We start from the raw sequence: 55439 nt of genomic DNA on the forward strand, positions 1-55439 counted from the left end.
CCACCGCCATGCCGGATCCCGGCCCGGGCTGCTGGGAGGCCATCTGCTCCAGGTCGTCCCCCAGGGTGCGCAGGGTCTGGGACAGCCGGTCGCGCTGCGTGGCGGCCTGGTCGTTCACCTGGTCACTCACCTGTCGCACGGTGTCACCCATGACGCTGCGAGCCTGCGCCGCGGCTGTCCCTGCGACGTTCTGCGTCTCCGCCTTGGCCGTACCTGCGACATGTCGTCCCTGGTCGGCGACGGTCGAAGCCGTCCCCGAGCCGCTCTCCGTGGCACCTGTGGTGGGGCCGGCGTTGGTGTTGGTGCTGCTGTCGATCGTCATGCGTCCTCCTCGTCCCGGACGTCCGGGCATCGATGTGGTTGGGGTGCGCTGGTCATGCGGCCCGGTACCCCGTCTCGGTCGGTCCAGCCCTGATGGTCGGAAAATCCCGTCGACCAGTCCTGCCGCGCGGAGCGGTTCCACACCGAGGTCGGTTCCCACCCGGGCCGGACGCATGCGCCTGGGCGGCACGGGTACGTCGCGTGCCATGGCCACCATCGCTCCACCCATCCCTCCCGCTGTCGGCTGGCGGACCGCCGACGACCTGGACGCGAGGGAGGTCGAGGCGCTGGGTCGGAGCCTCGACACCCTTCGCCAGCAGGTGCTGGACGAGCGTGGCGCTGCGGACGCGGCGTACATCCGTCGGGTGATCACCGTCCAGCGCTGGCTGGAGCTGACGGGCCGGCTGGTGCTCCTCGGCAGTCACCGTCGTCCCGCGTGGTGTGTGGGCACCGCCGCACTCGCCCTGGCCAAGGTCCTCGACAACATGGAGATCGGGCACAACGTGCTGCACGGGCAGTGGGACTGGATGCGCGACCCGCGGATCCACTCGAGCACCTGGGACTGGGACCACGCCTCACCGCCCGAGCAGTGGCAGCGGGCGCACAACGACCGGCACCACGTCAACACCAACGTGCTGGGCAAGGACAACGACCTCGGCTACGGGATCATGCGGGTCGACGAGGCCCAGCCGTGGCAGCCCCGCCACCTGGTGCAGCCCTTGCTCAACGTGGTCAACGCGTGCATCTTCGAATGGGGTGTGGCGATGTACGACCTCGACCTCGGTGCAGCCCTGCGCGACGGCAAGGGGTTGCCCCCACGGGTCAGGTCCGAGCTGCGTACGACGCTGCGTCGTGCGGGTCGACTCGCCTTCCGGGACTACGTCCTGCATCCCGTGGTGTCGCTGCCGACGGGGTCGTCACGATCGACCCTGACCGCCAACATCGCCGCCAACGTCCTGCGCAACGTGTGGAGTCACTCCGTGATCATGTGCGGCCACTTCCCGGAGGGCGTCACGACCTTCGAGGTGTCCGAGCTGGACGAGTCGGAGTCGCGCGGCGACTGGTACCTCCGCCAGATGCTCGGATCGGCCGACATCTCGGGTCCCGGCTGGCTGCACGTCCTGTGCGGCAACCTGTCGCACCAGATCGAGCACCACCTCTTCCCCGACCTGCCCAGCAACCGTTACCGCGAGCTGTCCGCGCCGGTCGAGGCGCTGTTCACCGCCTACGGGCTGCGCTACCACCGGGCGTCGCTGCCCCGGCAGGTGGCCAGCGCCTGGCACAAGGTGGTCCGCCTGTCCCTGCCTCCCCGCTGACGCGCGGGCCCGGTGACGCACGGTCCTCCGGCGTCAGGGCCGGAAGACCACCTTCACCATGCCCTCCTCCTTCTTCTGGAAGTGCTCGTAGGCGTCGGGAGCCTCGTCCAGCGACAGGTGGTGGGTGGCGAAGGCGTCCACGCCGAAGGGGTCGTCGTCGATGAGCAGCGGCAGGAGCTCGTCGGTCCAGGCACGCACGTTGGCCTGTCCCATCCGCAGCTGCACCTGCTTGTCGAAGAGCTGCATCATCGGCAGCGGGTCGGCCTGCCCGCCGTACACCCCCGAGATCGAGATGGTGCCCCCTCGACGCACCGCGTCGATGGCGGTGTGGAGGGCGGCGAGCCGGTCGAGCCCGGCGGTCTTCATCATCGGCTCGGAGATCGCGTCGGGGAGCATGCCGGCGAGCTTCTGCACCACGCTCGCGCCCGGAGACCCGTGGGCCTCCATGCCCACCGCGTCGATGACCGCGTCGGGGCCTCGCCCGTCGGTGGTCTCGCGCACGACGTCGCCCACGCCGCCCACCTTCTCCGCCTCGTCGAGATCGAGTGGCTCGGCCCCGAAGGCCGCGACACGACCCAACCGCTCGGGCACCCGGTCGACGGAGATGACGCGATGTCCGGCACGGACACCCATCCGGGCCGCCATGTCGCCGATCGGCCCGGCTCCCAGCACCAGCAGGGTGCCGCCGTCAGGCACGGCGGCGTACTCCAGCGCCTGCCACGCGGTCGGCAGCACGTCGGAGAGGAAGAGGAACCGGTCATCGGCGTGCTCGTGCGGCACCTTCATGGCCATGAAGTCGGCGAACGGGACCCTCAAGTACTCCGCCTGCCCACCCGGGACCTGCCCGTAGAGCTTGCTGTAGCCGAAGAAGCTCGCGCCCGTGCCGTGCTCGTGGTTCTGAGTCGTCTCGCACTGGCTGTAGAGATCGCGTTGGCACATCCAGCACGTGCCGCAACACACGTTGAAGGGCACGACCACCCGGTCCCCCACCTGCAGCGAGGTGATGCCGGTGCCGACCTCCTCCACGATCCCCATCGGCTCGTGACCCACCACGTCCCCGGCCTCCATGAAGGGCGCGAGCGTCTCGTAGAGGTGGAGGTCGGAGCCGCAGAGCCCGGTGGACGTGATCTTGACGATCACGTCCGTCGGCTCCTCGATCCGCGGGTCGGGGACCTCGCTGACCTGCATGTCGTGGACGCCCTGCCAGGTGACTGCCTTCATGTCGTGGACCGCCTTCGCTCGCTCACGTTGTCGGATGAGGCGTTCCGGTACCCGACGAGGGCAGGCCCATGCGGCGTACGACGAAGGCGACCTCGGAGGTCCAAGCGCTTGGACCTCCGAGGTCTGGGCGCGGAGCCGGTGGCTGGACTCGCGCGCCTGATCGGGAGGGCCGCCGCCGCGTGGTGGACGACCCGGGCTCGCGGGAGAAGGCTCAGGGGGTGGCCCGGCGGTCGACGATCTCCCGGGCGATGTTGGGCAGCTTGGTGCTGCTGGTCTGCAGCGTCTCAGGCAAGGACCGGGCTTGATGCATGGTGCGGGCGGCGGCGGTGATGGACGTGGCGAAGTCAGCGCGATCGTTCACGGAGGAACCCTCTCTGGCGACGTGCCACCCCGGTACCCACTGCCGGCTCCGCCAGCCGTTCAGGCGGTGGCGTTCATCGACCTCCCCGCTCCTCGCAGGGCTAGGCTGGGAAGGACGAACGGGAGCGCGCATGACGGGACACGACGACCTGTTGGTGCGGCTGGCCAGGGCCGTGGCCACCACCCCTGCCGGCTTCGCCCTCAGCGAGCGCCTGTGCCTGGCGTGCCGCGACCTGGCCGGCGCCGACTCCGCCGCGCTCACCATGTCCTACGCCGCGGACAACCGCGTGACGCTCTACGCCACCGACGAGGTGGCGGCCCGCCTGGAGGACCTGCAGGACGTGCTGGACCAAGGACCGGGACACACGGCCGTGGAGTCGCGTCGTATCGAGGTGTGCGCCCTGGGTGACGGCGCCTCCAGCGCCTGGCCGGAGTTCGCGATCGCCGCGTCCGAGCAGGTCGGGGAGGCGACCATCCATGCGGTCCCCATGCGTCCCGACGGCGAGGTGCTGGGCCTGATGACGCTCTACCAGAACGGTCATCGACCCCGGGCGCTGGCACTGCCCGACGACACCCTGCTGCGGTTGGCAGCGGCCACCGCGGCGGCCCTCATGCGTGACCCGGACGCCGTCAGCGACGAGCTCGCTGAGGGCCCCTGGCAGTCGCGGGTCAGCATCCACCAGGCGACCGGCATGGTCGCCGCCCAGCTGCTGCTCACGCCTGAGGACGCCGTGGCCGTCCTCAAGGCGCACGCCTACGCGGGTGACACCACCCTGTCCGACGTCGCCGCGCGGGTCCTCTCGCGTGAGCTGCGCTTCCACCCCGCCACCGAAGGAGGTCGCTGACCATGGACAGCAGAGCCGCACTCACCGGCCTCGCGCACTTGTCCGGCCTGCTCGTCCGCGAGCACGACGCCCTCAGTGTCGTCACGGCCGGTCTGGCGCAGGCCTGCGCCGCGGTGTCGGCAGACGCGGGCGGGGTCCTCGTGTCGTCCCCGTCCGGCCAGCTCGAGGTGCTGGCCGCCACGTCGCACCGGGTCCTCGACCTCGAGGCCCACCAGACCGCCGCCGAGCAGGGTCCCTGCGTCGAGTGCATCACCAAGGCCCGCCAGATCAGCGTGGGGTCGACGGCCGAGGCCGAGTCGGCGTGGCCCGGCTTCGGCGTCCGCATGGAGGCGGCCGGGTACGCGCAGGCCCACGCGGTCCCGATGCTGTGGCAGGGCACCGGGATCGGCGGGCTCAACCTGTTCTGGCGCGACGGGGGCAGCGTCGGCGAGAGCGAGTCGGAGATGCTCCAGACGTACGCCGACATGCTGACCATCGCGGTCGTCCACATCCGTCAGGTACCCGTCGCCGACGCCCTGGAGCGACTGCGGGCCACCCTCGACTCCCGCAGCGGCATCGAGCAGGCCAAGGGCGTGCTGGCCTACCAGCGTGACATCGACATGGAGGCGGCGTACGACGCCCTGGTCGCCCTTGCCCGGGCGCGGGGGACGACGCTCGCCGACGCGGCCACGACCGTGATGGACGGCGCGCGTCGCGGCGAGGCGATCTGACCCGTCCCCCACCGGCATGGCTGCGACCCGTCGGGGTACCGGACGTCACCGGCCACCGCGGCCGGTCCGACAGGACGGAGGACGACCCCATGACCACAGCACGAGACATCATGACCGGATCCGCCGAGTGCGCCCGGAGCACCGACACCCTCGCCGACGCCGCGCGGAAGATGCAGGACCTCGACGTGGGTGCCCTGCCCATCTGCGGCGAGGACGAGCGGCTTGCCGGCATGGTCACCGACCGCGACATCGCCTTCGCCTGCGCCGCGGAGGGACGCGATCCCGCGACGCCCGTGGAGGAGCTCGCCCAGGGCAAGCCGGTCACCATCGGGGCGGACGACTCCATCGAGGAAGCACTCGAGACGATGATCAAGCACGGCGTGCGCCGGCTCCCCGTCATCGACGGTGACCGGTTGGTGGGCATCGTGTCGCAGGCTGACATCGCGACGCGGTCGGACGAGACCCTGACGGCCCGTCTGGTCGAGGCGATCTCCAGCACCCCGGCCAACAACTAGACCGAGCCGGTGCCGTCGAGGCCCTGCTCGAACTCCCGCACCACCTCGGAGGCCACGTCGCGCAGCTTCACGTTGCCGTGGGACGAGGCCCTCACCAGGAAGGCGAAGGCGGACTCCTCCGGCATCGAATAGCGCTGCATCAGGATGCCGACCGCCACGCCGATCCGCTGCCGGCTGCGCAACCCCTCCTGCAGCTGGTCGATCGCGCGGGCCTTGCCCATCGCGAGCGCGGCATGGGCCGCGAACAGGTCGGCGGCCTGGGCGCTGGAGGCGTCCAGCCCGTCCTCCTGCTCGGAGTAGATGTTCAGCCCGCCGGAACCGTGGCGGTCGTCGTAGAGCCGCACCCCGATCTGGGCGCGCAGCCCCCGGCGGCGCGCCTCAGCCGTGTACGCCGGCCAGCGCTTCTCGCGGCGCACGTCCGGGACGTGGACGATGGTGTGGGCCTCGATGGCATGGACGCAGGGTCCCTCACCGAGGGCGTACTGCAGGGCGTCGAACTCGTGCACCCGATCGCTCGTCGCGGCGAGGGTCTCGAACCGACCGTCGCGGTGGGACGCGGTCACGCCGACATGGTCGGCACCGGGGACGGAGAGTCGGGCGCTGCGGACGATCTCCGTCAGCGTCTCCTCCAACGAGGACATCTCGGTGAGGCGGCGGGCAGCGTGGGCGAATGCCTCGGCCAGCACGTCATCAGGCATCAGAAGGGAACTTTCGAGGCACGGCGCGACGACGTCGACGCTACGTCTGGAGCCCGCTTCTGGACCGGACAGGATCGTAGACCACCGCGTCCGCTGCCCGGCACCGGTCCGCGGAACGACCCACGCGGGGGCTCAGGACGGGGCCTGTGGGCTCCCCTCCCGGAGCGTGTCGGCCACGGCGTCGACCGACCCCGACGTCGCCGCCGCCTGCACGGTGTTGCGCGTCGACCCGGCCACGACCTGGTCCTGGCCCGCCATGAGCGCCGCGACACCTTCGCGCGCCACGTCGTGGGGAGCGTCCTTGCGTCCGCGCGCCACCTCGGTGTCCTGCATCCCGGCTCGCTCGAAGAAGCGGGTGTCGGTGGGACCTGGCAGCAAGGAGGTGATGCTCACCCCGGTGCCGCGCATCTCCTGCCGGATCGCCTCGGCGAACGAGTGGATGAAGGCCTTGGAGGCGGCGTACGCCGCGTGCCCGGGCCCCGGGACCCTGCCGGCGATGGACGACACGAACAACAACCGTCCCTCTTCCCGTTCCACCATGTCGCGCGTCAGGAGGGTCGCCAGGTGCACCGTGGACCGGATGTTGAGGTCGATGAGCTGGAGCTGTCGTTCGAGATCGATCTCGTCGAACCGGCCGTGGACGCCCATTCCCGCGTTGAGCACGGCCACGGTGACCGGCACGCCCTGGGAGGTGGCCTGCTCGTAGAGGTGCTCCACCCCCGGCGCACCGGACAGGTCGACGTGCAGGCCTACGGTCCGTCGGCCACCGACCGACAGGTCGCCGGCGACCTGGTGGATCGCTGGCTCGTCGGCGGCGATGACGAGGTCGTAGCCCATCTCGGCCAGGATCTCGGCGAAGGCCCGTCCGATGCCGGACGAGGCCCCCGTCACCACGGCGGTCCCCCGCTCGGACGGGCCACGATCGGGCGTGTCATCGGTCACGCGGATCGCTCCCGTCGGTGTGCGTGCCGCTCAAGACGCACCGGTCACCCGTCCATCTCCCGCTCATCGTCGGTAGACGACACCTGCTCGTGGTCGTCGTGGGTGATGGCCTGGTGGAGGTCGCCGAGGATGCGGTCGAGGATCCGCGACACCTGCGTCTGGGTCACCCCGATCGCCGATCCGATCTCCTTCTGGCCCAGGTCTTCGAAGTACCGCAGGAACAGCACCCGTCGGTCCCGTTCCGACAACATCTGCACGACTGGGGCCAGCACCACCCTCGCCTCACAGGCGGGCAGGCCGGCCTCTTGGTCGGGCAGGAGGTCCCCGATCGTCCCTCCGTCGTCCGAGACCGACGTGGGCCTGTCCAGGGAGGTCGGCGCGAAGCAGCCGTTGGCCGACGCGGCCTCGGCGTACTCCTCCGGGGTGAGGGCAAGCTCGTCCATGACCTCGTCGGGCTCGGGAGTGTGTCCGAGCCGCTGCGTGAGCTCGGCCTCGGCGCGGCTGATCGCCCACCTGGCCTCCTGCACCCGGCGGGTGGGCCGGACGACCCAGCCCACGTCACGGAAGTAGCGCTGGAGCTCCCCACGGACGGTGGGCACGGCGAAGGAGAGGAAGTCCTTGCCGTGGGCGGGGTCGAACCTGCCGGCCGCCTTGACCAGTGCCTCGGACGCCACCTGTTCGAGGTCCTCGGCGTCCACGCCACGACCGGCGAAGCGACGGGCCAGGGATCGCGCCACGCAGAGGTTGACGAGCACCACTTCGTCCAGGAGGTCCTGGCGGCGCGCCGGGTCCTGGGCGCTGGTCACCGCGTCGAAGAGCTCCGCGGTGCGTCGGGACCGTTCGTCCCTGGCGGAGGGGGTGGTGCCGGCGAGGGCACGGGGGGCATGTGAGACGGACATGTTGTCGTCGCCTTCATGAGTGAAGCACCCGCATGCCCTGGGCTCGAGCATGGCTGGTTGTCGACGGATCGAGGTGCTGCGCGAGCCTCGGCCCATCAGGTTGCGGAACGTCCGTCAACGTACCCACGGGCGAGCTGGGTGGGCTAGCCCTGTTCGTCCCAAGGGGTGAAGGTCCGTGTGAGGACCGGCGTTGCCCGCGCGCCCGACCGTGGTAGGAACCCCATCTACCTGCGTGAGCGGGGGTCGTCGCAGAGCAAGCCGAAGTGGTGATCTCAGAAGACCGGCTTTCCCCCGGTCACGCCGATCACGGTGCCGGAGACGTAGCTCGCATCGGAGGGCGACGCGAGGAAGACGTACGCCGGAGCCACCTCGCCGGGTTGCCCAGCCCGGCCCAGGGGGGTGTCCGCCCCGAAGGTCTCCATGTCCTCGCCCGGACGCGTGGCGGGTTGGAGCGGCGTCCAGATCGGCCCGGGGGCCACGGCGTTGACGCGGATCCCTCGGGGTCCCAGCTCGGCGGCCAGGTTGACCGTGAGGTTGTTGACCGCCGCCTTGGTGGCGGCGTAGTCGAGAAGCTGGGTCGAGGGCTCGTAGGCCTGGACCGAGCTGGTGTTGATGATCGAGGACCCGGGACCCAGATGAGGCACCGCTGCCTGGCACAGCCACAGCACGGCGTGCAGGTTGGTCCGCAGGACGCGCTCGACCTGGTCCTCCTCGAGGCCCTCCAGTCCCTGCGGCCCGCGCGCCCAGTGGTAGCCGGCGTTGTTGACCAGCACGTCCAGCCCGCCCAGGCCCCGGACGGCCTCGTCGACCACCCGGACACACGTCTCCCGCTCCGTCAGGTCTCCCGGCACCGTCACGGCTCGGCGGCCGGCGTCGCCGATGGCGGCGACGACCTCGTCCGCGTCCGCCTGCTCGGCAGGGAGGTAGTTGAGGGCCACGTCGGCGCCCTCGCGCGCGAAGGCGATGGCCACCGCGCGTCCGATCCCGGAGTCGCCACCCGTGATCAGGGCACGGCACCCCTCCAGCCGCGACGATCCGCGGTAGGTCTCCTCCCCGTGGTCCGGACGTGGCTGCATCGGCTCAGTCAGGCCCGGGGGCTGCTGCTCCTGGGAGGGGAACCCGCCCTGGTCGTCCTGGCGGACGAGCGACGTTGCTCGCTCGGCGATGTCGGAGGGTTTCATGGTCGTCTGCCTCTCTGAGGTCTGCCCGAGGTGTACCCGATCCGCGGCGGCCCATTCGTCACGGCCGTCGCTGGACTCGTCGGAGGAACTCCACGGACCGGACGAAGCGTGCTGCCTCGTCGGCCACGACTTCGGGATGGGTGCTCACGATCCCGTGTCCGTAGGGCAGCTCGACCCGCTCGAGGTGTTCGGCCCAACCGTCGCTCTCCGTCAGCGGCGCCCGTCGCACCGCGATGTCATGGGTGAGGACGAGCTGCAGCACCGGTACCCGCGTGCGGCTCTCCCGGAGACGTCCTCCAGGTCGGCGCAGGTTGGCGCGGTAGTAGCGCAGTCCGCTCACCATGTCGCGGGTGCCGAGCACCCGCAGCACCCACGGTGCGAGCGGCGAGACGAGGAAGGGGACGTAGGCCGACGACACCGCCTGCGCGAGCAGCGCGGCCGTGCCGCGCGGGGTCGGTCGTCGCAACCGCCGGTGCACCCACCACCGGAGGTGGTCCAGGTGCGGTCCGCTCATCGACGTGAAGGACGCCACGCGGTCCTCGGCCCCCGGTCGACAGACGGCCTCCCACACCTGGACGGAGCCCCAGTCGTGGCCCAGCACGTGCACGGGCCGGTCGGGGCTCACCGCGTCGATGACTGCAAAGAAGTCGCTCGCCAGCTCCTCGACGGTGAACGCGCTGTCGGCGGCGTCGGTCACCGACTCCCCCTGGCCACGAGTGTCGTAGCTGACGAGGTGGTGTTCGGAGGCGAGCAGCGCGGCGACACCGCCCCACACGCGATGGGTGTCGGGCCAGCCGTGCACCAGCACGAGCGTGGCGGCGGTCTCGTTGCCGCCCTCGAAGACCGCCAGGTCCACCCCGCCACGCGAGACCGTGCGCCGGCGCCAGCCCGGCTCCGCCGGTGTCATGGACGCGGCCCGGCGACGTGGCCGGGCTCCCCCGCTGCGCTCGAAGGGGCGGGAGCGGCCTCGGTCATCGGCGCTCGGCGACGTACGCGAGCCGTCGCAGGGTCTCAGTGTTGCGCCAGGTGAGGGTGAGTCCCCGCACGGGCCGGGGTGCCAGCACTCCCGGGCCCGACACGGCGTCCTCGCGGATGGTGACCTCGGTCCCGGCGCCGACGGGCGCGAGCCGGATCTCGACACGCGCCTCCCCGATGGGCCAGCCCCGGGCACGCAGCGTCAGGCTCTGCAGCTCGACTGCGGCGGTGACCTCGGTGTTGTCGTCGATGAGCAGGGGCCAGACACCCACCGAGTGGTGAAGCTTGCTCCCTGTGGCCGGCCACGTGTCGTCCACCTCGCGCATCCGGGAGGCCCCCACCACCCAGACGGGATAGAGCCATCCGTCGCTGAGCACGTCCCAGACAGCCTGCGGGGGTGCGTGCACGAGGCGGGTCTTCTCGGCCATGGTTGCTCCTCTCGCCATGTGGGATCGGCCCACGCTGGTGGACGGGTGGTACCCACGACGGCCACGGGCATGCTCACCCTGGGCCACGGCCAGCCGTGTGGGTCATACATCCAGTCACGGCGACAGCGCCTCGTGGATCTTCCCGGGCGTCCGGAGGAATTGCCGGACGCCCAGGAGGGTAAGGACCCGTCATGGAACCCATACCGGAGACCACCGAGGCCGTGGAGGAGTTCGGCCCGTTCGACGACGCTGATCTCCTCCAGGACCTGCGCGCCCGGGCCGGTGAGGTCCAGGCCTTCGTGCCGGACTGCGTGGGCCTCAGCCTCTCGTCGAGCGAGCACGACGTGACGTGGACGATGGTGGCGACCTCGGAGGAGATCGCGGTCCTCGACGCCGTCCAGTACCTCGACGACGGACCGTGCGTCCACGCGGTCGAGGTCGAGGAGGTGGTGGAGTACAACGACGACGACGTCCTCGACGAACGCGCGTGGGCACAGTTCGCCCGGGCGACGGCCGCGGCCAGGATCTCCTCGACCTTGACCCTGCCCGTCCTGTCCACGGACCGCGTCGTCGGCAGCGTCAACCTGTACGCACGATCGCGTCACGCGTTCGAGGGACTGCACGACGAGATGGCGCGCATCTTCCATGCCTGGGCGCCGGGCGCCGTGACGAACGCCGACCTCTCGTTCAGCACCAGGACGACGGCCGAGGACGCACCACAGAAGCTCCGCAGCGACGTGGACATCCAGGTTGCCGTCGGCCTGCTCGCGGCTGTGCACCTGATCGACGTCGACGCCGCCAGGGTGCGACTGTTGGAGGCGTCGCGCCGGGCGGGAGTCACCGAGGCCGACCTCGCTGCCAGCATCATCGAGATCGAGCGCAGCACCGGGCAGGGCTGACCCGCACGAAGGACCGCCCACCGGTCCTTCGACCGTGGGCGGTCCTCCTCGAGCGGTCACACCCCCGTGGTGCCCGTCCCGGACCCGGTCGAGCACCCGTGTGCTCGACCGGCGTCTGTCACCGGCTCAGCGGTCGGTCCGCGAGCGTCGCGTTGCGTCGGACTCGTCGAGCTCGATCTCCTCCTTGCGGACGGTCTCGTCGACCTCGTGCTGGTCGGTGACCGTGTCCTTGTCCAGGCGCACACGCTCGACCGGGACGGTCTCCTTCTGGACGACGGGGCGCTCCTCGGTCAGGACCACCTCGTGCTCCTCCTCGGTGATGTCGCCCCCTGAGAGGGCCTCGTCCCGGTTGGCGTCCGTGATGGGCTCACGCTCGAGGCGAACCTCCTCGCGACTGACCGGGACGGTCTGCGTCACGTTCTCCGTCACGACGTACTTGCGGAGCCGGGCCCGACCCGTCTCACGGGTCTCGGTGCCGACCCGCACCTGCTCCTCCGACCGGGTCATCGCCGAGTCGGTCTCGGGGCCGGAGGTGTCGTGCCCGACACCGCGGGACGTCGAGTCGACGTCGTGGGCGTACTTCGTGTCGTAGTCGGCGCCCTCCGTTCCGTAGTAGCGGTAGAGCGTCTCCTCCTCGTCCTCGCTGAGGTGGCCGTCGGAGTCGGAGATGCGGGGCGCGTCCTTGACCGTCGCCTTGTCGTAGGGGACCCGCAGGTCGTCACCAGCGACCTCGGCGTCGCGCAGCGGGACGAAGGACTCCCCGCCACCGAAGAGGCCTGTCTTGACCGTGACCCATTCGGGTCGCCCGGACTCGTCATCCAAGAAGATCTGTCCGATGCTGCCGATCTTGTCTCCGTCGTTGTCGATGACGTTGCCGCCGCCAGTGAGTAGGTGCTGTGCCTGGTCGTTGTCGAGCATGAGTTCTCCTTCGTCGGTCCTCGGGTTGTCCGTTGAGTGGTTCACTCACGGTGCCGGTGCCCGCAGCCGGTGAACGCATACCTCGAGCCTCCCCCTCGGGGTGGGTTGGTGTCCCGCATACTCGCGGACGTGGCTCCTTGGACAGGCCCGGTCCCCCGACATGGGAACGATGCCGTCCGCTGCGTGGTCGGACTGGGGCTCACCGCTGCGGCTGCCCTGGTGGCCGACGAGCACCCCGCCGCGGACCGCAGGCTCTTCGAGATCGTCAACGACCACGAGTCGGACCTCCCGGCGCCCCGCCTCGTGCAGCAGCTCGGCACACCCTGGTCCTCCCGGGCACGGCGGTGACAGCAGCCCTGGCCGGCCGTCGACGCCTCGCGCTGGCTGCGGCGCTGGCCCTCCCCGTGGAGAAGGCGCTCGAGGTGGGCATCAAGAAGCTGCGCCCCACGCCGCGCCCGCTGTACGTGCAACCGACCGTGCTGCGCGACGACGCCCCGGTCGAGGGCGAGTCCTTCCCCTCGGGACACGCTGCCATCGCGTTCACCGCCGTGGGGCTCGTCGCCCCGCTCCTGCCGTTTCGTGCGGCAGCGCTGACGTATGTGCTCGCGGGGGGTACAGCGGTGGTGCGCATCTCACAGGGGGCGCACCACCCCATCGACTCGGTCGCCGGCGCGTCGCTCGGTCTCGGCATCGCGAGTGGCCTGACGTTCGTGGTGGGACGCGATCAGACCTGATCAAGAGACTTGCGGGCGCCGAGAAGCCGGTGGGAGATCGAGGTCAGACCTCGACCTCGCGCGAACTCGTCCGGGACGGGTCGCTGCCCAGCCCGTGCATCACTCCCCACAGGACGGCCTGGGACCGACTCTCGGCGTCGATCTTGCGGTAGCTGGTCCGGATGTAGGCCTTGATCGAGTTGATCGACAGGCAGGTCCGGGCAGCCACCTCCGCATTCGACAGACCGGACGTGATGAGAGACAGGACCTGAGCCTCGCGCTGGGTCAGGCCGTGCTCCTGCCCCGGCCATTGCGAGGTCGTTGCCGGGGTCCGTTGGGAGGGCGCCACGATGGTCCGTCCAGCGTGGATGGCGCGTAGGGCCTCGACCAGGGTCGTGGACGGCAGGCTCTTGGACAGGTAGCCGGAGGCTCCTTGGCGGATCCACTGGCCGGCGGACCAGGGTTGGAAGTTCCAGGTGTAGACCACCACCTTGCCGATGCGCGGGTCGGCGAGCAGCCGGGCCAGCGTGCGATCGCTGTCGCCCGTCGAGGCGAGGGTGTCGATCAGCGCAATGTCGATGTCAAGCTGCTTCGCCACGTCCACATGCTCGAAGTCCTCGCGGTGCCTGAGCATCGACGCGAGGCCTCGGACGACGAGCTCGTCATCCCTCACCAGCGCGACTCGGACAACCATGAAAGCGCCTAACTCGTGAGTGACACCAAGGGGCGAACACGGACACAGATGCCGAAAAACGACGTCATGATACTGCTCCGGCATGCCGGGAGGAAGGGGAGGCACCGGGCCGATGACGGGTCGGACGTGGACCGCGCCGACGGACCTGCTGTCGTCTCCGTCGGCGCGGTGAGGTGGCGGGCCACGCTCCTGGCAGGGGTGCAGGTCGGCCGATGGTCACCCACACTCGCCATCCTTCGCTCGTCCGGCCTGTCAGGAGGACGAGCTAGCCCGTGAGGGCAGCATCAGCGTAGACGAGGGGGCCTCCGCCGCAGCATGCTCACAGGCCGATGTCGGAGGCGGCCGTCGTTCGAAGCGGGCCGCCCGGGCTCGGTCGACGTACAGACGCCAGGGTCGTGGTGCGCACGTCGCCGTGGAGCCTGTCGCGCATCCCTGCGTGTTTTACGCTGTAAACAACTCTCCCACGCAAGAGGGCAGACTGGTCGGGTACGGCGCGCAGGACGTGGCGCCGATCCGGCCCGGTGACCACCACCAAGGAGACCTGCGCGATGAACCAAGTCGATTCGATCGTGGACGCCAGTCGGCGTTTGGCCGCCGCACTGGTTCCCGGTGACCTCGACAGGACGCTGGAGCGGATCACGGCGGCAGCTGTGGACGTGTTGCCAGAGGTCGAGCACGCCAGCATCACCGTCAAGCATGCCGACGGCCGTCTCGAGACCGTAGCCCCGACCGGCGAGGTGATCCTCGAGCTGGACGCTGCGCAGTACGAGCTGCGGGAAGGCCCGTGCTACGAGGCAGCGGTCGACACTGATCACGTGACGGCTCCTGACCTGACGCACGACGTACGCTTTCCGCGCTACGCCCGTGTCGCGCTGGCCGCGGGCGTCAGGGCCCAAGCAGGGATTCGCCTGTTCGAGGCACCTACCTCCGACGGAGCGTTGAACCTGTACAGCTCCGAAACAGGATCCTTCTCAGACCTGGGTGCGCTGGGAGAGCTGTTCACCCATCAGTCTGCGATGGCTCTTTCGTACGCGCGCCAGGTGAGCCAGCTGCAGGAAGCCCTCCAGACGCGCCAGCTCATCGGCCAGGCCGTCGGAGTGACGATGGAGCGCTTCACGCTGGACGAAGCCCGCGCCTTCAGCTTCCTGATGCGCATCTCCCAGGACACCAACGTCAAGCTCCGAACAGTTGCAGAGCGTCTCCTCGCCGAACGGACGACGTGACCCTGCGACGGTGACGGACGCGGGAATGCGACTCGACAACGTGGGTACCCGCGCAAGCATGAGGCAGAAGCGAATCTCTCCGTCGTGGCCGCACGTCGGAGCCGTCCGGCGCCACTGGGCCCACTGGCGTCCCGAGTGGCGGCACGATCGCCCGTGCTGGTACTGGTACCTCACCTTCGATCCCGAGGCGATGGCCGACGCTGTCGGCGAGGACGTGCTCCAGGCCGTCCGAGGCGCCCACTGGCTGGACCCCGTGCCGCTCGAATGGACGCACCTGACTCTCTGCGACCTGGGGTTCCTGGATCAGGTGCCCGCCCCGGTCGTTGAGCACGCCATCCGAGGAGTCGACAGCCAGCTGGCGGCGGCCGACGTGCCGGTGCTGGATCTGGGACCACTGGTGTCCATGGACAGCGCCCTCGTGCTCGCGGCAGAACCGCTGCACGACCTGCGCAGGCTCCAGCACGTGGTCCGCTCCGCCAGCGAAGCCGCACTCGGGCCGCACCAGGAGATCGTCCACCACCACGAGTTCTGGCCCCACGTGAGCCTGGGGTACGTCAATCGATCCGCCCCAGCGCACGAGGTACAGGAGCTCACCCGCGAGTTCCGCGTGCTGCACACGCAGCTTCACCCCTCGCGCCTGGTCCTGGCCGCCGTCACCAGGCACCGCAGGCACTACGAGTGGTCGGTCCACGCCACCATCCCGGCGGCACGGTAGGGAGCATGCGCCGCGTGCGTTTGCCGTGGCCGGGTTGCCCGTGCTGATCGAGTCCGCCACCGGCGCCGGACGGTCTTGATCTTCCGCCAGGACCCGAGTGGCAGCCGCGGCCACGTCACTTCGCGAGGAGCCTCCGCGCCGAGTCGGTGACAGGGCAGCCCCCATCGGCGGCCAGGTGGATCGCGTCGATGAGCTGTCGGTGAGAGCCGTTCTTCACCAGATAGCCGCAGGCCCCGGCGGCGAACGCCGAATCGATGAGCTCCCGAGTGCAGGTGACGCTCAGGATGACGACACGCACGTCAGTCAGCTCGCGGCACAGCTCGCGGGTGGCGTCGACTCCGTCGCGCCCGGGCAGTCTGATGTCCATGATGACTACCTGGGGGTTCGTTCGTACGCCTGCTGCCAACGCCTCGTCTGCGTCGGCGGCCGTGGCGACGAGCAGGAGGTCGGGTTCCTTGCTGAGGACGTAGGTCAGTGCCTGACGCATGACGCGGTGGTCCTCGACGAGCATCACGGTGGTGACCATGTCAGGCCCTGCGTGCTCCCGGTACGGCACGGGTTCTGCTCAGCGGCATGTCGGGTGCGGGCGGCCGCCCGGCCGCCGCCTTCGGTTCGACGCCCACCTGGTGCGCGTCGGACCGGGATCCCACATGCGCTCGTGCCGGCTCGGGCTGCGCGGTGCCCATGCCGTGGGATATGCCCCAGAGGACTGCCTGGGAGCGGGTCATCACGTCGATCTTGCGATAGCCGGACCGGACGTAGGACTTGATCGAGTTCGGTGACAGAGACAGGCGTGTGGCGATGTCCGCGTTGCTGAGACCCGCGGTGATGAGTGAGAGCACCTCAGCCTCCCGGGCCGTGAGCCCTTCGGCCCGACCCGGCCAGTCGCTGCCGACGACCTTGTTGGTCCTGGTCGACGGGGACACCACGGTCGTGCCTCCGTGCACCTGTTGGAGCGCGGTGACGAGCTGGGCCGCGGTCAGACTCTTGGAGAGGCACCCCGAGGCGCCCTGCTCGATGACGTCTCGCGCCAGCCAGGGCTGGAAGTTCCAGGTGTAGACGACAGTTCGACGGATGCGTGGGTCGGCGATGAGCCGCGCGAGGTTCGGACCGTTGCCGAGGCCGGGTGCGAAGGTGTCGACGAGGGCGATGTCCACCTGGGGGCCGACCGGATCGGCGTGCTCGGCAAACCCGACCTGGGCGTGGTAGCGGCTCAGCATCGCGACGACACCTCGCCTGACGATCTCGTTGTCGTTGATGAGCGTGATGCGGAGCATGCAGACCGCCTTGAGGTGAGGACGCGCACGAGGACGCCACGAGGACGCCGATGGACTGTCGCAGGAAGACGACGCTGGGAAAGGGCAAGCAGGGATGGGACCGTCTCCACGGGGATGTATGACGCGAAGTCCTCCTGGTGAGGACCACACCCCCATGACCCCGCCCGGCCCTCCGCATGATGCTGCCCACTGGCACCGAGTGGCCCCGAGGCGACCGTCCGATCCCTCATCGCGCGCACCAGCCCTCAAGATCTTCGCGTCATGCGCCCGCCTGTCCCGGGTCACGGACACATGGGGCTGTATGCGCATGCCTGGGGGGTGCGACGTCGCCCGGCTTCTGCGCACGGGTGACCCAAGCCACGGCGTCGGGTGGTGAGTGTCGACCAGATGGACGAACCGGCCTGCCAATCCGGTCAGGCGTCCGCCCGCCTATTCAGGCTGGGCACCACGTCGTGCGTCCATGAAGCCGCGCTGGGCCACCTCGAACGACGCCACGAGATCGATGAGAAGGGTGGACGCGGTCTCCGTCAGGTCGAGAACCTCGTCGAGGTGGCGGACGGTCGCGAGGACCTCGAGGAACAGGTCGTTGTGCACCCGTACGACGTCGAGGAGACCGACCGACTCCTGCATTGCCCGGCGCCCGAGCTGGTAGGCCGCCTGTAGCCCTGACTCGTCCCGCCGTGCGAGGTGGCGCAGGAGCAGGGGCGCGTAGTCGAGGCGGAAGCGCTCCAGTGGGTCCGTCACGTCCCCAGCCACGTCAGACCCTCCTCGAGGTCCAGTGCGGTCTGCATCAGCGGGAAGCGCACACCGAGGCGGACCAGCGTCATCGCGACCTCCGGGGCGATGCCGACCACGACGGTCCGGGCGCCGCGCAGCTGGGCCATGTAGGCGAGATCGGTCAGCGTCCTCGCGGCAAAGGAGTCGAGGACGTCCAGTGCCGCGACGTCGATGAGGATCCCCCGTGACCGGTCCCGTCCCACCCGCTCGAGGAGCTCACGCTGCAGCCGGACGAGCTGTTCGTCGTCGAGGGCGGCATGGATCGAGACGATCAGGTTCGGCCCCTGCGACAGGATCGAGGCGGGGAGAGGCGGGCGCGGTGCGGCGCGGGCGTCAGTCGGCATCGGGCACCTTCGTGACCCGGAACCCGAGCTGGCGTTCCGCTTCCTCGATCCCGCCCTGCAGGTCGCCGACGGTGTGCATCTTGCTCAGGTCGACCCCGATGGTGACGAGGGTCTGGGCGATCTCGGAGGACAGGCCGGTGATGATGACGTCCGCTCCCATGAGGCGGGATGCCGTCACGGTGTCGACGAGGGAGTTGGCCACCGTCTCGTCCATGTCCGGCACCCCGGTCACGTCGATGACCACCAGCTTCGCCCGGTGCGCCCGGATCCCGTGCAGCAATTGGTCGGTGAGCTGCTGGGCCCGGTCCTGGTCGAGCACGCCGATGATGGGCAGGATCAGCAGCCGCTCGCGCACCTGCAGCACCGGGGTCGACAGCTCCAGCAGCGCGTCCTGCTGCGCGCGGATGACCCGTTCGCGCTGCTCGACGAAGCTGACGGCGACCGTGTTGGCGATCCGGTTGGCCGCGGGCTCGTAGGCGTCGAGCACGTGGGTGAGGAGCTCGAAGTCGTCGCGGTACTTCTCGAAGAGCGACCGAGCCAGCACGTCCCTCAGCAGCAGGACGATCCCGATCACCTCGTGCGTCTCGACGCCGCGCGGGATGATCCGCTCGGAGAGGTCGCGTGCATAGTCCCGGAGCGCCTCGACGCTGCCTGTCTCGAGCACCTCGACGTAGTTGTCGTACACCGAGGTCGCCTCGGAGAACACCTCCTGGTCGGTCATGGAGGACAGCAGGTGGGCCTGGGTGATCCGCTCGGCCCACTGCTGCCGCAGCTCGGTCCGGTTGTCGCGCAGGTGAGCGACCAGCTCGGGGAGCAGCTTGTCGTCGCTGTGTGCGGGGTTGGCGGTGGCCGGAGTGCTGGAGTCGGTCATGTCTGGGCCTCTCTCGTGCTGCTCGCTGGTAGGTGCTGATCGGTTCACGGCAACCACTTCTCCATCGTCACGGTGGTCCCCTCGCCGGGGACCGACCTCAGGAGGAACGTGTCCATGAGGCGCCTCGCGCCGGGGAGGCCGAGGCCGAGCCCGTGGTAGGTGCTGTAGCCGTCCCGCAACGCTTCCTCAGGGTTCGCGATCCCCGGCCCCACGTCGCGGGCCACCACACTGATGCCTTGGCGTCCGTCCTCCGACACCAGCGAGACCGTGACCTCACCCCGCTCGGCGAACTTGACGATGTTGCGGCTGATCTCGGAGATCGCGGTGGCGATGAGCGTCTGGTCGGACAGCGAGAAGCCGGCGCGGGCCGCGGCCTCGCGACCCTGCTGCCTGGCCGTCACCACGTCGGCGTCCCGGGACACCTGCACCCGCACGACGCCGTCCTCCTCGGCGGGGCGCCCGCGGCGCTCGAAGAGCCGGTCGGCGAGCTGGGCGCACGTCGTGCACGCGAGGAGATGGCCGTTGACGTCCAGCTCCCGCTGACGCCGCCGGCCACCGCTCGACAGCGCCCGCAGCACCGGCCGGCAGCGATCGGTCGGCGGCACGGCGCCCTCGGCGACCAGGAGGTACTCCACCCGGAGGCTGGCACGGGCTCGGCTCAGCCTGGCCGCGACCGCGCCGGGCGTGGAGCCCCGCTCGGCTGCCATCGTGCTGGTGTCCGCGCCGTGGACCTCGTGGGCCACCAGGAGGTCCCGGTCGGCGGCGGACAGCTGAGCCAGCGCAGCGCTGACGAACTCGCCGTCCTCCTGCCGCAGCAGACCGTCGGTGGGCGGCTCCACGTCCTCGGCCTCGGCGAGGAGGTGGGCGCGCTTGCGCGCCCGGTCGTTCCGCTCGGCGTACGACGCCACGACGTGTCGCGCTGTGACCGCCGCGTAGTGGTGCAGCTTGTCGGGATCGATGCGCCTGGAGGTGGACATCAGCCTGGCCAGCGTCTCCTGGACCAGGTCGTCCACGGTGTGGGGGTCCTTGATCCGGGCCCCGACGACGCGCCGCAGCACGGGGAGGAGGTCGACCACGACGCGCTCGTCGTACGGCTGGTCACCGTCCGGCACGGGCTCACTCGCCACAGAGTCCTCCTTCCCGCCGGGAAGCAGGACCTGCGGTCCCTCGGGTAGACCCTCACGAGTCTATGACCAGCGCCGACCGGGCGCATGACGCCAGTTCTTGTCCCGGGCGCGCCCGGGGGTGGGTGCCTCGTGCGCGCGGGCAGGCTCGCCCGTCGACAGCGGACTCGCATCATCCGAGGGCGACGTGCGGGTCATGGGGCGGACGGACGACACAGTAGACACGGAGGACGCACGTGAAGGATCAGGACGGACACGGACGTGACGCAGCGTCGGAGCTGCGCGAGCGCGACCTCGAGAGGCGCGTGGCGGAGCTCGAGCAGCAGGTGGTGACGATCGCCGCGGCGGTCGACGCGGCCTCGCGGATGCAGGTCGCGACGCCGCACCGGCTCAACCAGGACATCCGCATCGCAGGCGGGCGACTGGTCCGTCGGATCCTCGAGAAGGGTCGTCTCGTCGAGGACTACGGCGACTCACGTCGCACCGGATAGCCCCGGCGGCGCCGCGTGTGCGCAGACCCCGCGGCGCCGTCGGTCCCCACCGGCAGCAAGCCCTGTGGCTGACCCTCGGAAGGTGCCGACGATGGGGGGATGCAGGTCGGCCGCCGCGAGCGGCACGCTGAAGAAGTTCAAGGTCCCGACGGCAGACAGCCAGCCGCGTGCCGTCACCACCGGCGCCGGACGTCGGCGCTGTCGGGGCGGTGAAGGTATGAGACCGGTCCGCCGCGGCACACACGGGGGAATGCTGACGCGACGGACCGGCGGGCTGGATGCTAGACCATCCTCGCCGTACGTCTGCGAGTCGGGCGCCGCCCAGTACCTCATATTGGGAGGGCACCGACGCCAGATGGTGGCTACGCGTCTTCTCGCCTCAGTGCTCCACTGTCGAACTCGACGAGGGTGTTGTCCATCCGCAACAGGTGCGCATGCTGACCGCAGAGCGGAAGGGTGAAGGTGTGCCGTCGCTCGCATTCCGGCGCTCGGACCATTGGACTGACCTCGAACGTGGCGCGACCTATGACGAGGGCTGGATCCAGACAGTCGCCAGCAGTGCAGAACAAGCGCTCGGGTTCGAAAGCCGACAGACCGGCGTCACCCGGCAAATCAATGGATGCCATGTCGTCGCCTCACATGAGTAGTGCCCGAGACGGGACTCAGACCCGTAGGAAACCACCACCTGCGCTCGTGCTTGCACACCCTTCGGGATAAATGCTGCAGCGATCGCGGCCACGTCTGCATCCTGCCCGGGCGGACGACGGCTGGCCCCGGGCGCCTGGTGCGCCTCGGTCCTTCATAACGAACCGCCTTCACCTGCGGAAACGCTGTGGGATTGACCTCCGGGTCGGGCGGCGGGTGTTTGCCGTCCACTGCCGTGGATTGAAGTGCAAGTGGCAAGCGCCATCCTCAGTCATCCGGATCGCCGCACAGGCGGCGCGCAGACCGCGGCTGCTTCGAACGTTCGCAGTCGCGGTCGCGGCGGGCGGGACGCACGGCCCGATCGCTGCAGATCCGGGCGTTCAGTCCATGCGCGGCACTCGGTGAGACACCAAACATTTAATGCGTGCTTGCACTATTCTACTGCATGGACGTATCATCATGCCGTGACCCAGCCACCAGCCTCCGACGGCCCCATGTCCCTCCTCTTCGACGTCTGGCTCCTGAACAGCCTGACGTCGGGACTGCTCGATGGGATCCTCGAGGAGACCGACCTGAATGGCGACGACTACGGCATGTACTCGCTGCTGCGTCGCTTCGGACCAGCCACACCGACGCAGATCCGGCGCTGGACCGGCCAGCGGCCCACGACCGTGTCGGCCCACCTCAAGCGGTTGCAGGCTCGGGGACACATCACTCGCTCGGCGAACCCGGCCGACGGTCGCTCGCACCGCGTCGGGCTCACCCCCGACGGGGAGGCGGCCCACGACCGTGCCACCGAGCCGTTCCTCGCGGCCATGCACACCTTGAGGGCCAGGTTCGTCCCGGACACGATCCGCGAGCGCCTGGTGCTGCAGCACCTCGACAGCATCCTTCGTGAGAGCGCGGGGCTGGACCCGCGCCCCTACCGGGTCGCGCTCGACCAGGACTCGTCAGACCACGACCGCACTGACACGTCGGTGCTGGCCTACACGGGCGCGCCGCTCAGCGCTGCCGAAGAGCAGCAAGTCCGCCTCTACATCGACTTCCTGCACAGCCAGGACGCGAACCGCGCCTGACCGGATCCTCCGGCAGGCCGAAGCCCAAGAAGGCACAGCCATGTACACCCTCGAGAAGCACGATCATCCACTCGTCGACCCGCAAGATCGGCACGCAGACCGGCCCCCGCGGCCCGCCCGGGTGCGGGCCTGGACGACCCGCCACCCCATCTCGGCGTTCCTGCTCATCGCCTTCACCATTGGCTACCCGGTCATGGCACTCCCCATCCTGGCCGGCCACGGCGTGATCCCGGGCGGCTGGATGCCCCAGGTCGACGGCGTCGACACCGAGCGCACTGCCTCCGTGCTGCTGGTCTTCACCGCTCTCCTGCCCGCCGCACTGTGGGTCACCTGGGCTGTCGAAGGTCGTCCCGGCCTGGGCAGGCTGCGCCGGCGTATGTTCGCCTGGCGCATCGGGGTCGGCTGGACCATCCTGGTCCTGGCCGCCCTTCCCGCTCTCACGCTGCTGTTCGCCGTCTGCCTCGGCGACGATCTCCGGTCCGTCGACGTCGCTCCCCTGGTCGTCGCCCAGGTGCTGGGGCTGCTGGTCAACCTCCTGCTGATCAACCTGTGGGAGGAGACCGCGTGGTCAGGTGTGGTCCAGACCCGGTTGGAGCGCCGATTCGGTCTGGTCAGGGCCGCACTCCTGACGGCCGTGCCGTTCGCCCTGGTCCACCTGCCGCTCCACTTCATCGGCGACTTCACCATCGCCTCCGTCACCGGTGCACTCGTCACGCTTCTCCTTGTCTGCGCGGTCGTCCGACTCATGCTCGGCGTGTACCTGCGCGGCACCCGCGACAGCATCCTCGCTGTCGCCGTGCTCCACAGCGTCTTCAACCGCAGCAACAACGACGAGGGCGTGATCGCGGCACTTGTCGAGGGCGATGGACGCAAGCTGGCCGGCCTCCTGGCGGTCATCGTGCTCACCGCCGCCGTGGCCCTGGCGACGCGACGACGGCTCGGTCGCGACGACCGGCAGGAGCTCGACACGGTCGAGACGGGCGCCTCCCACACCCCGGTCCTGCAGCACTCCCCCGGCAAGGCACTGTCATGAACACCACCAACGGCCACTCCACCAGCGGGCCAGGCCCAGGAGCCGGCAGCGACGACCGCGCGCGCGACCTCATGGAGGAGGTCGCCACCGCACACCGGATCCCCGGGCTGACCGTCGCCGTAGCCACTCCCGACGCGCTCCTCTACACCGGCGCCGTCGGGTACGCCGACCTCGCAGACCGCAGACCCGCATCCGTCGACGACCAGTACCCATGGTTCTCCATGACAAAGATCGCCACAGCCACCACGGCCGTGCGGTTGCACCGGAGCGGTGTCCTGGACCTCGATGCCCCTATCGGCCACTACCTTCCCGACTACCGGCCACACCCGAAGCACGGTCACCCGACGACACGCCACCTGCTCACCCACACCGCGGGACTCAGCAACCCGGTTCCGGTGCGGTGGGTGCGACTCGAGCACGAACCTGCAGACGCCACGGTGATCGGCAGGATCATCGCCGAGCACGGAACCCCCGTGCGTGCCGTCGGCCACCAGGCGAGCTACTCCAACATCGGATACCTCCTGGCCGGCGAAGTCATCGCCGCCGCGAGCGGACACAGCGTCGAGGACAACGTCCGCCACCAGGTGCTCCAACCGCTGTCGATGACCACCACGAGCTACGACTACCTGCCGGACGCCTCGAGGTCCGTGGGCTACGTCCGCGTCCCGCGCCCCGTCGTACCTCTCCTACGAGCTGCACTCCCGCGCGGGCTCGTGGGACACAGGATCGCTGGCCACTCCGCACTCAACCCGTTCCTCATCAATGGAGCAGCCTTCGGTGGCCTGGTCGGCACCGTCACCGACGCCGTGAGGCTGGCCGCCGTCCACGCCGCCCAACCCCATGACCCCGAACGCATCCTCAGCCACGACGACATCGACGCCATGCGCACCATCGCTTCTCCCGGGAAGCGGTTCGACCACGGCATCGGCTGGTTCCGGAAGCCAGCCGATGCGCACCGAACCCCCGGTTTCGTCGAGCACTACGGCACCGGCTGCGGCTACTGGAACGCCATGCGCATCTACCCCGAACGTCGCCTGGCGATGGTCGCCATGACCAACACCACCTACGCGTGGGATTTCGACCGACTCTTCACCCGACTCGAGGAACTGTCATGACTGTGTCGACGCTCGACGTGGAGCGAGCCCGCCGTGAGACGCCGGGCACCCGGAACGTCGCTCACCTCAACAACGCCGGTGCCGCGCTCCCACCCACCTGCGTGACCAGCGCTGTCATCGACCACCTGCAGCGCGAGGCGGCGATCGGCGGCTACGAAGCAGCGGCCGAGGCCCACGACCGCGTGGAGAACACCTACCGGGCGATCGCCCGGCTGATCGGGTGCCAGACCGACGAGGTCGCGGTCATCGAGAACGCCACCAGGGCCTGGGACATGGCCTTCTACGGACTCCGCTTCAGCCCGGGCGACCGTATCCTCACCGCTCGTGCGGAGTACTCCAGCAACGTCGTCGCGTTCCTCCAGGTCGCGCGACGCACGGGAGCCGTCATCGAGATCGTCGACGACGACGAGAGCGGACAGGTCTCCATTGATGACCTCAGGCGCCGCCTCGACACCGGAGACCACCCGGTGAAGCTGGTGGCGATCACACACGTGCCCACCCAAGGTGGGCTGGTCAACCCTGCCCGGGAGATCGGCGTCGCAACACGCGAGGCAGGAGTTCCCTACCTCCTCGACGCCTGCCAGTCGGTGGGTCAGCTGCCGATCGACGTCACCGATATCGACTGCGACTTCCTCTCCGCGACCGGCCGCAAGTACCTGCGCGGCCCCCGCGGCACGGGATTCCTCTACGTGCGGCGAGCCATGATCGACCAGCTCGAACCACCCTTCCTCGACCTGCACGCCGCCAGGTGGACGGCCCCGGACGCCTACGAGATCCGTCCCGACGCCCGTCGCTTCGAGAACTGGGAGACCAACTACGCGGCCAAGATCGGACTGGGTATCGCCGTCGACTACGCACTGTCCTGGGGCATCGACGCCATCGAGGAACGGGTCACGGCACTGGCCGAACGCCTCCGGAACATGCTGCGGGACGTCGATGGCGTCACCGTCCACGACCAAGGGCAACGTCAGTGCGGCATCGTCACGTTCACTCTGGATGGCGTTGCGTCTCAAGACGTGCAGCAAAGACTGGCCGAGCAAGGTATCAACGTGAGCGTCTCCCTGGTCGAGTACGCACGTCTCGACCTGTCACACCGGAAGCTCCCCGACCTCGTCCGCGCCTCGGTCCACTACTACAACACCGACGACGAGCTCGATCGGCTGATCCACGCACTACCCGAGCCACGACGTTGAGTGCGTTCCTGCCCGGCCGGCCGAGATCGGGTTGGTCCCGGTCCTGTCCTGTCCTGCGACACGGCCCCGCGTGGCGGGTGCGTCCTCGACCGTGCGGACGCGCGCCTCTGGGGGTTCCCGGTGAGCGCCCTGCCTGTCTGGCACAGCGGGCCGAAGTCAGAGCAGGCTCGTGATCAGCTCCGTCACGAGGACGGGCTCCTCGTCGAGCAAGAGGTGCCCGGCGCCCGGTATCACCAACGGCTCCCGCCCGAGCTTTGATCGACACGGCTCACGGAGCTTGGTGATGGGGAAGAACACATCGTGCTCGCCCACAGCGACCAGCACCTGGCGGCCCTTCCACCCGAGCAGGGTGTTGTCCGGGAGTGGTCCGGGAGCGCCGGTCGTGCGACACGTCCGAGCCACGAGGGTCATCCACTCGACCACGTCGTCCTCGGTCGTGCGTGCGGGGCCTGACATGTACTCGAGCAACCGCCTCGCTCCGGCACTGTTGCGCCGGACGAGCCACGGCAGGGTTGCCCGCAGCATCGGGATGGACGCGCGCACCTCGGTCAGTCCCGCGGGAGCCAGCAGCATCAGGCCCTGCACGCTGTCCGGATCTGCCGACAGGGCCACCGCTGCACCGCGCGAGTGGCCAGCGAGCACGATGCTTCCGCGTGCGTGGCGCTCCCTGACCCAAGCGATCAGATCCTTCACCCACGCGGCGTAGCCGGACAGTTCTGGATGCGGCCGCTCGGCCGCACTCAGGCCCGGCTGGCCGGTCAGGTCTGCGGCGTAGACCCGGCAGTTGGCAGCGAGGTGACCGAGTACCGTCGTGCTGCTCGCGGCGTTGAAGTTCGTGCCGGGCAGATAGATGCAGATGCCGTCCCCCGTCCCGAGTGCGACGACATGAGTCGGCCCGCAGGAGGTGTGCACCTCATGTGTGGCGTGCGGAACCTCCCACCTCGCGAGGACGGCGGAGCACCAGTCGCGCACCCGCTCGGCACCGGCGGGCGAGCGGTACGCACTGGTCATGACGCTCAGTGTGGACCACCGCCGGACTGGCGCGGGAGCGGATTCGTCTCCGTCGACCGAAGACGGTCTCCGCCTCTCTAGGAACTCCCCACAGCTGTGCCGACTCGGCGGCCTCTCGATAGCGACTTCTGCACCATCAGGTTTCAGCGTGGGTGACGCGGCGTTGCAAGTGGGCGGCCTGACGCGGCGCCATGACGCACGTCGGTGGCCCGTGGATTGCGCCCGTCGACATCGGATCGGCCGGCGTCACCGGGGCGACCCGCAGCGCGCGAGCGGTCCCCAGGCGTTTGCTCGATGTGCACCGCTGCGCCGACAACCTGGGCTGGGTGCGGAGGGTCCTCGACCTCCGGACCTCCGACCCTGGTCGGGCTCGCACTCGAGGGTCATGCTGTGACTGTGTCCAAGGAGCGTGATTCGAGGGCGGCGGCGACGCGGAGTCGGCGGGCGGGGCTGCCCCCGCGCTGGTTCATGGTGGTCTTCTGGCATGGCCATCGCACGCTGCTGCGCGTGACCCGCGGCCGGTTGGGTCTGTGGCGACCAGGACCGTGCCGCTGGGGGGCGATGCGGCTCACCACGACGGGCCGACGGACCGGGAGGCCCCGGCAGGTCGTCGTCGGCTACTTCGAGGACGACCGCAACCTGGTCACGATGGCGATGAACGGGTGGGGTGCCGGCGAACCCGCCTGGTGGCTGAACCTGCAGGATCATCCCGAGGCGATCGCCCAGACCCGCGACGGATCACGACAGGTCCGTGCGCATCGTGCTCAAGGAGAGGAGCGAGAGCGGTTGTGGTCCCGCTGGGCCGAGATCGACGACAACCTCGACGCCTACGCCGCACTGCGACCAACCGAGACCGCCGTGGTCGTGTTCGAGCCACGCGACGCCGTCGGGCCCGGCGCTTGATCCTGTGGTGGTCGTGACCGGTGACCTACGTCAGGAGGACTCCGCGGAGGACGGCGTGAGGCGCAGCAGCCGCCCGGCGCCCTCGTCCTCCAGGAGCCAGATCGCACCGTCGGGTCCCTCTTCGACCGCCCGGATCCGTTGGCCCATGTCGAAGACCTCAGCCTCGCCTGCGGCCTTGCCGTCGAGATCGACGCGGACCAGCGCCTCGCCCGAGAGGGCTCCGAGGAACGCGTCGCCCTGCCAGTCCTCGAAGAGGTCACCGCCGTAGATGAGCAGGCTTCCCGGCGAGATGCTCGGGGTCCATGACCTCTCTGGCGCGGCGTACCCGTCACCGTCCGCGTGGTCGGGGATCTCGCCACCGCCGTAGTCGCTGCCGTCGGAGACCTCCGGCCACCCGTAGTTGGCACCGGCCTCGATGAGGTTGAGCTCGTCACCGCCCTCGGGGCCCATCTCCGAGGACCAGAGCGTCCCGTCGGGGGCGAACTCGAGGCCCAGCGGGTTGCGGTGGCCCCAGCTCCAGATCTCTGCCGTGGCTCCCGACTCGTCCGCCATGGGGTTGCCCGGAGCCGGCTCGCCCCCGGGAGTCAGGCGCACGATCGTGCCCAGTGTGTTGGTGGTGTCCTGGGCCGGGTCCCCGAGCTGCCGGTCGCCGGAGGACACGAAGAGGTTCTCCCCGTCGGGCGAGAACGCGAGCCGATGGCTGAAGTGACCCTCACCGTCCGTCTTGGGCGTCTGCCTCCAGATGACCTCGAGGTCCTCCAGGCTCGCCTCGTCACCGCTCGTCTCGAGGCGGGCACGGCCCACTGCGGCACCTACTCCCCCGTCGCCCGCCTCGGCCCAGCTCAGGTAGACCAACCCGTCCTCGGCGTACGTCGGCCCCGGCAGTACGTCGCCGAGCCCGCCCTGGCCGGCGTCGACCACCTCCGGCGTGCCTTCGACCTCGACCCGCTCGCCGCTGTCGGCGTGACGCAGGTGCAGGGTGCCGCTGCGCTCGGTGACGAGCAGGTCGCCGCTGCCCGGCAGGAACGCCATCGCCCAGGGCTCATCGAACTGGTCGACCTCCTCCACCGCGAACGGCCAGCCCCGGTCGCCCGCACCTGTCGCAGGCCCGAGGTCTCCGGACGCGGCAGTGTCTGCGGAGCAGGCTGTGGTGACCGCAGCCAGGACTCCGGCAAGGGCGACGATCACTGACTTCATGCCTCCATCCTGCGCGGAGGTGCCAACAGGGCGCGCGCCTCGCCCACCTGCCTGGGCATCACCACTAGCTGCGCGCCGGCACCCTGACTCTCGAACGCGCGACAGCCGGTCGCACGACATCGGTCCCCGCATAGCGCGCCACGACCGGCTGCGTGCCTGGTCGGACGCCGCGTACGACGACCCGCGCCTTCCCCCTGAAGAGCTGGACCTCGACCGTGCGTCCTCCCACGCTGACCGTCATCGCTCCATCCGGCCTCGACGCTCCGGGAGCGCGTACGCGAACGTCGACAGCGACGCGTTTCCGCGTAGCGTCGGGACGCACCTTGACCTCGGGAACGGTCGTGACGGGCGCTGAGACGGCAACGGATTCCGTGGTGCTGCGGTAGTGGCGCCGAGTCAGCGTGACCAGGACGGACAGGTTGCGGCCGAGGTCCGCGCGCCGGACCGTGTAGGTGGGATTCGTGGCCTTGGCGATGCGTCGGCCATCCCGGAGCCAGGCGTAGGAGGCCGACGCGTCAGTGGGCCGGACGCTCCCGGCCCGGACGACGAGTCGGCCGCCTACCTTGGGCGTGCCCTGCACGCTGGACGGACTGGTGATCGCGACGGGCTTGGCGAGAACGGGGGTGGTCTCCGGCGCGGTCGAGGTCGACTTCCTGTATCCGCTCGCGCGTGCGGTGGTGCGTGCGCTGATCGTCTTCTTGATGTGGTCCCGGGTGAGGACGAGGGACGCCCCGGTGGCCCCGGGAAGAGCGATCCCGTCGGCGTACCACTGCGTCGTGACCTTCGCGGGTTGCGGCGACCACGACGAGGGCGTGAGGTTCAACGTCTGACCGACCTCCGGAACGCCTTGGATCGTCGGCAGTGCCGTGGGCTGGAACGCCCCGGGCGCAACGGGGGCGGTGGCGAGGACTGCTCTGCCGGCGGTGTAGCCACTCAGCTCCGCCGTCACCTCGGCGGTGAGGGTCTTGCCCTTCACACTGGGCGTGGGCACGTAACCGGATGCGGTGGCGCCCGGGATGGCGGCACCGTCGGCGAGCCAACGAACGGTGACGCTGGTGGGTGTGGGCGTCCACGCGCCAGCGGCCACCTCCAGCGGAGCACCGACCGCAGCAGACCCGACGATGGCAGGAGCTGTCGTCGGCTCGACCACGCGGTCGTTGAAGTGGATGAACCCCGTGGGCCAGCCCCCGCCGGACTTGGTGACGCGCCGCCAGTGGAAGTCACCGCCCCAGTAGTCCTCGGAGACGATGATCTCGGTGTCGGAGACGACCTGTTCCACGATGGCGACGTGGCCGTTGGCACCTGCCGGAGTCGCGTGTGGCTTGTACCAGGCGACGGATCCGACAGTGGGGATCTGGTCGGTGATGCTCGCCATCGCCACGCCCCAGTTCGAGGCGTTGCCGCTGCCGTCCCAGGGCCGGACGTTCGGCATCCCGGACTGGATCAGCCGGTAGGCCACGTAGTTGGTGCAGTTGTGGCCGGCATACATGCGCCAGTACGCCGTGGACGAGGCCTGGCGGTAGCCGGCATGCCCGTATCCGGCCGCCTGGCACTCGGCGTACCCGGAGCACAGGTAGGTCGACGTGGCCAGGCTGACCCTGCCGACGGTGGTGGGCATGACGAGCAGGAGGAGCGCGAGCACGCCGGTGACCAGCTTGGTCGCACGCCCGGCTCGGCGTACGACGCGCGGCAGCGCTCGCAGCGCCGCGCGGGGGCGCTGTGACGGCTGTGACCCATGAGGCTGTTGTTGCACAATGAGCGATCGTATGGCCCGTTAGTCAAGCCCGCCACGCCGATGAGTGAAGATCAATCGTGTAATTCGCCGACGCTCACGGGCGCCGGAGGCGGAGGATCGTTGCATGAACGATGTCCAGGAGTTCCGGATCACCCTCACCGTCGATGACTTCGACGCCGCCGTGAAGCTCTACCGCGACGGGCTCGGCCTGCCGCAGGTCGCCGACTGGAGCAGCGAGCAGGGACGGGTGCTGCTGCTCGATGCCGGCCGCGCGACGCTGGAGCTCTTCGACGAAGCGCAGGCCGCGATGGTCGACGACCTCGAGGTCGGTAGGCGAGTCTCCGGCAAGGTCCGGTTCGCGCTCCAGGTGGCGGACGCGGACGTCACGGCCGCGAGCCTCGTCAGGGCCGGAGCCACGCCTGTCGCCGACGCCGTCGACACGCCTTGGGGTGATCGAAATGCCCGCATGGCCGCGCCCGACGGGATGCAGCTCACGCTCTTCACACTGGGAGACGGATGACCGGCGGCAGCATGCCCAGTGCCCGGTGCTGGTGAGGCTGGACGCGGGCACCTTCGTAGACGCCGAATGAGCCCAATGGGACGATCGTCGGCATGGATCTCGACCTCACTGCTGTCGAGAGCTTCATCGCCGTCACGGAGTCGCGGCACTTCGGGCACGCCGCCGAGAGGCTCGGGGTCTCGACGTCCGCGTTGACGAAGCGCATCCAGAGGCTCGAGGCCGCGGTGGGCGTCCCGCTGATCGAACGCGACACTGCTGGCTACGCGGGCCTCACGCCTGCCGGTCGGCGTTTCGTGCAGTTCGCCCCGCAGCTGGTGCACGCCGCCCAGGTCGCGAAGACCGCGGCGACGGGCGCGCCCGTCGAAACGCTTCGCTTTGCAGTACCCGCCGGCGTCGGCGTCGTGGCGCCACTGATGCCGCAAGCGCTGGCGACGCTCGAGCTGGCGCTGCAGCACGCTCACCCCGACGTGGGCATCGAATCGGTGCGAACGCCGTTCCCGGAGCTGACCCCAGCCCTTCTCGCGGGTGACGTCGACGTGGTCCTCACCTTCGGGCCCTCCCCCAGTCCTGACGTCACCTCGACCCGGCTCTCGGAGATCCATCGCGTCGGACTGGTCGGCGCAACGCATCCGCTGGCCTTCAAGCGCGCCGTGGAGGTGCACGAGTTCGCACGGCTGCCGATGGTCTACGACCCTGACCTGCCCGACGAGTACATGCAGCCGTTCATCCTGTCGGACGTCCGGCCGCTCGAGGAGGCAACATTGGTTCCGATCAGTGCCTCGAACACCGCGCACGTCGCCCAGCGCATCCTGCATGGACGCGAGGTGACCGTGGTGCCGTTGGCTCTCACCGCGAACTTGCCTCCCGAGCTCCAACGGGTGGGGCTGATCGGCGTTCCAGCCAGCTGGTACCACGCGCACAGACGCAGCGGTGATGACCGCCCAGCGCTGCTGACTGCGATCGATCTGATGACCGATTTCACGGACTCGATCACCCGGTCGGCGATGTCCTGACGGGCGTCTGTTTCCGTAACGGAAACAACGGCCGCCCCGGGCAGGTGGCGGGGCTAGCGTCCGAACGTGAAGCGTTCGAGAGCACCCACGGTGCCCACCGGTGGAGGCGCCATCGAGCTGAACGGCCTCACCAAGTCCTTCGGGGAGGTCCGGGCCGTCGATGACGTCCACGCGGTGGCGTTGCCTGGCCAGGTGACGGCCCTGCTCGGTCCCAACGGCGCCGGCAAGACCACCGCGTTGCGGATGTTGCTCGGGCTCGTCGCGCCGGACAGCGGAATCGCAACCATTGGCGGTCAACGGTACGACGAGCTGCCGGATCCGGTCCGGCAGGTGGGCGCGGTCCTGGAGGCGTCCGGCTACCACCCCGGGCGCACCGCTCTCGACCATCTACGCATTCTCGCGACCGCCTCTCGGCTTCCGGACGATGCGCCCCGAAGAGTCCTGGCCGAGACCGGATTGGCCTCGGACGCCCGCCGACGGGTGGGAGGCTTCTCGCTGGGGATGCGCCAGCGCTTGGGGCTGGCCTCCGCGATGCTCGGCGACCCGGGGGTGCTCGTCCTGGACGAGCCGACGAACGGACTCGACCCGCCTGGAGTGCGGTGGCTGCGTGGTTACGTCCGCGGGCTTGCGGACGAGGGTCGCACCGTGCTCTTGTCCAGCCATGCTCTGAGCGAGGTCGAGCTGATCGCCGACCACGTGCTCGTGATGGCCCAGGGCAGGCTGCTCCGATCCTCGAGCCTTGCCGCACTGCGTGCCGAGGCGGGCGTCGGCTCGATGGTGCTGACGCCGGACCGGGACCGGCTCGCCGCCGCCCTCGACGCAGCGGGGATCAGTCACCGTCGTACGGACGAAGGACTCGCCGTCGACGCGACCCCCGAGCAGGTCGGGGAGCTCGCGGCACAGCATCGGATCGTCCTGCACGGCCTCGAAGGCACCGCGGACCTCGAGAAGGCCTTCTTCCGACTGACCCAGGAGCCCCACCCCCCAGTGGAGCGTCCGAAGTCGGCCGAGGGTGCGCTCTCATGAAGGCGCTGTTGGGCGCCGAGCTGCTCAAGATGCGCAGCACGCGGGCGACCGCGCTGTTGGTGCTCGCGACGCTCCTGCTGGCGGCGCTCACCGTCGCCACGAGCGTGCCCGGGGTCATGGAGGAGAACGCATGGATCTCCCTCGACGACCCCGACCTCCTGGCCAGCATGGTGGGGAACGGTTTCGGCGCCCCCCAGGTGCTGATGACGCTGCTCGGTGTGCTCGCCTTCACCCAGGAGTTCCGCTACGGGACGATCACCTCGACGTATCTGGGCGAGCCGCGTCGCACTCGAGTCCTGGTCGCCAAAGGGCTGTCGCTGACCCTTGCCAGCGTCGTCATCACCACCATGACGCTCACCGTGACCCTGACGCTCGGCATCGCGCTGATCCGCTCTCAGGACGGAAACGTGACGCTGGCGACGCAGTTCTGGCAGACGGTCGCGGCCGGCTTCGTCGTCATGGCGGCGTACGGCGTCGCCGGCGTTGCCGTCGGCGCCCTGATCCCCAACCAGATCGCCGCCGTCGTCGGCGTGCTGATCTGGATGCTGGCGGTCGAGCAGATGGTCATCCCCCTCGTCCCGGAGGTGGGACGGTGGATGCCCTGGGGAGCCGCCACCTCGGTGTTGCAGCTCGGTCCGTCATACGGCTTCGACGATGTGTTCCTCTCTGCCCCCATGGGCGCCCTCCTCCTCGCCGGATACACCGCCGCGGCGGCCGCCCTCGCCTTCGTCGTCACGCCAACGAGGGATGTCGTGTGACCGTCGCGACCCGGCCATCCGACGCAACCACACGCGTGACTGGTGACCGGAGTCGACCGGTGGTGCTGGTTCTCCTCGGTGGTCTGTGTGGGTTGGCGTGGGCCGCCGGCCTGCGCGGATTCATGGCGCAGATCGTCCAGGACTCGAGCGTCAGCTGGTCGGGCACCTTCGGCTACATCCTGCTTCCCGGCCTGCTGATCGGGCTGCTCCTGGGTTGGGCCGAGCATCTTCGCCGCACGGGTGGCCGGCGCCACTGGCGCTGGCTGGCCCTCTCACCCCTGCTGTTCGCGGCGGTCCTGCTCAGCGAGGGCCCGCTGGGAGTGCTCGGGATCTTCGAGGACGGCCTGGGTGGCGGAGCGATCGGCGTACCCCTCTACGCCATGGCAGGGGGGTACGCGATCTCCGGGCGCGGTCCCCGCTGGGGCCGAGTCGCCGGAGGCGTACTGGCGCTGACGGCCGTTCCCATCTGGGCCTTGACCGTCGAGTCCTTCGCGGGAGCGGACCTGGCAGTCACCACACCCCGAGGGCTGTGGATCGCCGTCTACTACTACTCGTTCCTCGCGCTGCTCATGGTCGCTGCCGCTGTCCCGCACCGGCACGCAGTCGACAAATAGGTGCAGCCGGAAGTGGATCGGTGGCGCTCGGCGGTGCTGGAGATCACGCCAGGTGAGTCTCGTGGGCGGGTGGGTCGCGGTGCGTTGCGCAACGCACGCCGGTCCGCACCCCGTCGTGGCCCGCGCCGGGGCTACGGGAGTCCACCAGCGAGGTCAAGCAAAGCCGGGCCCCTCCGGGCCGCGCGTCAAGCCGGCAGGGCGAGGTCCCGATGACGCATGGCCACCACCCCGGCGCCGGCGAGCAGCGCGCCGACCACGAGCAGCCCGAGCACCGGTTCCACGCTGATCGCGACGGCGGGAGCGTTGGGCACGTGGGTGAACGGCGACAGGTCGAGCAGCCAACCGGGCAGGCCCAGCGAGGGACCGAACATCGGCCCCACGAAGATGGCAGCCACCACGACGGCCCACGACAGCCCCACCGACCACCGCGGCACCAGCATCACGAGGGCGAGCACCGCGGAGCCGAGGACCCCGATGGCAGGGAGCTGGACCAGTGCGGCACCGACAAGGTCACCCAGCATCGTGGCCGGTTCGCCCAGGACCAGCCCGCCGGTGACGACCACCGCGACCGCGAACAGCAGGACCAGCATCGTGGCGCCAACCAGGGCGTTGACGGCGTATGCAGCGAGCCATCGAAGACGGGAGACAGCGGTGCCCAGCACCGGCTCCAGGGTCCCCTGCGCCTCGTCGTGGTGCAGACGCAGAAGCAGGGTGACGACGTAGGCGGCCACGGCCGTGCCGGCGATCTGCATCATCGAGGCCCAGTAGGCCCCGAGCAGGTCCACATCACCGCCGAAAGCGGCGTACCACTCCGTCGCCTCTCCCTCGAGACCGCTGATCTGCTCGCTCAGCGCACCGAAGACCAGACCGAAGCCGATCATCCCGATGGCCCAGCCGACCAACGTCCCGCGCTGCAGCCTCCAGACCAGACCCGTCGGGCTCAGCAGGCTCGCCCGGGCATGGGCGTCCCCCCTGCGCTCGGGCCACATGCCGCGGCCGACGTCGCGTCTGCCGACGAGGACGCCCGCGGCCCAGGACAACAGGGCGAGGGCGAGCAGGGAGAGACCCGCTGGCCACCACAGGTCGTCCGCGAAGGGTCGCATCTGCTGGCCCCAGCCGATCGGTGAGACCCAGGCGGGCCAGGCGCTGGTCACCCGGAGCGCGGTGGAGTCGACGGTGCCGAGCATGTTGCCCAGTGCCGCGAGCAGGAACGACCCTCCCAGGGCCGCGACGGCCAGACCGGTCGCCCCGCGCGTGGTCGACGCCAGCTGCGAGGTCACGGCGGCGACGCCGGTGAACGCGACACCCACCAGGGCGATGGACGTGCCGCCCACGAGCGAACCGGTGACGGACTGTCCGGCGACGATCATGGCGAGCCCGAGCAGCCCGGCCAGGACGACGTTCGCGGCGAGCGCAACGATGACGGCCGCGCACAGAGATGCGTAGCGACCGACGACGCCGGCGCCCAGCATCTCCGCCCGGCCGAGCTCCTCGGCCTGACGGGTGTGGCGGACGACGGCGAAGATGCTCATCAACGCGGCGAGGACCGCGAGGGTGAGTGCGTCCCGGTGCAGGGTGTAGCCGCCGATGGTCGGCCCGGTGACGAGCCCCAGCACTCGCATCCCCGGGTTCTCGACCACGATCTGGGTGTCCGGCACCAGGAGCTCGGGGTGCTTCGCGTAGTTGGCCTCGAACATCGCGGTCGTGGCTGCCAGGAACGCCGCCATGCTGAGGATCCAGGCGGGCAGGGTGATCCGGTCGCGCCGCAGCGCGAGGCGCACCAGCCGCATCGTGCCGGTGATGCCGCTCATCGCGTCGTCACCACCCCGTCCACCGCCCCCGCACCCGGTGGGACCACGTCCTTGTCGTAATGGCGCAGGAACAGCTCCTCCAGCGTGGGGGGCGCCGTGACCATGGACCGCACCTGGAGCTCGACGAGGTGCTCGAGCACGTGGTTGAGCTCACCCGGGTCGACGCTGAACTCCGCATGTGAGTCCTGCACCCGGGCGTCGTGCACGCCCGGCCAGTGGGTCAATGGCGCCAAGGGCTTCGCGGTGTCGACCACGACCGAGGTGCGTGTGAGGTGGCGCAGCTCCTCGAAGGTGCCGCTCTCGGCCGCTCGCCCCGTCCGGATGATGGTGACGCGGTCGCACAGTGCTTCGACCTCGGAGAGGATGTGGCTGGACAGCAGGATGCTGCGCCCGGCGTTGCGAAGCTCCTGGACGACGTCCTGGAAGACGGCCTCCATGAGTGGGTCGAGACCGGAGGTCGGCTCGTCCAGCAGGTACAGCTCCACGTCCGAGCAGAACGCCGCCACGAGGGCGACCTTCTGTCGGTTGCCCTTGGAGTAGGCGCGGATCTTCTTGGTCGGGTCGAGCTGGAAGCGCTCGAGCAGCTCTTCCCGACGCGACACATCGAGGGCTCCCCGTAGATGGCCGAGCAGATCGATCACCTCACCACCGGTGAGGTTGGGCCACAGGTTCACCTCGCCCGGCACGTAGGCGAGCCGTCGATGCAACGCCACCGCGTCGCGCCACGGGTCACCGCCCAGCAGCTCGGCACGTCCCTCGTCGGCACGCAGCAACCCGAGCAGGACGCGGATGGTGGTGGTCTTTCCGGCACCGTTCGGCCCCAGGAATCCATGCACCTCGCCCGTCTCGACCTCCAGGTCCAGGTGGTCGAGTGCCCGGGTCCTGGGCCCGAAATCCTTCACCAGTCCCGACATGGCGATTGCGGCGTCCACGGAGACCAGCTCCCTTCCATGTCCGGGTGCACGAGGCCGACGTCTCCACCCTCAGCAAACCGCGGGCGGAGGTGGCTCGAACAGGGCCGAACGCCACCTACCGGCGGGACGCTGGTCTCGCACGCGTCGGACCACGATGCACGGGCCGAGTCAGGGGGCCGGCATGACGACGGCGAGACGGCAGTGGCCGGCACCCACACATCAGCGTCGGATACCGCCTGCCAGTGTCTGACTACTTGACCTCGGAGCGGCGCAGGAGGAGCAGTCCGACGACCAGCGGCAGCGCGATCCAGATCGCGGTGGTCGAGGCCAGCATCGCCCATTCCCTCGCCGTGTCCGTGTCGTTCTCGAAGAGTGCGACCTGCGTGTAGTTCCAGTCGATCCACGGCTGCAGGTCGGCGAACCACGAGCGCACCTGGGCGAGAAGGGCCAGGATGCCCGGCAGGACCAGGGAGACGACGAAGTAGCCCACGATCGCTGCCGCGGAGCTGCGCAGCACGACGCCGAGCGTGAAGCCGATGGCCATGCCGACCAGGTTCCCGAGGAGGATCTGCGCCGCGGCTGCCAGGGAGATGTCCCAGACCGTCTCGAGACCCATGACCGTGGACCCGAGCAGGTTGCCGGCGGCACCGACGGCGAACGCGACGGCCATCGAGACGACCCCGACCACGAAGGTCGCGAACGCCTTGGCCCCGATGACGCGGCCGCGGCTCGGCACGAGCGTGAACGTCGTGAGCCCGCTGCGCTGGCTCCACTCACTCGTGACGCCCAGGATCGCGATCATCGGCAGGATCACCGACATCGGGAAGCCGATCGCCGCTGCGAAGTTCCCGTAGGCGATCTCGCTGTCCGGGGCGAAGACGAGGACCGCCCCGGTGGCGATGACCGACAGGACACCGATGCTGACGAGCATCCAGAAGCCCGAGCGGGTGTCGAACATCTTGCGGAGCTCGATCGTGAGGAGCCGGGCGGTCGGGATGGGACGGACGGTCCGTCGGGCCGGCGCGGCCCCGATGGTGTCGGGAGAGGTGGTCGTGGCAGTCATGCCGCAGCTCCTTCGCGTTGGGTGTCGGCAGTGAGGGAGAGGAACATGTCTTCGAGGCCGGCGCCCTCGGCGGACCGGAGCTCGGTGAGGGCGATGCCCGCCGTCAGGGCCACGGCCCCGACCCGGGCGGAGTCGGCGTCCGTGCGGACCGAGCCGTCCCCTGCGAGCGTGCTGGGGATCCCGGCCTGCTCGAGGGCGTGCACGAGGTCGCGCGGTGACGTCGACCGGACGAGCGTGCCCGCTGCGGCCAGCAGCTCGTCCTTGCTGCCGGACGCGACGATCTTGCCGTTCCCGATCACGACCAGGTCGTCGGCGATGACCTCGATCTCGTGCAGCAGGTGCGAGGACAACAGGACGGTGCCGCCCTGGCTGGCGAAGCCCGTCAGCAGGTCGCGCATCCACCGGATGCCGGCAGGGTCGAGCCCGTTGGCCGGTTCGTCGAGGATCAGCACCCGGGGGTCCCCGAGCAGCGCGGTGCCGATGCCCAGTCGCTGACGCATGCCGAGGGAGTAGTTGCGCACGCGGCGCCTGGCCTCCGCCGGTGTCAGGCTGACGAGCTCGAGCATCTCGTCGACGCGGCGGCGGGGCAGACCCATGGTGTCGGCGGCGAGCGTGAGGATCTCGCGTCCCGTGCGACCGGCGTGCTGGGCGGAGGCGTCCAGGAGGACGCCCACCTCGAGGCCGGGGTTGGGGAGGTCGGCGAAGCGCTCTCCGTTGATGGTCGCGGTGCCGGACGTCGGGGCGGTGAGGCCGACCATCACGCGCATCGTGGTGGACTTGCCGGCGCCGTTCGGGCCGAGGAAGCCGGTGACGCGACCGGGCAGGGCGGTGAAGGAGACGTCGTCGACGGCGGTGAAGCCGGCGTACCTCCGGGTCAGTGACTCGACAGTGATCATGCGACAACCCTCGCCGCGTCGCGGCGTGCGCACATCGGTTCGATGGCCGGTCCTGACCTGGCCGAAAGGACGGGCGCCCGGGCCGGGATCAGACTTTCGGCCGGTCCCCCGGCGGCGTTCCATCCCTACGCTGAGGGGGTGAGCAATCCACTGCGGTCCCTGCTGGAGGATCCCCGACCGTCGGCCCCACCGGCTCGGGTACGGCGGGACTGGGCGCTGCTGGCGGTCGTGACGGTCTCCGGGGTGCTGGAGGGCGTCCTGCGTGAGGACCTGCCGCTGCGGGGGCTGTCGGTGGTGCTGGCGGTCGGACTGGCGCCGCTGCTGCTGTGGCGACGTACCCACCCGCTCGCGGTGGTCGCGACCGCCTTCGGCGTGACCGCGGTCGTCGACATCGTGCTGATCGCATCCGGCGCACCCGCACTCGACATGTACACCATGGTCTACCTCCTGCTGCTGCCCTACTCACTCTTCCGGTGGGGATCCGGGCGGGAGGCGGTGGCGGGTCTGGCGATCGTCCTGGTCCCGGCAGTCATGTCGCTCGTCGTCAGCTGGACCGGGGTGGCCGACGCGATCGGCGGGGTCGCTGTCCTGGTCTCCGCCTTCGCCCTGGGCTGGGCCGTGCGTTCCCAGCACGGCGCACGGGAACGGGGGCTCGAGCAGGCGAAGTCGGAGGAGCGGGTCCTGCTGGCGCGGGAGCTGCACGACACGGTGGCCCATCACGTCTCTGCCATCGCCATCCATGCCCAGGCCGGGCGCGCCCTTGCTGCGACCAGCCCGTCGTCGGCGCTCGAGGCGCTGGAGGTGATCGAGGTGGAGGCGTCGCGCACGCTGGCCGAGATGCGGGCGATGGTCCGTGTGCTGCGCGACGAGGCACCGGCCGACTACGCCCCGCAGCCCGGCGTGGGCGACCTCGAGCGGCTGTCGCAGGCCTCACCGACCGGTCCTCGGGTGGAGGTGACGGTCTCCGACGACCTGGCCGCACTCCCGCGGGCGATCGATGCCGCCGTGTTCCGGATCGCCCAGGAGGCGGTCACCAATGCCCTGCGGCATGCCAGGAACGCCACCCTGATCGACGTGCGCGTCTCCGGCGACCGGTCGACGGTCAGCCTCGTCGTCCGCGACGACGGTGATCCGGGCGCGGTCGACCCCGCTCACGAAGCCGGGTTCGGGATCACCGGGATGGTGGAGCGCGCGTTGCTCCTGGGTGGCGCGTGCCGGGCAGGTCCCTGCCCCGGTCGCGGCTGGGCCGTCAGCGCGACCCTGCCGCGGCAGGTGTCGGCGTGAGCATCCGGGTGCTGGTCGCCGACGACCAGGACCTCGTGCGGACCGGACTGCGCCTGATCCTCGGCACCCTGGACGGCATCGAGGTCGTGGGCGAGGCGCGCGACGGGCAGGAGGCGGTGCGACTGGCCCGCGAGCTCCGTCCCGACGTGTGCCTGATGGACATCCGGATGCCCGTCCTCGACGGCGTCGAGGCGACCCGGCAGCTGGCCGGGCCGGGCGTCGAGGACCCGGTCGCGGTCGTCGTGATCACCACCTTCGACCTCGACGAGTACGTGCACGGTGCGCTGTCCGCCGGTGCCACCGGCTTCCTGCTGAAGGACGCCGGACCCGAGCTGCTCGGCGAGGCGATCCGGGCCGCCACCCGAGGTGACTCGCTCATCTCGCCCAGCATCACCCGCCGGCTGCTGTCGACGTTCGCAGGCACGGGTCGGGCAGCTCCTCCCGCCCAGCCCCTCGACCCGCTCACCGAGCGCGAGGAGCAGGTGCTGCTCACCATCGCGCGGGGGCGCACAAACGCAGAGATCGCCGCCGAGCTGCACATCAGCCTCAGCACGGTGAAGACCCACATCGGCAGCCTCATGACCAAGCTCGGCGCCCGTAACCGGGTGGAGGTCGCGATGTGGGGCTACGAGACCGGCCGGGTCCGGGAGTAGGGATCGGCACGTGACTCGGGCGAGGCGTGGCCTGGCGTTCAGGCCAGCGCGTACGGCGGGATGAGGAGTCCGGCCAAGACGCACACCCAGCCGAGGAAGAGCCACGGATAGTGCCGACCTGTCGAGGGTCGGGGGCTCCGGATCTCACGGAGACGGCCCCGGTAGCCGAAGGCCGCGGACGCACTGCCAACGAGGCCGAGTGGGACGCCCATCCAGAACACGGTGAGGCCACTGGACGTGGCGAAGGACGTGGAGAGGCCGGCGACGCCGAGGCCGGCCGCGATGAGCGGGACGGCGCTGCGCAGCAGCTGCCCGCTCTCCAGACGCTTGACGGTCTGGTCGACCGGCGACACCGCCTCAACGGCCGGGGTGGAGGTGTGGTCCCGGGGTGTTGCCGACTGGTGGTCAGTCACGCCACTCTCCTCTGCGGTCTGGATGCGACCCCCGCCCCATGCCCGGCCAGTGGCGGCGCAAACGCGGTCCGGGTCGCTAGGTTGACCCTCTCAACGGAGATCTCGGGGGTGGCACGACGTGGAAGCACGCGCAGGGAAGACGATCAGCACGCAGCAGGCGGACCCTCCCCACGCGACTGCGCCCCCGTCGCACACACCGTCCTGGCGACAGCGGCTCCGAGCGTGGCTCCGCAGCGGGCCCGAGGAGGACGGCGTCTTCCGCCCGGTGCGGCTGCCGTTGTGGATCGACCTGGCGATCTCCGCGGCGATCATCGCCGTGGCGACCTGCGCCTTCGTCGGCTTCTTCGTGTGGTTGGCGAGGACCCAGTGACGGGTCGCCGATCGCGGGTCAGGACCCGACCTGCTCGCCCAGCACCCTCAGCGTGCGGGCCAGGAGCGCGGAGTCGTCGCCCGCCCGGGTGGCGGCCACCAGCTCCATCCGGCTCCGCGTGACGAGGGGGCGGTAGACCGTCCCGGCCACCACCAGCGCGGAGGTCGGCTCCGGCACGACGGCCACCCCGAGGGCCGCCGCGACGAAGGTGACCAGGGTGGAGGTCTCGGCGACCTCGTGGCGGACCGACGGCTCGAACCCGGCGTTGCGGCAGAGCGTCGTGACGGCGTCGTACATCGCGGAGCGGCCGTGCCCGGAGTGCACGATGAGGTCCTCGCCACGGAGGTCGGCGACCCGGACCCGGCTCCGGCCGGCGAGCCGGTGGCCCTCCGGCAGCGCGACGACGTACCTCTCCTCGCGCAGCGGGGACAGGACCACGTCAACGGCCTGGGACAGATCGGCGAACGGACGCATCAGCGCGAGGTCGATCGAGCCGTCCCGGAGCGCGTCGAGCTGGTCCGGGCTCAGCATCTCGCCCCGGAAGGCGAAGTCGACCCCGGGCAGCTGCTCGCGCAGGGCCCGGGCCAGGGCCGGGAGCAGGGAGTACGTCGCCGACCCGACGCAGCCGACCACCAGCCGGCCCTCCAGCCCGCTCCCGATGCGCAGCGCCTCGTCCCCCGCCGCGTCGACCGCCTGCAGGATGGCCCGGACCCGGACCAGGTAGGACTCTCCGGCGGGCGTGAGGTCGACCCGGCGGGTGGTGCGGCGCAGCAGGCTCACCCCGAGCTCGTCCTCGAGCTGCTTGATCTGCTGGGAGAGCGGCGGCTGCGCCATGTGCAGCCGCTGGGCCGCCCGACCGAAGTGCTTCTCCTCGGCGACGGCCTGGAAGTAGCGCAGGTGACGGAGCTCCATGGATCAAGACTCCCACGATATTGATCATGGCGAAATGGATACTTCCCGATATCGCTCGCAGCGCCTACCGTCGAGCCATGACCGACATCGTCATCTGTGAACCCGTCCGCACCCCCGTAGGCCGGTTCGGCGGCGCGTTCGCCTCGCTGTCCGCCGTCGACCTCGCCTCCCACACGCTGCGTGAGCTCGTGCGGCGTACGGGCCTCGGCGAGGGCGACGTCGACGACGTCGTGCTGGGCAACTGCAACCCCAGCGGGGAGAACCCCGCGATCGGCCGCATCGCCGCCCTCGACGCCGGCCTCGGCACCGGCGTCCCCGGCCTCCAGCTCGACCGCCGCTGCGGCTCCGGTCTCCAGGCCGTCCTGTACGCCGCGTCGCAGATCGCCAGCGGCGCCGGCAGCGTCATCGTGGCCGGTGGCGTGGAGTCGATGTCCAACGTCGAGCACTACGCGCTCGGGCTGCGGACCGGGATCCGCAGCGGCGGCGTGGAGCTGATGGACCGCCTGGTCCGCGCCCGCGAGACCGCCGGCGGCAAGGACCACCCGGTCCCCGGCGGCATGCTGGAGACGGCCGAGAACCTGCGCCGCGAGTACGGCATCTCCCGCGAGGAGCAGGACGAGCTCTCGGTCCGCTCCCAGCAGCGTGCCGGCGCCGCCCACGAGGCCGGCAGGTTCGCCGACGAGCTGGTGCCGGTCACGGTCCCCGGACGCCGCGGCCAGCCCGACGTCGTCGTCGACCGCGACGAGCACGCCCGGCCCGACACCACCCTGGAGCAGCTGGCCGCGCTCCGGCCGGTCCGGCAGAAGCTCGACCCCGAGTCCACCGTCACCGCGGGCAACGCCAGCGGCCAGAACGACGGAGCCGCCATGTGTGTCGTCACCACCCGCGAGGAGGCCGAGCGCCGCGGCCTCACCCCGCTGCTGAGCCTGAGGTCGTGGGCCGTCGCGGGCGTCGGTCCCGAGGTGATGGGCATCGGCCCGGTCCCCTCCACCGCCGCTGCGCTCGAGCGTGCCGGCCTGACCCTCGACGAGATCGACGTGGTCGAGCTCAACGAGGCCTTCGCCGCCCAGGTGCTCGCCTGCCTGCGCGAGTGGAAGGTCGACCCGACCGACGAGCGGCTCAACCCCAACGGCTCCGGCATCTCGCTCGGCCACCCGGTCGGCGCGACCGGCGCGCGCATCCTCGCCACGCTCGCCCACGAGATGCAGCGCCGCGAGGCGCGCTACGGCCTCGAGACCATGTGCATCGGCGGTGGCCAGGGCCTGGCCGCCGTCTTCGAGCGCGTGTCATGAGCGCCGTCGCCGTCCACCACGTCGTCACCGGACCCGAGGACGCCCCGGTCGTCGTGCTCTCCAACTCGCTCGGCTCGACCACGACCATGTGGGACGCCCAGGTCGACGCGCTCGCCGAGCACTTCCGGGTCGTGCGCTACGACACCCGCGGCCACGGGGCGTCGCCCGTCCCCGCCGGGCCGTACGACATCGACGACCTCGCCGACGACGTGGTCGCCCTGCTCGACACCCTCGGTGTCGAGAAGGCGCACGTCGTGGGCCTGTCCCTCGGCGGCATGACGGGCATGCGCCTCGCCGCCCGCGACCCCGAGCTCGTCGACCGGCTCGTCGTGCTGTGCACCGGCGTGAAGCTGGATCCGTCCAGCGCCTGGCACGACCGCGCGGCGACGGTGCGCGCCGGCGGGTCCGGAGCCGTCGCCGAGGCGGTCGTGTCGCGCTGGTTCACCGCGCCGTACCTCGAGGCCCACCCCGACACCAGGACCGAGTGCGAGGCCGTCGTGGCCGCCACCCCGGCGGAGGGCTACGCGTCGTGCTGCGAGGTGATCGCGACGATGGACCTGCGCGCCGACCTGGCCCGCATCGAGGCGCCCACGCTCGCGATCGCCGGCGCCGACGACCCGGCCACTCCCCCGCCCGACCTCGAGGCCATCGCCGAGGGCGTGCAGGACGGCCGACTCCTCGTCGTACCGGACTCCGCGCACCTCGCCAACGCCCAGCAGCCGGAGACCATCACCCCGGCGATCATCGCCCACCTGATCGGAGCACCCGCATGAGCATCGACAAGGTCGTCCCGAGCTCGGCGGACGCCGTCACGGACATCTCCCCCGGCTCCAGCCTGGCCGTCGGCGGCTTCGGCCTCGTCGGCATCCCGTGGACGCTGATCGGCGCCCTCCTCGAGCAGGGCGCCGACGACCTGACGGTGGTGTCCAACAACTGCGGCGTCGACGGCGCCGGGCTGGGCCTCCTCCTCGAGAACCGCCGCATCACCCGCGTCATCGCGTCGTACGTCGGGGAGAACAAGGAGTTCGGCCGGCAGTACCTCGCCGGTGAGCTCACCGTCGAGCTGACCCCGCAGGGCACGCTCGCCGAACGGCTGCGCGCGGGAGGTGCCGGGATCGGCGCCTTCTTCACCCCCACCGGCGTCGGGACGATGGTCGCCGAGGGCGGCCTGCCCTGGCGCTACCACCCGGACGGCAGTGTCGCGCTGGCCTCCGAGCCCAAGGAGGTGCGGACCTTCCACGGCACCGAGATGGTGCTGGAGGAGTCGATCGTCACCGACGTCGCGCTGATCCGGGCGGCGAAGGTCGACCGGGCCGGCAACTGCGTCTTCTACGCCTCCGCCCGCAACTTCAACGTCCCTGCGGCGATGGCCGGGCGGCTCACGATCGTCGAGGCCGAGGAGATCGTCGAGATCGGCGAGATCGACCCCGACGACGTGCACCTGCCCGGGGTGTTCGTGCAGCGGATCGTCGAGCTGACCCCCGAGCAGGCCACCGAGAAGGACATCGAGAAGCGCACCACCCGACCCCGCGAGGAGACCCAGGCATGAGCTGGACGCGAGACGAGATGGCGGCCCGGGCCGCACTCGAGCTGCACGACGGCGAGTACGTCAACCTGGGCATCGGCCTGCCCACGATGATCCCCGGCCACCTGCCCGCGGGCTCGACGGTGACGCTGCACGCGGAGAACGGCATCCTCGGGGTCGGCCCGTTCCCCTACGACGACGAGGTGGACCCGGACCTCATCAACGCCGGCAAGCAGACCGTGACCGTGCTGCCGGGCGCGTCCTTCTTCGACTCCTCGCTGAGCTTCGCCATGATCCGCGGCGGCCACATCGACACCGCCGTCCTGGGCGGCATGCAGGTCTCGATGACCGGCGACCTCGCCAACTGGATGGTCCCGGGCGCGATGGTCAAGGGCATGGGTGGCGCGATGGACCTGGTCAGCGGCGCCCGGCGGGTGATCGTGCTGATGGAGCACGTGTCCCGCAGCGGGTCCCACAAGCTCGTCACCGCGTGCGACCTGCCGCTCACCGGACGCGGCATCGTGTCGCGGGTGATCACCGACCTCGGCGTCCTCGACGTCGCGCAGGACGCCTTCGAGCTGGTCGAGCTCGCTCCCGGCGTCACCGTCGAGGAGATCTCCGAGCGGACCGGTGCGCCGGTCCGGGTGGCCGTCGGCGTCTGACGGTCCACCCCACCCCCGACATCACGACCGGGAGCTCGTCACGCCCTGCGCGGCCAGCTCGGTGCGCGAGCGGACACCGAGCTTCGCGTAGACCCGCGTCAGGTGGTACTGCACCGTCTTCATCGACACGAACAGCTCGGCGGCGACCTCGCGGTTGGAGAGCCCGCGCGCGACCAGGGCCGCGACCGCCTCCTCCTGCGGGGTCAGCGCGTCGACGGGCTGGTCCGCGGGACGCACGGCGTGGAGCCCCCCGGCCTTGAGCTCGCGGTCGCAGCGGGCGACGTACGTCGACGCGCCGAGGGCGGCGTACAGGTCCCGCGCCGCCGCGATGACGCCGTCGGCCTCGCGGCGCTTGCCGGCGCGGCGCAGCGTCTGGCCGTAGGCGAAGTTGACCCGGGCGCGGTCCCAGCGCAGCGGGGTGTCGGCCAGCAGGTCGAGCGAGCGCTCGAACGAGAGCCGCGCGGCGTCGAGGTCACCCCGCGCGCCGAGCAGCCGACCCCGCGCATAGCCCAGCCGCGCCGTCGCGGAGCGGTGGCCGCGCTCCTCGGCGAGGGCCTCGTGGGGACGCAGGAACTCGTCGGCCTCGTCGAGGCGGCCCTCGACGACCAGCGCGTTGGCGTAGACGTCCGGCCAGGACCAGGCGCCCGGCTCGTCGATGCCGGCTCCGGCCCAGGGCTGGCGCAGCGGCTCGAGGGCGCGCACCACACCGGCGTAGTCGGCCCGGGCCTCCGCGACCTGCGCCCGGGCCAGGCAGGACGGGACGCGCATCATCTCGTAGTCACGCACCCCCGCCTCACCGCTCCGGACCGCGGCCTCGGCGCCGTCCCAGTCGCCCCGGAGCGCCAGCACCTGGGCGCGGGTCCACCACAGGAGCGGGCGGACGAGGGTCATGCCGGAGCGGTCGACGAGGTCGAGCCCCGCGCGGACGGTGCGCAGCGCGTCGTCCCAGTCGCCCGTGACGAACTGGGCGCGGGCCAGCCAGGCGTGCGCCCAGAGCGAGATCCGGGTCGAGCCACCGAGGAAGCCCGTCGCCAGCGCGGACTCGAGCGCGGGGCGCGACTCGTCCACCTCGTCGACGACCAGATGGAGCCAGCCCTTGCCCATCGACACCCGCTGGGCCTGGGCACCGTGACCGACCTCGTCGGCGAGCCGCTGGTAGTCCGCGAGCGCCTCGAGCGGGTGACCGGTGGCCGCGAGCCCGAGCGGCCGGATCGCGGCGGCCTCGACCGCTGCCGGGGAGTCGGCCGGGACGAGGGCGATGGCGCGGTCCGCCCAGGTCACCAGGTCGGCGCCCCTGACGCGCGCCAGGCTGTGCAGGACCCAGCGCTGGCAGATCATCGCGGCGACGTCGGGCTCGCGCTCGGCGTTGACCAGGTCCCACGCCCGGCCCAGCCAGGTCTCGGCCTCCGCGGGTCGTCCGCGCACGACGGCGAGGTAGCCGAGGACCGCGTTGCGCAGCGGCGTCTCGCGCAGGCTCTCGACCTCGGGAAGGAGGGTGGCGGCGGCCAGGACGTCCCCCGAGCCGACCAGTGCGTCGACCGCACGGGCGAGGCGGAGCTCCCGCAGCGTGACGTCGTCGGTGAGCCGGCTGGCCCGCGCCAGCAGGTCGGCGGCAGAGGCCCAGGCTCCGGTGGACGCGCGCTGCCCCGCGAGGTCCTCCAGCTCGTCGGCCAGTGACGGGTCGGGCAGCGCGGTCGCGGCCACCCGGTGCAGGAGCCGCGATGCGGGGTCGCTGACCACACCCGCCGCCCGGACGTGCAGGTCGGCGGCGCGCGCGGGTCCGAGGTGGGCGACCACGGCCGCCGCCACCATCGGGTCGGTGGTCGCGAGGGCGTGCGCCCGGCGGCGCTCGGTGACCACCAGGAGCCCGGTCGCCACGGCGGCGTCGAGCGCGGCGAGCGGTGCTGTCAGCCCGGCCAGCGATGCCGCGTCGGCGATCGACGTACCGTCACCCAGGACGGCCACCCCCTCCACCAGCGCGACCGCGTCGGAAGGCAGCGCTGCGAGCCGGGCGACGACGTCGGCCGCGACGTCGGCCGGCGCCGGGAGCTCGGGGTCGAAGGACGCCCACGTGCTCCGCGGCAGCTCCTCGACGAGCCGCACCACGGGTGCCGGCAGTCCGCCCGTGTGCACCCGCAGGCGCTCGGCCAGCGACGCGTGCAGCACGACCCCGTGGGCCGCGGCCAGGGCCTGGACGCCGAGCAGGTCGAGCGGGCGTAAGACGACGCGGTCGGCCACCGCGTCGAGCAGCGCCGCCGTCTCCGGGACCGGGGCGGCGCTCGGGGTCACCAGCACCACGAGGAACGGTCGGTCGCGGTGGTGGCGGACGGCGCTGGAAAGCGCCTGCAGGGAGGCCGGGTCGGCCCACTGGGCGTCGTCGACGACCAGCAGGCCCGGCTCGGCGGCCGTGCCACCCAGCCGGTCCGCGAGCACGGCGGCCGCGCCCAGCACGTCGTCCGGCACCTCGGTGGCCCCGAGCAGCTGCGACACCACACCGAGCTCGAGGCCGGACTCCCAGGCCGCGCCCCGGGCGACGCCGACCCCGTGGTCCGCGGCGTACCGCGCCACCAGGGTGCTGCGACCCGATCCCGGGGGCCCCGTGACGACCAGCTGCGCGGGACCGTGGTCGCCGACCCGGAGCAGCGCCTGCTCCAGGGCGGCGAGCTCGGCCTCGCGCGCGATCAGGACGGGGTCGGCAGCGGTCACGCGGTAACGGTAGACCCGACCGCGACCGGCTCCTGCTGCTCGACGGGCGCCTGCTCCACGTGCCGCGTCCTCGGGACCAGGCTGGTCACGAGCGCTCCCACGAGGGAGACGGCCGCGAAGAGCTGGAAGGCGGTGGACCCGCCGACCCCGGCACCGACGAGCACGCCGCCGACGATCGGGCCGACGATCCCGCCCAGCCGACCGAAGCCCGCGCACCAGGCGACGCCGGCCGCCCGTGCCGTGGTCGGGTAGTAGTTGGAGACCATCCCGTAGATCAGCACCTGGGTGCCGATCGTGCCGACACCGGCCAGCGCGACGGCCGCGAACAGCACGACAGACGGCAGGTCGAGCGGCAGCAGGGCCAGGGTGATCGCGGCGAGCACGAAGGTCGACACGACGACGCGCTTGGCCCCGAGACGGTCGGCGAAGAACGACGCCGCCAGGCCGCCGATGATGGCGCCGAGGTTGAGGATCAGCAGGAAGGCCAGCGACCAGGACTTGCCGTAGCCCTGCTCCCCCATGATCTGCGGCAACCAGGTGTTGAGGCCGTAGGTCAGCAGCAGGCCGGCGAAGCTCATCATCCCGAGCAGGAAGGTCGGGAAGGCGTAGTCACGGGTGGCGAGGGCCGGGAAGCCCACCTTGTCGGGCACGTGCAGCTCGGGAGCCGGCACCGGGAGTCCGGTCCGGGCGCTGATGCGCTCGGCGTCGGCGATCCGCCCCCGGGCCACGAGCCACTTCGGGGACTCGGGCAGCAGGAACCAGGCGAGCGGGAGCAGCACGACGATCGGCAGCGCGCCCACCCAGAAGAGCCCGCGCCACCCGATGGTGTCGCCGAACCCGAGGGCGACGAGGGCCGCCAGCACGCCACCGGCGGGGATGCCGCTGTAGACGATGGCGTTGTAGCGGTTGCGCTGCCCGGGAGGTGCGAACTCGGCCACCAGTGCCCCGACGGTGGCGACGAGCGCACCGACCCCGACCCCGGTGAGGAAGCGGAAGAACCCGAAGGTCTGCACGCTGTGGGTGGTCGCGGTGAGCGCCATGCCGACCGAGAACCATGCGAGGTTGACCAGCATGACCTTGCGGCGACCGATGCGGTCACCGACGGCGCCGGCTGCCAGCGCCCCGACCAGCACCCCGATGAGGGCGTAGCTGCCGAGGGTCCCGGCCTGCGTGGGCGTCATGGCACCCAGGTGGCTGGGGTCGCCGAGCAGCGTCGGGACGACGGTGCCGTAGACGACGAGGTCGTAGCCGTCGAAGACGAGCGCGGCCGTCGACAGCGCGACGACCCAGGCGACCGTCCGGCGGCGGCGCCGCTCGAGGGCGGGGGTGGGTTCGGACATGACGGATCTCCAGTCTGCTGGGGGCAGCGGTGAGGGAGGAGGTGGTGGTGCGGGCGGACGGGGACGTCAGCCCAGGTCACCACCGGCGACCGGGAGGACCGTGCCGGTGATGTAGGACGCCTCGTCGGAGGCCAGGAACGTGATGGCGGCCGCCTGCTCGTCGAGGGTGCCGTAGCGGCGCATCAGCGAGTGGTCGAGCGTCTGGTCGATGTGGGCCTGGAACCAGGCCTTCTCCTCCTCCGAGCGGGGCTCGGGGGTGCCGCGCGAGATGCGGCGCGGCGGTGCCTCGGTCCCGCCGGGCGCGGTCGCGACGACGCGCACGCCGGCGTCGGCGTACTCCAGGGCGAGGGACGCGGTGATCGCGTTGATCCCGCCCTTGGCGGCGCTGTAGGGGATCCGGTGGATGCCACGGGTGGCGGCGGACGAGACGTTGACGATGACGCCACGACCCCGGTCCACCATCCCCGGCAGGACAGCGCGGCAGGCGTAGAGGGTGGTCATCAGCGAGCGGTCGACCTCGGCGGCGATCTCGACGTCGGTGAACTCGGTGAAGGGCTTGAAGCTGATCGCTCCGCCCACGTTGTTGACGAGCACGTCGACCCGGCCGAAGCGGGCCACGGCCTGCTCGACCATCGCCAGCGCCCCGTCGTACCGCTCGAGGTCGCAGACCACCGCGACGGCGTCCAGCTCGTCCGCCAGGGCGTGGACCAGGTCGGAGCGGTCGGCCAGCACCAGCTCGCCGCCCTCGGCGGCGATGCGGCGGGCGGTCCGCTCACCGATCCCCTGCGCGGCACCGGTGACCACGACGACCTTGCCGGCGAAGCGGCCCGGCGTCACGAAGGCGGGACGCTTCTCGACCTCGGCGTCGGACATCGCCCGCCGCATGGTCGTCTTCGACCGGTCCGCGTGGTCGGCGATGAGCGTGCGAGCGGCCTGCCGGTCCCCCTCCGCGACCGCGTCCACGATGTCGAGGTGGTCCTGCGCGCAGCGGGGGTCGCACCAGGTCGCCGTCCGCAGCACCTCCTCCATGTGGCCCTTGACGCCGAGCGCCTGGTAGGCCTGCAGCAGGTGCTCGTTGCCGGTCAGGGTGAAGAGGTAGTCGTGGAAGGCGGCGTTGGTCTCGGTGTAGGCGGCGGCGTCGACGAAGCGGTCACCGTCGACGTGCGGGACGGTCGACTCCGCGAGCAACCGGTAGCCGGCGACCTGCTGGCTGGTCACCCGGCCGAGGACCAGCTCGAGCGCGCCCAGCTCCAGGGCACGCCGGGCCTCGAAGATCGCGTCGGACTCGTGCACCGAGGGGTGCTCCTCGCCGATCTCGTAGCCCCCGGCCGGCTCTTCTGCCTCGGTCGGCTCGAGGACCGGCGCGACCAGGGGTGCGAGGTCCGAGGTGGGAAGCAGCGTCTGGCCGGCGATGCCGCGGCCGGCGACGACCCGTGTCACCCGCAGCTCGTCCGAGGAGCCGAGCGCGGCCAGGCGCGCCACGGGAAGCATCTCCTGGCGCGCGATATCGCGGGACGCCGACCGAGGGGCGCCGTACGTCGCACCGTCACCCAGCGGCGCCAGGTCCGACGCGGGTAGCAGCTCCTGGCCGGCGATCGTGCGGGAGGCGTGGCGGCGAGGGTGGACGGGCGGTGCGTCGGCCTCCGTCCCGAGCGTCCGCTCGGCAACGGGGCCACCGGTCGCCGGGAGGTCGGCGGGGATCGGTGCGTCAGCCACGCTCTCGGGCACCGGTGCGTCAACTGGCTCACCGCTCGCCGGGGAGGGTCCGGTGGCGGGTTCGACGGCAGGGGTGGCGGGTCCGGAGAGGGCGAACTTCTCGTAGTAGAAGCCGGTCGGTACGACGCCGGCGTCGGCGAAGTGTGTCCGTACGGCCTCCACCATCGGCGGCGGGCCGCAGAGGTAGACCGCGATGTCCCCGGCGTGGAGGTGCTGCGGCTCGATCAGGCTCGTGACGTACCCCTTGTGGTCCGCCGTGCTGTCCGGGTCGGCGACGCAGTGGGCCCAGGTCAGCTCGGGCAGGGACGCGGCCAGCTCCTCCAGCCGGGCGAGCTCGACGAGGTCGTCGTCGGTGCTGACGCCGTAGACCAGGTGCGCCGGTCGGGTGCTGCCCGTGTCGCGGAGCCGCCGCAGGATCGAGAGGATCGGCGCCAGGCCGGTGCCGCCGGCGAGCAGCAGCAGGGGCCGCTCGGCCTCGCGGAGGAAGAAGCTGCCGTTGGGGCCGCTGAAGACCACCTCGTCGCCCACCGACGCCTGCTCGGCGAGCCAGGTGGACATGACGCCACCCGGGGTGAGCTTGACGAGGAAGGTCAGCTCCTTGTCGTCGGGGGCGCTGCTGAAGGAGTAGGACCGGGTCTCGTCCGTGCCGGGGACGGCGATGTTGACGTACTGCCCCGGCAGGAGGGCCAGCGAATCACGGTCCGGTGTCTCCAGCGTGAAGGAGACGGTCGTCGGCGAGAGCCGGTCCAGCCGGGTGAGGGTGGCGGCGTACGACGCCGCGCGGGTCTTGGCGACCTCTGACGTGCTGGCGATCTGGAGCACCAGGTCCGAGCGCGGCTTCATGCTGCACGGCAGCACGTAGCCGTCGGCTGCCTCGGCGGCGGAGAGCGCGTCCTCGATGTAGTCGCCGCCGTCGAAGTCCCCCGACTCGCAGACCGCCTTGCAGGTGCCACACGCGCCGTCGCGGCAGTCCAGCGGGATGTTGATGCGGGAGCGGTACGACGCGTCGGCGACCGTCTGGTCCTCGGCGCAGGTGATGAAGCGGGTGACGCCGTCCTCGAAGCTGAGCGCGACGCGGTGGGAGGCTGTCTCGGTCATCGCCGCCGCCTCAGAAGTGGTAGACGTCGACGACGTGGTGGATGAAGTCGTTCTTGAGCACCACGGTCTTGCGCCGGATGAGCGGCGCGGGTCCCGAGAAGTCGATCGTGCAGAACGTCGTGCCGTAGTAGGGATCGACGGTCTTGTAGCGGAAGTACATCGTGTGCCAGTTGAAGCGGACGTCCACGAGGGCGCCCCGCTGCTCGATGACCTCGACGTTGCTGATGTTGTGGCTGGTGCGCGGCTCCGGGATCGACGTGGCCGACGACCGCTCCGTGCGGATCCGGAACACCCGGTCCTCCAGGCCGCCCTTGTTGCCGTAGTAGATGAGGGAGATGTCGCGCTGCGGGTCCTCGACCAGCACGTCGTCGTCGGTCCACGCCGGCATCCAGTAGACGACGTCGTCGGCGTAGCACTCGAGCCACTGCTCGAACTCGCGGTCGTCGAGGTGGCGTGCCTCGCGGTAGAGGAACTGCTCGATCGCGTGCTGGAGCACCAGGTCGGCGGTGACGTCGAGGTCGGCCGGGACGGAGGTGGTGGTCGTCGTCATGGTGCTCACGCACCCTTCTCGGTCTCGAGCGCGGCGCGCATGGTGTCGAGCCAGTAGCCGTGCTGCACGGGGTAGAGGCCCTCGTCCTCGTTCTTGAGCCCGGCGGAGATCACGCCGGGCATGTCGAGGGCCGTGGCCACCTCGTCGGGTCCGGAGAGCCAGTGCTCGGCACCCCGGCTCATGTCGTTCCACGGGGCGGCGGTGGCGCGGAAGGTGAGCTGGCAGGAGCGGAACTCCTCCAGGTCGTCCGGGGTCGCCATGCCGGAGGCGTTGAAGAAGTCCTCGTACTGGCGGATCCGCCAGGCGCGTGACTCGTCGCTCTCGCCCTTGGGGGCGATGCAGTAGATCGTGACCTCGGTCTGGTCCGGCGCGATCGGCCGGAAGTGCCGGATCTGCGTGGAGAACTGATCCATGAGGTAGACGTTGGGGTAGAGGCACAGGTTGCGCGAGCCCTTCACCATGAACTCGCCCTTGGCCTCGCCGAACTCCTCCTTCAGCTCCTCCATCCGGTCCCACAGCGGGCGGTCCTGCGGGTTGCCCGCCCAGGTCCACAGGCACAGGTGGCCGTTGGGGTAGGACCAGTAGCCGCCGCCGGACTTGCCCCAGCTGCCGGCGTCCAGGGTCTTGGTCGCATTGGCCGACTCCCCTGTGTTGCGGCGGGAGGTCGTGGCGGCGTAGTTCCAGTGGGTCGCGGTGACGTGGTAGCCGTCGGCGCCGTTCTCCGCCTGGACCTTCCAGTTGCCGTCGTAGGTGTACGTGGAGGATCCGCGCAGGACCTCGAGGCCGTCGGGTGACTGGTCGACCAGCATGTCGATGACCTTGGTGGTGTCGCCGAGGTGCTCCTCGAGGGTGCTGACGTCGGCGTTGAGGCTGCCGAAGAGGAAGCCGCGGTAGCTGTCGAAGCGGGCGACCTTGGTCATGTTGTGCGAGCCGTTGCTGTCGAAGCTGGCCGGGTAGCCCGCGCCCTCGGGGTCCTTGACCTTGAGCAGCGTGCCGTCGTTGCGGAAGGTCCAGCCGTGGAACGGGCACGTGAGCGTGGTGCGGTTGTCGGTCTTGCGGCGACAGATCATCGCGCCGCGGTGCGCACAGGCGTTGACCAGAAGGTGGAGCTCCCCGTCCTTGTCGCGCGTGATCACCACCGGCTGGCGGCCCATGTAGGTCGTGAAGTAGTCGCCGGGGTTGGGGAGCTGGCTCTCGTGGGCGAGGTAGATCCAGTTGCCCTCGAAGATGTGCTTCATCTCCAGCTCGAAGACCTCCTCGTCGGTGAAGATCCGCCGGTTGGCGCGGTAGGCGCCGGCTTCGGCGTCCTCGACGACGGCGTCGGCGAGCAGGGCCTCCAGGTGCGTCGTCTTGTCGGCGAGCGTCTCGGTCATCGTTCCTCCAGGGCAGTGCGGGTGCTGCGGTTCGTCGAACACTCGCACCGCGTGGCGGCCGTCACACGAGGGCAATGCCTAGGGCTGACCCAGGGGCCCATTGATCGTCCTGGCCTATCAATCGGACGCAAACACGACCTTGTGCTCGATGAATATCCAGACCTACCGTGAATGGGTCCGGGTGACGACCACCACACCCACGAGGCCGATCGGAGGGAGGAACGACATGGAGCTGCGCCACCTGCGCTACTTCGCCGCCGTGGCGGAGACGCGCCACTTCGGCCGGGCCGCCGAGCGCCTCCACATGGCCCAGCCCGCGCTCTCCCAGGCGATCCGCCAGCTGGAGAAGGAGCTCGGGACGCCGCTCTTCACCCGCACGACCCGCCAGGTCAGCCTGACCCCGGCAGGCGAGTTCCTGCAGGGCGAGGCGACCCGGGTGCTCGCCGCCGTCGACGACAGCGTGCGCGGCGTACGACGCATCGCCGACGGCCACCTCGGACTGGTCCGGATCGCCTTCACCGGCACCGCGGCCTTCACCGAGCTGCCGCGCATCGCCCGCGCCATC

At 70.7% G+C, this 55439-nt stretch carries 59 protein-coding genes (2 of these 59 cut by a window edge); 28 read left to right on the plus strand and 31 right to left on the minus strand.

Annotated features, from left to right (window positions below):
• On the minus strand, positions 1-322 hold the start of the coding sequence (locus tag ASG88_RS18625; protein ID WP_056888948.1) for a hypothetical protein. Its footprint begins 401 nt before the window's first position; the window shows 322 of its 723 coding nt (coding positions 1-322); its start codon is at positions 320-322; its stop codon lies off the left edge, out of view.
• Positions 323-527: 205 nt separating this feature from the next.
• On the opposite strand from ASG88_RS18625, the gene ASG88_RS18630 reads away from it, so the two are divergent.
• A complete protein-coding gene (locus ASG88_RS18630) occupies positions 528-1637 on the plus strand; it encodes a fatty acid desaturase family protein (RefSeq protein WP_056889267.1) in 1110 nt (369 codons plus the stop codon).
• A gap of 33 nt (positions 1638-1670) precedes the next feature.
• On the opposite strand, the gene ASG88_RS18635 is transcribed toward ASG88_RS18630, so the two are convergent.
• Together ASG88_RS18635 and ASG88_RS23370 are read right to left on the minus strand one after the other, a co-directional pair.
• Positions 1671-2858, minus strand: a complete 1188-nt coding sequence (locus ASG88_RS18635; protein ID WP_056888949.1) for a zinc-dependent alcohol dehydrogenase — start codon at positions 2856-2858, stop codon at positions 1671-1673.
• Between the two features lie 211 nt (positions 2859-3069).
• Positions 3070-3219 (minus strand): hypothetical protein, encoded by a 150-nt coding sequence (locus tag ASG88_RS23370; protein ID WP_162259870.1) that lies wholly within the window; start codon positions 3217-3219, stop codon positions 3070-3072.
• A 130-nt stretch (positions 3220-3349) separates the two neighbouring features.
• Here ASG88_RS23370 and ASG88_RS18640 point away from each other — a divergent pair, with 130 nt between their 5' ends.
• The 3 genes from ASG88_RS18640 to ASG88_RS18650 all read left to right on the plus strand — a co-directional run bounded on the left by ASG88_RS18640 (position 3350) and on the right by ASG88_RS18650 (position 5288).
• Positions 3350-4063 carry an ANTAR domain-containing protein gene (locus ASG88_RS18640; RefSeq protein WP_056888950.1) on the plus strand — a complete coding sequence of 238 codons (714 nt, stop codon included), beginning with the start codon at positions 3350-3352 and terminating at the stop codon, positions 4061-4063.
• Between the two features lie 2 nt (positions 4064-4065).
• Entirely contained in the window at positions 4066-4773 is a 708-nt protein-coding gene (locus ASG88_RS18645) for a GAF and ANTAR domain-containing protein (RefSeq protein ID WP_056888951.1), read from the plus strand.
• A gap of 89 nt (positions 4774-4862) precedes the next feature.
• A complete protein-coding gene (locus ASG88_RS18650; protein WP_056888952.1) occupies positions 4863-5288 on the plus strand; it encodes a CBS domain-containing protein in 426 nt (141 codons plus the stop codon).
• Here the strand turns inward: ASG88_RS18650 and ASG88_RS18655 are convergent.
• The 6 genes from ASG88_RS18655 to ASG88_RS18680 all read right to left on the minus strand — a co-directional run bounded on the left by ASG88_RS18655 (position 5285) and on the right by ASG88_RS18680 (position 10411).
• Positions 5285-5986 (minus strand): ANTAR domain-containing protein, encoded by a 702-nt coding sequence (locus ASG88_RS18655; protein ID WP_082600736.1) that lies wholly within the window; start codon positions 5984-5986, stop codon positions 5285-5287. The two genes, ASG88_RS18650 and ASG88_RS18655, sit on opposite strands and share 4 nt — an antisense overlap.
• Before the next feature lie 132 nt (positions 5987-6118).
• Positions 6119-6928: an SDR family NAD(P)-dependent oxidoreductase gene (locus tag ASG88_RS18660; RefSeq protein WP_056888954.1), complete on the minus strand. Its 810-nt coding sequence runs from the start codon at positions 6926-6928 to the stop codon at positions 6119-6121.
• Between the two features lie 44 nt (positions 6929-6972).
• Positions 6973-7827: a sigma-70 family RNA polymerase sigma factor gene (locus ASG88_RS18665; protein ID WP_056888955.1), complete on the minus strand. Its 855-nt coding sequence runs from the start codon at positions 7825-7827 to the stop codon at positions 6973-6975.
• 272 nt (positions 7828-8099) lie between these two features.
• On the minus strand, positions 8100-9008 hold the full coding sequence (locus ASG88_RS18670) for an SDR family oxidoreductase (RefSeq protein ID WP_056888956.1): 909 nt from the start codon (positions 9006-9008) through the stop codon (positions 8100-8102).
• A gap of 58 nt (positions 9009-9066) precedes the next feature.
• The gene (locus ASG88_RS18675) at positions 9067-9915 is read right to left on the minus strand and encodes an alpha/beta fold hydrolase (protein ID WP_056888957.1); all 849 of its coding nucleotides are present in this window, start codon (positions 9913-9915) and stop codon (positions 9067-9069) included.
• 64 nt (positions 9916-9979) lie between these two features.
• Positions 9980-10411, minus strand: coding sequence for an SRPBCC family protein (locus ASG88_RS18680; RefSeq protein ID WP_056888958.1), 432 nt, complete (start codon positions 10409-10411; stop codon positions 9980-9982).
• A 191-nt stretch (positions 10412-10602) separates the two neighbouring features.
• On the opposite strand from ASG88_RS18680, the gene ASG88_RS18685 reads away from it, so the two are divergent.
• Complete coding sequence (locus ASG88_RS18685) at positions 10603-11310, plus strand: ANTAR domain-containing protein (RefSeq protein WP_056888959.1); 708 nt, start codon at positions 10603-10605, stop codon at positions 11308-11310.
• Between the two features lie 126 nt (positions 11311-11436).
• Here the strand turns inward: ASG88_RS18685 and ASG88_RS18690 are convergent, their stop codons facing one another.
• A complete protein-coding gene (locus tag ASG88_RS18690) occupies positions 11437-12228 on the minus strand; it encodes a DUF2382 domain-containing protein (RefSeq protein WP_056888960.1) in 792 nt (263 codons plus the stop codon).
• 183 nt (positions 12229-12411) lie between these two features.
• On the opposite strand from ASG88_RS18690, the gene ASG88_RS23375 reads away from it, so the two are divergent.
• Both ASG88_RS23375 and ASG88_RS23380 read left to right on the plus strand, forming a co-directional pair.
• Complete coding sequence (locus ASG88_RS23375) at positions 12412-12576, plus strand: hypothetical protein (RefSeq protein ID WP_162259871.1); 165 nt, start codon at positions 12412-12414, stop codon at positions 12574-12576.
• On the plus strand, positions 12573-12962 hold the full coding sequence (locus ASG88_RS23380) for a phosphatase PAP2 family protein (protein ID WP_056888961.1): 390 nt from the start codon (positions 12573-12575) through the stop codon (positions 12960-12962). Before ASG88_RS23375 ends, ASG88_RS23380 begins: the two co-directional genes overlap by 4 nt.
• Before the next feature lie 43 nt (positions 12963-13005).
• On the opposite strand, the gene ASG88_RS18700 is transcribed toward ASG88_RS23380, so the two are convergent.
• Complete coding sequence (locus ASG88_RS18700) at positions 13006-13719, minus strand: response regulator transcription factor (RefSeq protein ID WP_200956501.1); 714 nt, start codon at positions 13717-13719, stop codon at positions 13006-13008.
• A 437-nt stretch (positions 13720-14156) separates the two neighbouring features.
• Between ASG88_RS18700 and ASG88_RS18705 the strand changes: the two genes are divergently transcribed.
• Both ASG88_RS18705 and ASG88_RS18710 read left to right on the plus strand, forming a co-directional pair.
• Positions 14157-14858, plus strand: coding sequence for a GAF and ANTAR domain-containing protein (locus ASG88_RS18705; protein WP_056888963.1), 702 nt, complete (start codon positions 14157-14159; stop codon positions 14856-14858).
• Between the two features lie 58 nt (positions 14859-14916).
• Positions 14917-15573 (plus strand): 2'-5' RNA ligase family protein, encoded by a 657-nt coding sequence (locus ASG88_RS18710; protein ID WP_162259872.1) that lies wholly within the window; start codon positions 14917-14919, stop codon positions 15571-15573.
• 115 nt (positions 15574-15688) lie between these two features.
• Here ASG88_RS18710 and ASG88_RS18715 read toward each other — a convergent pair whose 3' ends face one another.
• The 6 genes from ASG88_RS18715 to ASG88_RS22760 all read right to left on the minus strand — a co-directional run bounded on the left by ASG88_RS18715 (position 15689) and on the right by ASG88_RS22760 (position 19969).
• A complete protein-coding gene (locus tag ASG88_RS18715) occupies positions 15689-16084 on the minus strand; it encodes a response regulator transcription factor (protein ID WP_235534936.1) in 396 nt (131 codons plus the stop codon).
• 16 nt (positions 16085-16100) lie between these two features.
• Entirely contained in the window at positions 16101-16850 is a 750-nt protein-coding gene (locus tag ASG88_RS18720; protein WP_082600740.1) for a response regulator transcription factor, read from the minus strand.
• A 429-nt stretch (positions 16851-17279) separates the two neighbouring features.
• A complete protein-coding gene (locus ASG88_RS18725) occupies positions 17280-17594 on the minus strand; it encodes a phosphatase RsbU N-terminal domain-containing protein (protein ID WP_162259874.1) in 315 nt (104 codons plus the stop codon).
• Positions 17591-17971: an STAS domain-containing protein gene (locus ASG88_RS18730; RefSeq protein WP_056888967.1), complete on the minus strand. Its 381-nt coding sequence runs from the start codon at positions 17969-17971 to the stop codon at positions 17591-17593. Before ASG88_RS18730 ends, ASG88_RS18725 begins: the two co-directional genes overlap by 4 nt.
• Positions 17961-18842 (minus strand): STAS domain-containing protein, encoded by an 882-nt coding sequence (locus ASG88_RS18735; RefSeq protein ID WP_056888968.1) that lies wholly within the window; start codon positions 18840-18842, stop codon positions 17961-17963. The genes ASG88_RS18730 and ASG88_RS18735 overlap by 11 nt, the downstream gene beginning before the upstream one ends.
• A gap of 44 nt (positions 18843-18886) precedes the next feature.
• Positions 18887-19969 (minus strand): sigma-70 family RNA polymerase sigma factor, encoded by a 1083-nt coding sequence (locus ASG88_RS22760; RefSeq protein ID WP_082600742.1) that lies wholly within the window; start codon positions 19967-19969, stop codon positions 18887-18889.
• A gap of 233 nt (positions 19970-20202) precedes the next feature.
• Here ASG88_RS22760 and ASG88_RS18745 point away from each other — a divergent pair, with 233 nt between their 5' ends.
• From ASG88_RS18745 to ASG88_RS18765, 5 genes are all read left to right on the plus strand, one after another.
• On the plus strand, positions 20203-20457 hold the full coding sequence (locus ASG88_RS18745) for a hypothetical protein (protein WP_056888969.1): 255 nt from the start codon (positions 20203-20205) through the stop codon (positions 20455-20457).
• Positions 20458-21566: 1109 nt separating this feature from the next.
• Entirely contained in the window at positions 21567-22178 is a 612-nt protein-coding gene (locus tag ASG88_RS18750; protein WP_157559824.1) for a MarR family winged helix-turn-helix transcriptional regulator, read from the plus strand.
• A 40-nt stretch (positions 22179-22218) separates the two neighbouring features.
• Complete coding sequence (locus ASG88_RS18755) at positions 22219-23211, plus strand: CPBP family intramembrane glutamic endopeptidase (protein ID WP_056888971.1); 993 nt, start codon at positions 22219-22221, stop codon at positions 23209-23211.
• Positions 23208-24326, plus strand: coding sequence for a serine hydrolase domain-containing protein (locus ASG88_RS18760; protein ID WP_056888972.1), 1119 nt, complete (start codon positions 23208-23210; stop codon positions 24324-24326). The genes ASG88_RS18755 and ASG88_RS18760 overlap by 4 nt, the downstream gene beginning before the upstream one ends.
• The gene (locus ASG88_RS18765) at positions 24323-25519 is read left to right on the plus strand and encodes an aminotransferase class V-fold PLP-dependent enzyme (RefSeq protein ID WP_056888973.1); all 1197 of its coding nucleotides are present in this window, start codon (positions 24323-24325) and stop codon (positions 25517-25519) included. Before ASG88_RS18760 ends, ASG88_RS18765 begins: the two co-directional genes overlap by 4 nt.
• Positions 25520-25675: 156 nt before the next feature.
• Here ASG88_RS18765 and ASG88_RS18770 read toward each other — a convergent pair whose 3' ends face one another.
• Positions 25676-26530 carry an alpha/beta fold hydrolase gene (locus ASG88_RS18770; protein WP_056888974.1) on the minus strand — a complete coding sequence of 285 codons (855 nt, stop codon included), beginning with the start codon at positions 26528-26530 and terminating at the stop codon, positions 25676-25678.
• Positions 26531-27091: 561 nt separating this feature from the next.
• Here ASG88_RS18770 and ASG88_RS18775 point away from each other — a divergent pair.
• A complete protein-coding gene (locus ASG88_RS18775) occupies positions 27092-27433 on the plus strand; it encodes a nitroreductase/quinone reductase family protein (protein WP_235534937.1) in 342 nt (113 codons plus the stop codon).
• 30 nt (positions 27434-27463) lie between these two features.
• Here the strand turns inward: ASG88_RS18775 and ASG88_RS18780 are convergent, their stop codons facing one another.
• Both ASG88_RS18780 and ASG88_RS18785 read right to left on the minus strand, forming a co-directional pair.
• The gene (locus ASG88_RS18780; RefSeq protein WP_056888975.1) at positions 27464-28630 is read right to left on the minus strand and encodes a PQQ-dependent sugar dehydrogenase; all 1167 of its coding nucleotides are present in this window, start codon (positions 28628-28630) and stop codon (positions 27464-27466) included.
• Positions 28631-28694: 64 nt separating this feature from the next.
• Positions 28695-30272, minus strand: coding sequence for a CHAP domain-containing protein (locus tag ASG88_RS18785; RefSeq protein WP_056888976.1), 1578 nt, complete (start codon positions 30270-30272; stop codon positions 28695-28697).
• A 217-nt stretch (positions 30273-30489) separates the two neighbouring features.
• Between ASG88_RS18785 and ASG88_RS18790 the strand changes: the two genes are divergently transcribed.
• The 5 genes from ASG88_RS18790 to ASG88_RS18810 all read left to right on the plus strand — a co-directional run bounded on the left by ASG88_RS18790 (position 30490) and on the right by ASG88_RS18810 (position 34296).
• Positions 30490-30885 (plus strand): VOC family protein, encoded by a 396-nt coding sequence (locus tag ASG88_RS18790; RefSeq protein ID WP_056888977.1) that lies wholly within the window; start codon positions 30490-30492, stop codon positions 30883-30885.
• A gap of 92 nt (positions 30886-30977) precedes the next feature.
• Positions 30978-31898: a LysR family transcriptional regulator gene (locus ASG88_RS18795; RefSeq protein WP_056888978.1), complete on the plus strand. Its 921-nt coding sequence runs from the start codon at positions 30978-30980 to the stop codon at positions 31896-31898.
• A 66-nt stretch (positions 31899-31964) separates the two neighbouring features.
• Positions 31965-32924, plus strand: coding sequence for an ABC transporter ATP-binding protein (locus ASG88_RS18800; RefSeq protein WP_056888979.1), 960 nt, complete (start codon positions 31965-31967; stop codon positions 32922-32924).
• Positions 32921-33682 carry an ABC transporter permease gene (locus tag ASG88_RS18805; protein ID WP_056888980.1) on the plus strand — a complete coding sequence of 254 codons (762 nt, stop codon included), beginning with the start codon at positions 32921-32923 and terminating at the stop codon, positions 33680-33682. Before ASG88_RS18800 ends, ASG88_RS18805 begins: the two co-directional genes overlap by 4 nt.
• A 59-nt stretch (positions 33683-33741) precedes the next feature.
• Positions 33742-34296 carry a hypothetical protein gene (locus ASG88_RS18810; RefSeq protein ID WP_162259875.1) on the plus strand — a complete coding sequence of 185 codons (555 nt, stop codon included), beginning with the start codon at positions 33742-33744 and terminating at the stop codon, positions 34294-34296.
• Between the two features lie 185 nt (positions 34297-34481).
• On the opposite strand, the gene ASG88_RS18815 is transcribed toward ASG88_RS18810, so the two are convergent.
• The 4 genes from ASG88_RS18815 to ASG88_RS18830 all read right to left on the minus strand — a co-directional run bounded on the left by ASG88_RS18815 (position 34482) and on the right by ASG88_RS18830 (position 38980).
• Entirely contained in the window at positions 34482-36107 is a 1626-nt protein-coding gene (locus ASG88_RS18815; protein ID WP_056888982.1) for an ABC transporter permease, read from the minus strand.
• Positions 36104-37039, minus strand: coding sequence for an ABC transporter ATP-binding protein (locus ASG88_RS18820; protein WP_321163833.1), 936 nt, complete (start codon positions 37037-37039; stop codon positions 36104-36106). Before ASG88_RS18820 ends, ASG88_RS18815 begins: the two co-directional genes overlap by 4 nt.
• Positions 37040-37271: 232 nt before the next feature.
• Positions 37272-38084, minus strand: a complete 813-nt coding sequence (locus ASG88_RS18825) for an ABC transporter permease subunit (RefSeq protein WP_056888984.1) — start codon at positions 38082-38084, stop codon at positions 37272-37274.
• Entirely contained in the window at positions 38081-38980 is a 900-nt protein-coding gene (locus ASG88_RS18830) for an ABC transporter ATP-binding protein (RefSeq protein WP_056888985.1), read from the minus strand. Before ASG88_RS18830 ends, ASG88_RS18825 begins: the two co-directional genes overlap by 4 nt.
• A 138-nt stretch (positions 38981-39118) precedes the next feature.
• Here ASG88_RS18830 and ASG88_RS18835 point away from each other — a divergent pair, with 138 nt between their 5' ends.
• Complete coding sequence (locus tag ASG88_RS18835) at positions 39119-40264, plus strand: sensor histidine kinase (RefSeq protein ID WP_056888986.1); 1146 nt, start codon at positions 39119-39121, stop codon at positions 40262-40264.
• On the plus strand, positions 40261-40917 hold the full coding sequence (locus ASG88_RS18840; protein ID WP_056888987.1) for a response regulator: 657 nt from the start codon (positions 40261-40263) through the stop codon (positions 40915-40917). Before ASG88_RS18835 ends, ASG88_RS18840 begins: the two co-directional genes overlap by 4 nt.
• 38 nt (positions 40918-40955) lie before the next feature.
• Here ASG88_RS18840 and ASG88_RS18845 read toward each other — a convergent pair whose 3' ends face one another.
• Positions 40956-41330: a hypothetical protein gene (locus ASG88_RS18845; RefSeq protein WP_157559826.1), complete on the minus strand. Its 375-nt coding sequence runs from the start codon at positions 41328-41330 to the stop codon at positions 40956-40958.
• Between the two features lie 118 nt (positions 41331-41448).
• Between ASG88_RS18845 and ASG88_RS18850 the strand changes: the two genes are divergently transcribed.
• Positions 41449-41700: a hypothetical protein gene (locus ASG88_RS18850; RefSeq protein ID WP_056888989.1), complete on the plus strand. Its 252-nt coding sequence runs from the start codon at positions 41449-41451 to the stop codon at positions 41698-41700.
• 18 nt (positions 41701-41718) lie between these two features.
• Here ASG88_RS18850 and ASG88_RS18855 read toward each other — a convergent pair whose 3' ends face one another.
• Positions 41719-42612, minus strand: a complete 894-nt coding sequence (locus tag ASG88_RS18855) for a LysR substrate-binding domain-containing protein (RefSeq protein ID WP_056888990.1) — start codon at positions 42610-42612, stop codon at positions 41719-41721.
• Between the two features lie 77 nt (positions 42613-42689).
• Here ASG88_RS18855 and ASG88_RS18860 point away from each other — a divergent pair, with 77 nt between their 5' ends.
• From ASG88_RS18860 to ASG88_RS18875, 4 genes are read left to right on the plus strand one after another with little or no spacing between them, the layout of a single operon-like run.
• Positions 42690-43904 carry an acetyl-CoA C-acetyltransferase gene (locus tag ASG88_RS18860; RefSeq protein ID WP_056888991.1) on the plus strand — a complete coding sequence of 405 codons (1215 nt, stop codon included), beginning with the start codon at positions 42690-42692 and terminating at the stop codon, positions 43902-43904.
• Positions 43901-44677 carry a 3-oxoadipate enol-lactonase gene (gene pcaD, locus ASG88_RS18865; RefSeq protein ID WP_056888992.1) on the plus strand — a complete coding sequence of 259 codons (777 nt, stop codon included), beginning with the start codon at positions 43901-43903 and terminating at the stop codon, positions 44675-44677. Before ASG88_RS18860 ends, pcaD begins: the two co-directional genes overlap by 4 nt.
• Positions 44674-45453, plus strand: a complete 780-nt coding sequence (locus ASG88_RS18870; protein WP_056888993.1) for a CoA transferase subunit A — start codon at positions 44674-44676, stop codon at positions 45451-45453. Before pcaD ends, ASG88_RS18870 begins: the two co-directional genes overlap by 4 nt.
• On the plus strand, positions 45450-46091 hold the full coding sequence (locus tag ASG88_RS18875; protein WP_056888994.1) for a 3-oxoacid CoA-transferase subunit B: 642 nt from the start codon (positions 45450-45452) through the stop codon (positions 46089-46091). The genes ASG88_RS18870 and ASG88_RS18875 overlap by 4 nt, the downstream gene beginning before the upstream one ends.
• Positions 46092-46112: 21 nt before the next feature.
• On the opposite strand, the gene ASG88_RS18880 is transcribed toward ASG88_RS18875, so the two are convergent.
• The 5 genes from ASG88_RS18880 to benA form a co-directional block, all read right to left on the minus strand.
• Positions 46113-48797 (minus strand): helix-turn-helix transcriptional regulator, encoded by a 2685-nt coding sequence (locus tag ASG88_RS18880; RefSeq protein ID WP_056888995.1) that lies wholly within the window; start codon positions 48795-48797, stop codon positions 46113-46115.
• Entirely contained in the window at positions 48794-50137 is a 1344-nt protein-coding gene (locus ASG88_RS18885) for an MFS transporter (RefSeq protein ID WP_056888996.1), read from the minus strand. The genes ASG88_RS18880 and ASG88_RS18885 overlap by 4 nt, the downstream gene beginning before the upstream one ends.
• A 66-nt stretch (positions 50138-50203) precedes the next feature.
• Positions 50204-52951, minus strand: a complete 2748-nt coding sequence (gene benC / locus ASG88_RS18890; RefSeq protein WP_056888997.1) for a benzoate 1,2-dioxygenase electron transfer component BenC — start codon at positions 52949-52951, stop codon at positions 50204-50206.
• 10 nt (positions 52952-52961) lie between these two features.
• Entirely contained in the window at positions 52962-53501 is a 540-nt protein-coding gene (gene benB, locus ASG88_RS18895) for a benzoate 1,2-dioxygenase small subunit (RefSeq protein WP_056889270.1), read from the minus strand.
• Positions 53502-53506: 5 nt separating this feature from the next.
• Positions 53507-54874 carry a benzoate 1,2-dioxygenase large subunit gene (gene benA, locus ASG88_RS18900; protein WP_056888998.1) on the minus strand — a complete coding sequence of 456 codons (1368 nt, stop codon included), beginning with the start codon at positions 54872-54874 and terminating at the stop codon, positions 53507-53509.
• 226 nt (positions 54875-55100) lie between these two features.
• Here benA and ASG88_RS18905 point away from each other — a divergent pair, with 226 nt between their 5' ends.
• On the plus strand, positions 55101-55439 hold the 5' end (the start) of the coding sequence (locus tag ASG88_RS18905) for a LysR substrate-binding domain-containing protein (protein WP_056888999.1). 588 nt of this gene lie beyond the right edge of the window; 339 of the gene's 927 nt are visible here — the first part of the coding sequence; it begins with the start codon at positions 55101-55103; its stop codon lies beyond the right edge, outside the window.

The organism is Nocardioides sp. Soil777, assembly GCF_001428425.1.
In the GTDB taxonomy this organism is placed as follows: domain Bacteria; phylum Actinomycetota; class Actinomycetes; order Propionibacteriales; family Nocardioidaceae; genus Nocardioides; species Nocardioides terrigena.

Bases quoted from the DNA above. Each gene is read 5' to 3' on its own strand.
- ASG88_RS18635 (WP_056888949.1), bottom strand. From the start codon at position 2,858: ATGAAGGCAGTCACCTGGCAGGGCGTCCACGACATGCAGGTCAGCGAG.
- ASG88_RS18665 (WP_056888955.1), bottom strand. From the start codon at position 7,827: ATGTCCGTCTCACATGCCCCCCGTGCCCTCGCCGGCACCACCCCCTCC.
- ASG88_RS18655 (WP_082600736.1), bottom strand. From the start codon at position 5,986: ATGCCTGATGACGTGCTGGCCGAGGCATTCGCCCACGCTGCCCGCCGC.
- ASG88_RS18775 (WP_235534937.1), top strand. From the start codon at position 27,092: ATGCGGCTCACCACGACGGGCCGACGGACCGGGAGGCCCCGGCAGGTC.
- ASG88_RS18870 (WP_056888993.1), top strand. From the start codon at position 44,674: ATGAGCATCGACAAGGTCGTCCCGAGCTCGGCGGACGCCGTCACGGAC.
- ASG88_RS18770 (WP_056888974.1), bottom strand. From the start codon at position 26,530: ATGACCAGTGCGTACCGCTCGCCCGCCGGTGCCGAGCGGGTGCGCGAC.
- ASG88_RS18630 (WP_056889267.1), top strand. From the start codon at position 528: ATGGCCACCATCGCTCCACCCATCCCTCCCGCTGTCGGCTGGCGGACC.
- ASG88_RS18675 (WP_056888957.1), bottom strand. From the start codon at position 9,915: ATGACACCGGCGGAGCCGGGCTGGCGCCGGCGCACGGTCTCGCGTGGC.
- ASG88_RS18765 (WP_056888973.1), top strand. From the start codon at position 24,323: ATGACTGTGTCGACGCTCGACGTGGAGCGAGCCCGCCGTGAGACGCCG.
- ASG88_RS18825 (WP_056888984.1), bottom strand. From the start codon at position 38,084: ATGACTGCCACGACCACCTCTCCCGACACCATCGGGGCCGCGCCGGCC.
- ASG88_RS18790 (WP_056888977.1), top strand. From the start codon at position 30,490: ATGAACGATGTCCAGGAGTTCCGGATCACCCTCACCGTCGATGACTTC.
- ASG88_RS18830 (WP_056888985.1), bottom strand. From the start codon at position 38,980: ATGATCACTGTCGAGTCACTGACCCGGAGGTACGCCGGCTTCACCGCC.
- ASG88_RS18685 (WP_056888959.1), top strand. From the start codon at position 10,603: ATGGAACCCATACCGGAGACCACCGAGGCCGTGGAGGAGTTCGGCCCG.
- ASG88_RS18730 (WP_056888967.1), bottom strand. From the start codon at position 17,971: ATGCCGACTGACGCCCGCGCCGCACCGCGCCCGCCTCTCCCCGCCTCG.
- ASG88_RS18640 (WP_056888950.1), top strand. From the start codon at position 3,350: ATGACGGGACACGACGACCTGTTGGTGCGGCTGGCCAGGGCCGTGGCC.
- ASG88_RS18645 (WP_056888951.1), top strand. From the start codon at position 4,066: ATGGACAGCAGAGCCGCACTCACCGGCCTCGCGCACTTGTCCGGCCTG.
- ASG88_RS18650 (WP_056888952.1), top strand. From the start codon at position 4,863: ATGACCACAGCACGAGACATCATGACCGGATCCGCCGAGTGCGCCCGG.
- ASG88_RS18670 (WP_056888956.1), bottom strand. From the start codon at position 9,008: ATGAAACCCTCCGACATCGCCGAGCGAGCAACGTCGCTCGTCCGCCAG.
- ASG88_RS18805 (WP_056888980.1), top strand. From the start codon at position 32,921: ATGAAGGCGCTGTTGGGCGCCGAGCTGCTCAAGATGCGCAGCACGCGG.
- ASG88_RS18700 (WP_200956501.1), bottom strand. From the start codon at position 13,719: ATGCCGGAGCAGTATCATGACGTCGTTTTTCGGCATCTGTGTCCGTGT.
- ASG88_RS18680 (WP_056888958.1), bottom strand. From the start codon at position 10,411: ATGGCCGAGAAGACCCGCCTCGTGCACGCACCCCCGCAGGCTGTCTGG.
- ASG88_RS18720 (WP_082600740.1), bottom strand. From the start codon at position 16,850: ATGCTCCGCATCACGCTCATCAACGACAACGAGATCGTCAGGCGAGGT.
- ASG88_RS18780 (WP_056888975.1), bottom strand. From the start codon at position 28,630: ATGAAGTCAGTGATCGTCGCCCTTGCCGGAGTCCTGGCTGCGGTCACC.
- ASG88_RS18885 (WP_056888996.1), bottom strand. From the start codon at position 50,137: ATGTCCGAACCCACCCCCGCCCTCGAGCGGCGCCGCCGCCGGACGGTC.
- ASG88_RS18715 (WP_235534936.1), bottom strand. From the start codon at position 16,084: ATGCTCGTCGAGGACCACCGCGTCATGCGTCAGGCACTGACCTACGTC.
- ASG88_RS18795 (WP_056888978.1), top strand. From the start codon at position 30,978: ATGGATCTCGACCTCACTGCTGTCGAGAGCTTCATCGCCGTCACGGAG.
- ASG88_RS18875 (WP_056888994.1), top strand. From the start codon at position 45,450: ATGAGCTGGACGCGAGACGAGATGGCGGCCCGGGCCGCACTCGAGCTG.
- ASG88_RS18815 (WP_056888982.1), bottom strand. From the start codon at position 36,107: ATGAGCGGCATCACCGGCACGATGCGGCTGGTGCGCCTCGCGCTGCGG.
- benB (WP_056889270.1), bottom strand. From the start codon at position 53,501: ATGACGACGACCACCACCTCCGTCCCGGCCGACCTCGACGTCACCGCC.
- ASG88_RS18855 (WP_056888990.1), bottom strand. From the start codon at position 42,612: ATGGAGCTCCGTCACCTGCGCTACTTCCAGGCCGTCGCCGAGGAGAAG.
- ASG88_RS18735 (WP_056888968.1), bottom strand. From the start codon at position 18,842: ATGACCGACTCCAGCACTCCGGCCACCGCCAACCCCGCACACAGCGAC.
- ASG88_RS18690 (WP_056888960.1), bottom strand. From the start codon at position 12,228: ATGCTCGACAACGACCAGGCACAGCACCTACTCACTGGCGGCGGCAAC.
- ASG88_RS18710 (WP_162259872.1), top strand. From the start codon at position 14,917: ATGAGGCAGAAGCGAATCTCTCCGTCGTGGCCGCACGTCGGAGCCGTC.
- ASG88_RS18860 (WP_056888991.1), top strand. From the start codon at position 42,690: ATGACCGACATCGTCATCTGTGAACCCGTCCGCACCCCCGTAGGCCGG.
- pcaD (WP_056888992.1), top strand. From the start codon at position 43,901: ATGAGCGCCGTCGCCGTCCACCACGTCGTCACCGGACCCGAGGACGCC.
- ASG88_RS18760 (WP_056888972.1), top strand. From the start codon at position 23,208: ATGAACACCACCAACGGCCACTCCACCAGCGGGCCAGGCCCAGGAGCC.
- ASG88_RS18755 (WP_056888971.1), top strand. From the start codon at position 22,219: ATGTACACCCTCGAGAAGCACGATCATCCACTCGTCGACCCGCAAGAT.
- benA (WP_056888998.1), bottom strand. From the start codon at position 54,874: ATGACCGAGACGCTCGCCGACAAGACGACGCACCTGGAGGCCCTGCTC.
- benC (WP_056888997.1), bottom strand. From the start codon at position 52,951: ATGACCGAGACAGCCTCCCACCGCGTCGCGCTCAGCTTCGAGGACGGC.